Here is a 57,671-nt window from a genome sequence, read left to right on the forward strand (position 1 = left end):
TGACAACGAAAATAATTTTGATAAATTACATTTCTGTCTCACTCCCAAACTGTCGACAAAGTCTTTGATTTTGTGGGCAGTTTTTTTATTTATGCGAATATTTTCTTAGAGGGCTTGTTGATTCGAGGTCTTGATAGATAAACTATTTTATAAAAAAGAAGCAATGGCATTCAAATTAGAGATTGTAGTGACTCAGAATCTAAACGCCATTGCTTATATATTTGAAATTCCAATTCTTTAAAAAAATGGAATGACTTCGCTTGCTTCTATAATATCTTGTGTACTGAAAAATTGCTTGCCTTCACCGGTATAAGCTGGTTCAAGAACTAAATTTGCCTTAGCACAATAAAGCCATTCAGGGTGAATACCACAATTTAAGATATCTTGAAATTCTTGGAACTCTTTATTCCAATCTAAATTTAATTGCATGCTAAACACCTCAACCACATTATAGAACGAACGTTCGTAAAAGTGAAGTATTTTTGTTCGTTATTGTTCGCTTTTTAAGATGTGAACCAAGAAGCATCTACGTTACTGTCGATATAGTTAGCATCAACATTTTGATTTAATTCGGGTGAATAGTAGCTATCAGTATATTGCCATAACACTTTTTCTCGATTAGGTTCTTCGGCTTGATACGAAGCCATCCAATAGCCATCATATGAACTTACAGCATTTGCAACGTGATTAATCATAAAGTTTTCATACGAATAGTAGAGTATTTTTTTATTTCCTGCAAGTTTTCTCATTTCATCTGCCCAAGCTTTTGTTGCTGTTTCATCATCACCATTTGTCACTGTTTGTTGTTCGTAGTCATTGACATAGAATTCAGCTTTTGGAGCACGATTGTGTAATGTTCTTGCTTCGTAACGTGCGTCTGCAGCATTTTCATACATACTGTAAGAATAAACACCAAATTTCATATTGTTTTTGTCTAATAAGTTAGAGTTGTGTTCTAAAGACTGATCAACGTACTCTGAACCATACTGGCCGCGAATGATAATGAAATCATAATTTTGTTTTAATTTTTTGACTTGAGCATCAGTTAGATTGCCTTGCCATTCAGAAATATCTAGAACTCTTTCGCCATTATCAGTGACAGCTGCTCTAGATTTTGTTGAGAATGTTGAACGATTTTGTGTTGCGTTACTTTTTTGATTAGGATGTTTCTTTATGTATTGTTGGTAGCCATACCCCATTGTTCCTTTTTCGCTTGTTGACTGATTATTTGAGGATTCTTTAGCATGTGCATTTACTATTCCTAGACTTGTTGCTAATACTGAAAATGAAATTACCGAGTAAGTGACTTTCTTTAACATAAATGTGCTCCTTTGTGTGAGAATTTAGAAATTACATGCAATTGTATGTAAAATGTAATTTTTATACTATTACAATTAAACGCACCTCGCAACAACGTATCTAACACGATTTACTATTGTGAAAAATAAGGTTACACGGAACATAAAACATTTGTAATTCAATAAATTGTATGTGTTTTAATCATGATTGGATGAAGGGAGTCTAAGGGTAGTCTTATTTTTATAACAACTGTTTGTTTCTTTGTGTGGTGCTAGATTTTGAATTTATTTTGAAGGATGAGCTTTAGAATATTTATTGTAAAAAGTAATACTCTATGCTATAATTCTTGATTGTGAGTAATGAAAATTATTCCTTGCTTATCACATAAGTGTTGATAAGCCGCATAGACCACAAGGAGGTGCAAATAAACTATGAGAACATATGAAATTATGTATATCGTACGTCCTAACATTGAAGAAGATGCTAAAAAAGCTTTAGTTGAGCGTTTCAACGGTATCTTAGCTTCAGAAGGATCAGAAGTTTTAGAAGAAAAAGACTGGGGCAAACGTCGCCTAGCTTACGAAATCAATGATTTCAAAGAAGGCTTCTATAACATCGTACGTATTAAAACAGATAACAATAAAGCTACTGACGAATTCCAACGTTTAGCTAAAATTAATGACGATATCATTCGTTACATCGTTATCCGCGAAGACCAAGATAAGTAATAATTAGACGGGGGCGTTTAAATGTTAAATAGAGTTGTATTAGTAGGTCGTCTAACGAAAGATCCAGAATACAGAACCACTCCCTCAGGCGTAAGTGTAGCGACATTTACTCTAGCAGTTAATCGTACTTTCACGAATGCTCAAGGGGAACGCGAAGCTGATTTCATTAACTGTGTTGTCTTCAGAAGACAAGCTGAAAATGTTAATAACTACTTATCTAAAGGTAGCTTAGCTGGCGTTGATGGTCGCATACAATCGCGTAGTTATGAAAATCAAGAAGGTCGTCGTATCTTTGTTACTGAAGTTGTGTGTGATAGTGTTCAATTCCTTGAACCTAAGAATTCACAACAAGGTGGCCAACGTTCACAAAACAACGATTTCCAAGACTATGGTCAAGGATTCGGTGGTCAACAATCAGGACAAAATACGTCATACAATAACAATAATTCATCAAAATCTAATCAATCTGATAACCCATTTGCAAATGCAAATGGCCCAATTGACATTAGTGACGATGATTTACCATTCTAATAACGAACGTATAAAAACGAAAAAATAGTCAAAGGAGGCAGTTAACCATGGCAGGTGGACCAAGAAGAGGCGGACGTCGTCGTAAAAAAGTTTGCTATTTCACAGCAAATGGTATTACACATATCGACTATAAAGATACTGAATTATTAAAACGTTTTATCTCAGAACGCGGTAAAATTTTACCACGTCGTGTAACAGGCACTTCAGCTAAATATCAACGTATGTTGACTACAGCAATCAAACGTGCTCGTCATATGGCATTATTACCATATGTTAAAGAAGAACAATAATATATCATTTATTGTTAAACCCCGTAGGCATAGGCTTGCGGGGTTATTTTTGTGCTTTGAAATATGGAGTTAGGGCAGAAAAAGGGCATGAGGTGAAGGTTATAGAGATTTATACATAAAAAAAGAGACAACCTTCAGTTAAGTACTAACGAGTTTTTACATTTATTAACGAATTCAGCAGTTGGTGATGAGACTGAAACGAAAGAAGTTGTCGTCAAACGTGGTGAATATAAAGAGAATCCACAGAATGGTAAAGTACAGTTAGTCTATAATGAGCACGTTGGGCTTTTAGAAGTTCCTATTAAGCCTAGTAATCGTTTACGTGCTAGGGATATACTCGGAAAATATCATAAATTATTTATAGATAGGCAAGAAATTACAACCCGTAATTTCGAAGTTAATGTTTGTGAATGGGATGGCGATGAAGAAGAACAACAGCAAGTAATTGATACTGTCGGAGAGGAACACCCTAATAGACCTTTCATTATTGGTAATGTTCCTTTGGAAGATTAAGAAAGGTATATAGGATTGTGTCTAAATTGACTAGTAAGATAAGCATTGAAGATATGTTCAATAGAGCAATGGCGATAAAAAGATATACAGTTTTGTACTATGATGATTTTATGAGTGATGAAGAAAAAGAAATATGGAAGACCCTACATGATTTTCAGAAAGCTAGTATTATATTGCCATTTAATCTAATGTTAGTACGTAAAAACGTTGATAGAAGAATAGTGCCATCTATAAAATTGAATGATAACAGAATATTTATATATCCGAATAGATAATCACCAAAGTTATTTACTGATAAAGTAGATTTAAATTTAGCGACACCAATATTTATTGATAGTACCGGTCAAGATGATGAAAAGAATAAGAAAGATTTAGAGAAGTTGAGTAAGAAATGTCCAAATGAAGAGTTTCATATTGATAATTAGGTAGATGTAAGTGATAATATTAAACAAGCGCCAAACCATATAGGCTTGGCGTTTTTATAATATAGATGCTATCATGACTGATATACTATATCAACTAAATTATCAGTTTGAATTTTTCTTCTTTTTATATTTGATAACGGAGTTTTTCTTTTGATGTTTTCCTTTGTATATATTGTGTATAACTATTAATGTTCCAAACGATGAAGTTAACAATAAATTGATAATTAGAAAATTAGATTGTTTCATTTTAGAATTAAGATTACTTACCTCGCAAGAAAATTTATTTTCTTCAAAGTGCTTTTTTACACATTTTACAGTTGTATCTTTCTCTGATTTATTTTGTTCGCTTATTTGATCCAGAGTATATCCAGTGCTTAATAATGTTAATGTTATAGGGATTATAGTTATGAAAAATTGGACAATATTGTTATTAAATGTTTTAAATATACCATCGTCTTTTTTAAAGTCCTCTTGATAAAGCCATGTTAATAAAGCGCTTGTAACTATAATTACTATGAAAATTGCAAGTGTAGTGTTTTTAATATTTAAACCAAGTAAAAATAAAAGTATTGATAAAACCAAGAATGGTAAAAACAATACTAACGATATTGCATAAATCAAATGACTGTTTTGAGCCCAGTATTTAGGTACACCTTTAATAATACCAGTAAATTTTAAGAATATTGGATTTAAATTACTTTTTCTCATAAATGCCTCCTTAATTGTCGATGGATATTATTAATTTCATTAAACTATTATATAAACAATAATGCTAATATATGCTTGTTTCAATAAAATAAGCAACTGACAAGTATTCAGGTAGGCTAATAATTGTTGATGACGTTCCGTTGGAGGATTAATGATGAAAATGAGAAGCACTAACTATTCATTCGGTTGAGTAGTTAGTGCTTTTCTGATGTTAAAAGCCCCAAATTAGAGGTGGATCTGCTTCATAGTCTTTTTTATTTAAATTTTCTTTCTTAATAATATCATTAGGTGTTAATTTATCCTTAGCATTTTTTTCTTTAAAAAGTTTACCTACGCCATCTGTGTCATATCCTACGTCTCCAGTAAACTGATGATTATCTGCACTTGATATATAGGCCTCAAACTCTAAAGTTTTATCATCATTAATATAACCATCAATAAAGTATCCTTTCATAGGACTCTTTTTGAAGTTGTTAATTTTCATAGTTTGATAATTTTTTAGATTATGTTTGAAGTATAAATCTATACGCTTTTCTTGTGTCGTAATGTAATTCTCCTTTTTATTTTTGTGCAAAGTATGCCCTCCTAATCCTATAAGTGTTAATATCAATATAAGAATTATAATTTTTGCTTTCATCGTCCACCTCTTGTTTTTAAAATATTAAAGAGTATTTTATTATGAAATTTTCTGACGAACTGTCATTTAAAGTTGCTGATGATTCTTATAAAGATTTGAAAAAGGGTCGTGAATATGACTTGAGTGGTCAGAATTTCAAGGTCATTGAAAAGCGCGATGCTAAACAAAATGGTTTGAAAGTCTATGCACTTACACTAGTTGTGAATGGTGAAGTAGACACTAATCATATTTATATGGGCTAAGCTAGAACAGATTTTAAAAGTATACGAGATTTGTTTACAGATTTACAACTTGCTTTTTATAATAACACATCTAATTATAAAATTAATAAAAGACACAGTGATTTAGATAATACTACTATAAACGAAGAACAATAATATATCGTTTATTGTTAAACCCCGTAGGCATAGGCTTACGGGGTTATTTTTGTGCTTTGGAAATTAGTTTTCGTATCTAAAATCATTGATCTTCATCAAATATAATTCTATGTATGCTAAGTTATTAAATGTGAGCGAAATTATAAAGAGGAGCTTAAAATGGAATATAATTTGAAAAAGGTTTTAAAGAATCTGTTTATTAACTTAATTATTACTTTTGTCATTGCATTTATAATCAATTACTTTGGAATTAATTCAGATAAACATGGTTGGTTTGCGAATATTATTGATAAGATTAATTTTATACATATTTTTGGTAATAAAACTGCGAATGCTGTAGTAATTGTAGGTTTAGCTATAACAATTTTTGAACTTATACACGATGTGTTCTTTGATGATGAAGATGAAGACGAAGAAGATAGTAAGAAGAACTAGATATTGAACAATGTAGTTATCTTGAATGTTTTTAGGATTAACATGTCTGGTCAGAAGCGTCTTCACTTAAGTTAAATAAGGATAAGCAACGATAAAAAGCTAAGATAATACGTTTATTATATTTAAAACGTACTATCTTAGCTTTTCATTTTTAATGAATGGGTTACATTCTTATATCAACATTATCTAAATGCTTTTGATATTCTTTAACTTTACTTTCTAAGAACATTTGATAGGGCGCATCGAAGAAATCAGCTAAACGTAGAGCATCTTTAAATTTAGGTTCGTGGTAATGATTTTCCCATTCCCAAATTTGATGTGCTTCATAATGCGTTCCATACTTCTCGTTTAATTGTTGTGCTAATTCCTCTATTTCTAAATGTTTTTTAGTTCTTAAGTTATATAAAATATGTAAATTCATACATAACATCTCCTATTCGTGTTGAAATAATCTAGATGTATCGTTTGGATGTAATTTTATTCTATTATTATAAAATAAGACTTTCAAGTTAAAGTATTTTGAATATGTGTCATTATTGTAAAATTTAGGGTATCTTTCTAAAAACAAGAGATTTTGAGGTGTAATTGATGGAAATTTTTGATGCTCATTTTCATATTTTTAATTTTGATTATCCAGTTAAAGAAAATAATGGCTATTTGCCGCCTGAATTTAAAGAGAAAGATTATAAAGTATGGCAAGAAGATCTCAACATTATAGGTGGGGCGATAGTTTCTGGATCATTTCAAGAATTTGACCAAGAGTATTTAATACATGCACTCGAAACGCTAAAAGGTCAGTTTGTAGGTACAACTCAATTGCCTATATCTACCTCTGATGAAGTGATAGAAAAGTTGAATGAACTTGGGGTTAGAGGTGTAAGATTTAACGTGAAAAGGGGAGGTTCTGAAGATTTAAAACATCTAAAGTCCTTTGCGCATCGTGTTTATAATTTAGTGGGATGGCATACTGAACTCTATATAGAATCCAAAGAGTTAAATGAAATAAAGGAAATATTATTAGAATTGCCACTGGTTTCAATAGATCATTTAGGCCTTACAAATGAAGGGTTCGAAGATTTAAAAGAATTAGTTGAACAAGGCGTGTATGTTAAAGCGACTGGTTTTGGAAGAATTGAAGTCGAACCAATTCAAACGATGAGAGAATTAATGGATATTAACCCAGACGTGCTCATGTTTGGTACGGATTTACCATCTACTCGTGCGAAACGTCCTTTTAATAAATCAGATATTGAATTAATTAAAAAACATTTTACCGAGGAGGAACAACAGAAAATATTCTATAAAAACGCGATGAGATTTTACAGAATTAATGAAATTTAGTAATGCTGTTTATGACGTTTAGAATCTAATTTAGATAGAATATTTGAAAGTATTGTACTTATAAGGATGATAGAGATAAGCGTTGAAAAAATATAAACTTGCTTACTTTTAATGTTAAAACCAATTTCAAAATCTCCATGTAAATGGCCTTTAATGAAAAAATTTAACGTCATCATCGCTAATATTCCAATTATAGATAAGAAACTTAATATATGCATAATTTTACTTACTAGCGTAAGTTTAGTGTTTTTATGATTCATAGAAAATACCTACTTTTTTATGGTTAGTAAATAGATTGTGCTAAATTCACAAATTATAGCTTATCATATTAAATGTCTTAATTATAACTACACAATTTCAATTTTGGAGTAAAGTTATCATTCTTAAATGATTTAAGTTTGTCTACAAGTTCTGTATATACGATGAGGCTGGGACAATGAGAATAATTTTGCTAAATTATATTTCTGTTTCACTTCCAGTTTTTGTGAGGATTAAGAAATTAATAAATGATTTAGTTTTAAACTTGAATAAAAATTTTTATCAAAATTGTTTAATGATTTTTAACTAAGGGTAACACTTACTAATAGGTAAACAATCTTAAAATAAAGGAGATAATAATTATGTTTGGATTTATAGGTATGATTATTGTCGGTGGTATCATTGGTTGGATTGCCGGCTTAATTATGGGTAAAGACATTCCAGGTGGAATTTTAGGAAATATTATTGCTGGTATCGTAGGTTCATGGATTGGTACTATGATTTTTGGACATTGGGGTCCACAATTAGGTAAAATTCACATTTTCCCAGCATTAATTGGTTCAATTGTTTTAATCTTCATTATTTCTCTAATTCTTAGATTATTTAAAAAGAAATAATGAGTCGATGTAAATAAAGTTTTGAGGGAGGTTATATTTCCCTCAAAATGTAGATGTCTCAAAAAGATTTAGAGTAATAATCTTTTTGGGGCATTTTTTGATTTATACAAAAATTTTTCTATATATGGGATATTTTTTGACATAAAAAGAGGATGGCGCTGGGTTACGCCATCCAGGAGTATTATGTTCATGAATATAAAAGACTTTGTAGTTACTACTAACTACATTCTTATAATATCATGGTTTACATTTATCTGACAATAAAAAAATTTTTGTTCATTTTCTTTCTAAATCTATTTTCAATTATAACGCCTTTAAACGATGAGTTGTTTATGGATATTTTGAACAAGAAATCTAAGTATCTACTTGAGGGTAGTCTGAGGAAGGTCTTACATAATAGCTAATTGTATGTGATAATGGAATATAAAATGACATCTAGGAGGTTGCGTATGGAAGGTTTATTTACATTTATTATTATCACATTACTTATTATTATTGTTCCAGGGCCAGATTTTATAATTGTGATGAAGAATACTATTAATTCCAGTAAAATGAATGGCTTCATGTCAGCATTTGGAATTACAACTGGGCATATTCTATATTCTTCTTTAGCGATTTTTGGCATTATATACATATTGACAAGTTTATATTACGTATTTTTAATTATTAAGATATTAGGTGCTTGTTATCTTATTTATTTAGGTATTCAAAGTATTAGAAGTGCACACAGTTCAGTGAATTTTAGTAAAGAAGCTTTGATGGATGTACGTAATGTAAGTTATTTAACATCTTATAGACAAGGATTTCTGAGTACAAGTCTCAATCCTAAAGCGATACTATTTTATGTAAGTATTTTGCCTCAATTTCTCTCACAAGGCGGAATTGAAGTGAAATCAGAAGTAGCATTACTATCTTTATCAGTAGTGCTTGTAACATGTTTATGGTTCTTGTTCTGTGTATTTATATTTCAATATATTAAATTATTATTTAGTAAGCCTAAATTTAAAGCAGTTTTCGACTATATCGTTGGATTCGTATTAATTGGCCTATCTATCAATTTATTATTAAGTAAAAGTAGTTAATCGTACTTAAGTAAGGAGTATTAAATATGAATATTTTTCTTGTAAGGCATGGGGAATCCCAATCAAATTATGATAATCAACACGGGAACCCATATTTTTGTGGTCAATTAGATGTTCCTTTAACTGAAAAAGGAATGCAAAGTGCCCAAGATTTAATAAGTTATTTTGCTGATAAAAAGATAGAACATGTATATGTTTCAGATTTACTTAGAACCCAACAAACCTACGAAAGAATATTTCCTTATAATATTCCTACGACATTCACAAAATCATTAAGAGAACGTTCGTTAGGTGTTTTCGAAGGGAAAAATAAACAAGACATCAGCGAAGATAAGGAATATGAGAGATATTTCAACGATCCGGAGTTTAAGGATTTTAGACATAGTTTTATACAGAAGGCACCTGATGGAGAAAGCTATCAGGATGTACATGAACGTATTGCGCGTTTCTTTGAAAGTGAAATTCATAAGGATAGTGACAATATAGTGATTATCGCTCATCAAGTTGTAATAAGATGTATATTTGTTTATTTGGGGCAACTCACTAAAGAAGAAGCTTTAGAATTAAATATTGATAATTGTCATCCCTACTTAATTGAGAAATAAAAAGAAAGTGAATGGAGTAGTTAATGTAACTTGCATCCATTCACTTTTTTTAATGAAATAAGACGTCCGGATGTGGCTGGAACTACGAAATTGATTTTGCTAAATTATATTTCTGTGCCACTCTCATAGTGTTGAGACTTGGGATAACCTATAAAAAGTGTCATAAATGTGCTGAGTAATATAAGTAGCACAGTTAGGAGAGCCATAAGACCTACAGGGACAATTCCAGCTGCAAATGCAACTATAATAAAAAGACCATACATCATTACTGCAAACATTTGAAGAATAGCTGATATGATTCTACAAATTAAGTTATTGAAAAATCCTAATATCAATGCCGGCAAAGCCATAGCGATGTTAGTAAGTACAGCTAACCATACTTCCCATGGGTGATCGTAACTCATTGTGTTAGGGCCAGAAGGGTATTTAGCCATAACAAGAACCATTGCTACTGTTGATAAGATTGCTAAGATTATAAAACTTACGCGTAGCTTCATCAAGTCACTCCTATTTAAGTTTTTAAAAGTTTATAATTATGTAAAATGAAGTTAGTCACTCTTAGTGTGAAGTAAATTGATAGCGCTGTCAAAAGTATTAAAAAAACTTCTATTTGATGCATCAATGAACATCAAATAGAAGCTAGTGTTGTTTACTTCTTATTTATCGAATACTTCTGTGTCGATACCTTTCTTTTTAAGGAAGTCTTTAATTTTATCTTGTTGTTTTTTATTCACATCGCCCGCATATTTAGTTGGAACATCAACAACATTGATAGTGTTTTGAGGTTGGTAATTTAATTCCTCAATATCTTCATCAACATTGGCGATTGTACTATTCAACGCATTGAAATAATTGATGATTCGTTGCGTAGGATCTTTATATTCTTTAGGAATCTTGTTGTTTTTCACGAACTTTTTAAAGTGTAGGTCATTTTTAACAGCTAAATTAGAAAGCTCACTTAGTTTATTAGCTTGATCTTTTGTTATTTTAGGACTACTATCACTTTGTTTATCCAACTTGTGTTGCATCACGTATTTATTATCTAATACGTCGTTGTTAACTTGTAGGTATTTTTTTAGAGCGCTTTTCATTTCAGAGTCGCTAATATTTTGTCCTTTTTTATTTGATGAGAAAATATCTTTTTCTTTAATGTTTTTAGCGCTTTTAGGTGCGTGTGCACTACTATGATCATTTTGGTTATTATCATTTTCACTATTATTGGAACAGGCTGCAAGTGTTAATGAAAGTGCTAATAATAAACTCACAATTACTCTCTTTTTCATAGAATTGAGAAACTCCTTTTTTACATCACTCATATTAAGTATATACATTTTATTGTTATTACACACGTAATAGAATATCATTTATGAAAAAATATTTGAACGTTTTAGAACTACATTTGAACGTGAGATATGGCTACTTTGTGGCTGTGTTTTATAACAAACCTTTTGGCATATCGTTTTTAAGTATCTACCACCAAGAGTGATAAATGTATAAAAAAACAGAGTCTTAAGTGATTAAGACTCTGTCCATGTGAAGATATTATGATAGGTATATATTTAAAACTTAATTTCTAATAATATAATCAAATGCGTTCAACGCTGCGTTAGCGCCAGCGCCCATTGAAATGATGATTTGTTTGTTTTTCTGGTCTGTTACGTCTCCTGCTGCGAATACACCAGGAAGGCTTGTAGCGTTATCACAATCGATAACGACTTCGCCACGTCCATTTAACTCAACTGCATCTTGTAACCATGCAGTATTAGGGACTAAGCCGATTTGAACAAAGATTCCATCAAGGTTGACTACTTGTGTTTCGCCAGTATTTAAATCCTCATAACTAATACCAGTTACGTGGTCTTCGCCGATAACTTCTGTAGTTCTAGCATTCGTTTTGATGTCGACGTTTTCCAATGAACGTAAACGATCTTGTAAAACATTATCTGCTTTTAATTCAGAAGAATATTCAAATAATGTTACGTGCTTAACAATACCAGCTAAATCAATAGCTGCTTCGACACCAGAGTTACCGCCACCGATAACTGCTACGTCTTTGTTTTCAAATAGAGGGCCGTCACAGTGAGGGCAGAATGCTACACCTTTATTGATAAGGCGATCTTCTCCAGGAATATTAAGTTTACGCCAACTTGCACCTGTAGAGATAATCACAGTCTTACTTTCTAATACAGCATCATTCTCTAAAGTGACTTTAATTGCTGAGTCTGTTTTTTCGATATTAGTGGCACGAATACCAGTCATTGTATCAATGTCATATTGTGAAATATGATCAGCAAGATTAGATGAGAACTCTGAACCTGTTGTTTCTTTAACAGTAATGAAGTTTTCAATGCCAGCTGTATCATTCACTTGGCCACCAATTCTATCAGCAACGATGCCTGTTCTTAAACCTTTACGAGCAGTGTAAATGGCAGCACTACCACTTGCTGGGCCACCACCTACAATGAGTACATCATAAGGGTCTTTGTCATTAAATTCAGAAGCATCTTGTGTGCTTCCTAATTTCGTTAAGATATCTTGAATAGTCATACGACCATTACCAAATTCTTGTCCATCTAAAAAGACAGCTGGAACTGCCATAATGTCTTCAGATTCTTCGCGGAATACTGCGCCATCAATCATTGTATGAGTAATATTAGGGTTAATAACACTCATTAAGTTTAATGCTTGAACAACGTCAGGGCATTTTTGGCAAGTTAAACTAACGAAAGTTTCGAAATGGAAGGGACCTTCGAGGCCTTTGATTTGGTCAATAACAGATTGTTTTTCTTTAGGGGCACGACCACTTACTTGTAAAATTGCTAATACAAGAGAGTTGAATTCGTGACCTAAAGGAATACCTGCAAACGTTATGCCAGTTTCTTCACCTGGGCGGTTTACTGAGAAACTTGGTGTACGTTTTAAATCCTTTTCAGTTACCGTGATGCGAGCTGACATTCCAGCAATCTCATCTAGTAACTCTTTAAGTTCTTTTGATTTATCATCTGAGCCAAGGCTAGCGACGAATTCAACGTCGCCTTCCATTAGCTCTAATAGTTGTTGTAATTGTTGCTTTAAATCAGCATTAAGCATGTTTTAATGCCTCCTTAGATTTTACCTACTAAGTCTAAACCAGGTTGTAATGATTCAGAACCTTCTTCCCATTTTGCTGGGCAAACTTCACCTGGATGTTGACGTACGTATTGAGCTGCTTTGATTTTGTTTACTAATGTACTAGCGTCACGACCGATACCGTCAGCGTTGATTTCAGCTGCTTGAACTACACCATCTGGGTCGATGATGAATGTACCACGTTGAGCTAAACCAGCTTCTTCATCTAATACATCGAAGTTACGAGTGATTGTTTGAGATGGGTCGCCAATCATTTTATATTGAATTTTACTGATTGCATCTGAATGATCGTGCCAAGCTTTGTGTACGAAGTGAGTATCAGTTGATACTGAGAATACGTTAACACCTAACTCTTGTAATTTTCCGTATTGATTTTGTAAATCTTCTAATTCTGTAGGACATACGAAAGAGAAGTCAGCAGGATAGAAGCATACGACACTCCATGAACCTTTAAAATCTTCTTGTGAAACTTCTTTAAACTCATCATTTTTTGGATCATAAGCTTGCGCTGTGAATGGTAAGATTTCTTTGTTAATTAAAGACATAGGTAAATACCTCCTGAAATTTTTAAGTATAAGCTAGAATTACATAACAATAATTGTTTGTTTATAATAATTCTAATCTCTTGTTTAGTATTATCACATCTCGACTTTAAATAGTCAACTTTAGAAACTTTTTAATTGAGAAAATGAAATTAGAGTAGCTTTAAATAGCGTCAAAAGAAAGTTATTCAATATTAAGCGTATCTCAAATAGAAATGGTAAATTACCTGGTATATTGAGTTTTTATTTTGACTTTTCACACTATAAATAGCACATATCATTCTCAACTAAACATGTTTTATTGATAATAGAGTGTAATTTTATTACATCTATATCTTAATGATAACATCTGAGCTATAAATTTTCTTTTACGACCGTTTATATAAATAAAACAGAGATTAATCCAGAGTCGTATCACTCATTCTGAATTAATCTCTGTTTATCTTGTTGATTATTTACTAACTGTGAACTCAACCGTACCAATACCACTATATTCTGCTCGATAAGTTCCAAATTCTAATTTAAGTGGTGAGATAAATGTGCCGGAAGATATCATTTGCCCTTTTTTCAATTGTTTACCATGTGAGTGTAACTTTTTGATAAGCCAATGCACTGCATGAACAGGGTTCCCTAACACTTCTGATGAAGATCCTGTAGCAATTAATTCATTATCTTTGTATAAATTTAAATCCACATTTGCGAATGCATCTATATCAAGAGGGGTTACGCTTTCGCCTACAACAATCATACCAGTCGCAGTGTTGTCAGAAATTAAATCGCCCAACGTGAAATTCGGGAACCAATTCTTATATCTAGCATCTGGGATTTCAATACCAGCAGCAATTTGAGTATTTAAAACAATGGTTTGCAAATCAGCATCATAAGGTAAGTCTTCCTTCACTATAAACATAATTTCTGGTTCTAATAATGGAGAAAATAATGAAGAAAGTGATACTGAGTTACCATTTTTTAAAATATTATTAGATAAAATTGTTCCATATGCTGGTTCATTTGTATTGGCGATAGCTTGTGTTGTCTTACTCGTCATACTCACCTTATAGCCAGCAACGTAGGTATTGTCTTTAAATTTTAATTGTTCGAGTAGATCATCTTGGTTTAGATATGCTTCTTCTTCACTAATTTGATAAGATTCGCTGACGAAATCGATAGGTCTTCTACTTCTATATGCTTTAAAAAGGGCGTTAGAAATGTTTTTATTGGGTTGTGTCATGATATCTCTCCTTAAAATATCTGAAAATTACTACTATTATGATAACTTTTAAACGAAGTGTGTGCAAATAGATTTAAAAGTTTCATATTTAGGGTATAAAATGGTATCCAACGATGAAGATATATTTTATTAGGAGTGAATTTTGTGTCAGATTATGTTTACGATTTAATGAGAAAGCATCATTCAGTTAGAAAGTTCAAAGAAAGTCCGCTTAGCGATGACGCAGTGAAGAAGATAGTAGAAGCTGGTCAATCAGCATCAACTTCAAGTTATCTTCAAACGTATTCAATCATTGGTATTGATGATCCTAAAATCAAAGAAGATTTAAAAGAAGTTTCTGGTCAACCGTATGTTGTAGATAATGGTTACTTATTTGTATTTGTATTAGATTATTATCGTCATAGTCTTGTAAATGAAAACGCTGAATCAGATATGAGTATTTCTTTTTCATCAGCAGAAGGCTTGCTAGTCGGCGCTATAGATGTCGCACTTGTTTCTGAAAACATGGCTGTAGCTGCTGAAGATATGGGATATGGCATCGTTTATTTAGGTTCTCTACGTAATGATGTGGCGCGTGTACGTGAAATTTTAGACTTACCTGACTATACCTTCCCTCTATTTGGCATGGCAGTAGGTGAACCTGCTGAGGATGAGAATGGTGCGCCGAAACCAAGATTACCGTTTGAACATATTTTTCATAAAAATAGCTACGACGCAAGTAATGATAAACAACGTCGTGAATTAGAAGCGTATGATCAAATTGTAAGTGATTATTATAAGGAACGTACAAATGGGGAGCGTACTGAAACATGGTCCGAACAAATTGAGCAATTCTTAAGTAGTAAAACAAGACCAGATATGTTAGACCAATTGCATAAAGCTGGATTCATCAAAAAATAATTCATAATTAGAAAAAAGCCTATAAATGAACTTTCAAACCCGAATTCATTTATAGGCTATAATTTTAGGATTTTTAACTTATTTTCTGTAGCTTATTCCTATTATTTGGTATATCTACTGAATAACAATTGGTTTGTAAAATATTTTTCTGCATCTATCGTATGCTTGATTTTACCTGTACTTTGTAACCATAATTGTAAGTCATTATAGAAGTCTGAACTCATAGACAAATCATTAGTAAAACATTTAGCTGTTGCTTCAATGGTGTCTTTATTTAATTTATTATTAATATCTGTTTGGGTGTAATCTGCATATATATTGATGGCATCTTCTAAATTATTGTTGATATATTGTATAGCTTTTTGAATGACCTTAATAAACTTTTTGAGTTTCTGGTTGTCTGTTTCTAACTTATCAGGTGTAGTAATAAAAATTAATTGACAAAAGTCTGGAACATTGTAATCTTTTAAAGCAAAATAATCTACATTCAATCCTGCATTTCTCGCTTCAAGTATTTCGAAATTCTCAAAAATGAGTGTAGCTGCATCTGCTTTGTCATTTAACAATGCATCAGTATGATAAAAGCTATTGTTTATAGGGACGATATCTCCTACATTATACATGCCGCCATCAGCTTCAATCATAGTTTTAGCAATTGCTATACCTCCTGATCCAGGAGCACCCGGATATTGAAGACGTTTGCCAATTAAGTCTTTAGGTGATTGAATACCTTTGTCTTTGTTGTACATCACACCGCCATTTGTATGTAGATATCGAGCGAAGCCAACTACATTTTCATTCATCGCTTTATCTTCAACAAGATGGATAGGCTCAGTAATCGCGATATCCATTGAACCATTTTCAATTTCTTCTAAAGCATCAAAATGTTGTTCAGGTTCAATCATTTCAATTTCTAAGTTTTGCTCGCTAAACCAACCTTTTTCCATTCCTAAAATTAAAGGCAAATGATCAGGATTTAAGAACCATTCTAAACCGACTACTAATTTTTCCATAAAAAAATTCCTCCAACATACAAATTTTCGTAAAAAAGTGAATTTGAAAGAAATAAAAAATATATTTCACTTTCCTACGCTGGTACTAACCAACAGGTTCAAGGGTTGAAAGGGTACCTTTCTCTCAGCATGCAACATGCACCCCTAGTGATTTGTTATACCTAACTTCTAACATAGCGTAGTTATAAAAATGCGTATATAAATGATGAATTAATCGAAGAAGAGCGTAACAGTTTAAATAGAGTATTGATTTAAAATGAAGTATTTGAATCGTTGATTTTCTGGACAAAGACAGTTGTATAGTAGTTGATAACTCAATCTTATTTCTAAAGTTAAATAAAAACGCCACAAACTCCTGAGCTAAGAAGCTTGTGACGTCTGTGATAGATACTTATTCGTTTAAAATTCATTTTAAGAAAAATTAACTAGATGATAATTCTCCGTAATGGTTAGATTCAAATGTGTCTTTATCCCAATTTTTAGTTAAGCGTGCAGTACCTGTTCCGGCTAAAATTGAATCATTCACATTTAATGCGGTACGTCCCATATCAATTAAAGGTTCGATAGAAATAAGTACACCAGCAAGTGCGACAGGTAAGTTTAATGTAGATAATACTAAAATTGAAGCAAATGTTGCACCGCCACCTACACCTGCGACACCAAATGAACTAATAATCACTACAGCAATCAGTGTAATGATGAATTGGAAATCGATATGGACATGTGCGACAGGCGCGACCATGATTGCTAGCATAGCTGGGTAGATTCCAGCGCAACCGTTTTGTCCAATTGATAATCCAAATGTTGCAGAGAAGTTAGCAATACCTTCTGGAACACCTAAACGTTGCGTTTGAGTTTGAATATTTAAAGGTAGGGCTCCTGCGCTTGAACGAGAAGTGAATGCAAAGATCAATACTTCTAACGTTTTCTTAACATATCTAACTGGATTAATACCTAATACACTTAAAATGATTAAGTGAATCACATACATCGTTATTAATGCTACATAAGAAGCGAGTAGGAATTTTCCTAAAGTCCAAATCGCTCCAAAATCACTTGTGGCAAGTGTAGAAGCCATAATTGCTAAGATGCCATAAGGCGTTAAACGTAAAACGAAAGTGACGATAGCCATCACAATGTCATATACAGCTTCAATACCACGTTTTAATAAATTACCGTGTTCAGGCTGTTTGCGCGCTACACGTAAGTATGCGAATCCAACGAAAGTTGCGAAGATCACAACAGCGATAGTTGAAGTGGTACGTTGACCTGTAAAGTCTAAGAATGGATTGCTTGGTAATAATTCAAGAATTTGTTGTGGCAATGTATTAGCAGTTAAATCTTTAGCTTGCTTACTAATTTCTGAGCCACGTGAATGCTCAGCACTTCCTAAATCGATTGATGAAGCGTCTAGACCGAAAATCAATGCATAGATAATGCCGACAATGGCTGCAATCGCTACGGTTCCAATTAAAAACATAAAAATAAAGGTACCGATTTTCGCAAATTTATCCCCAATTTGGATTTTACTAAATGCTGCTACAATAGATACAAAAATTAGTGGCATAACAATCATTTGTAGTAAAGCAACATAACCGTCCCCAATAATGCTAAACCAATCTGAAGTTTGTTTTAATACTTTTGATTCTGCTCCGAAGATAAGATGCAAAGCTATCCCCAAAACGATTCCAATACCTAAAGCGCTAAATACACGTTTAGGGAATGAAATATGCTTTCTAGCCATTATGTTTAACATAATAATGAAAATAATTAACACTACTACGTTAATCATAGTGAAAAGTGCCTCCATATCGTAAACGCTCCTTTGTTGTATAAAATATAGTATTCCGACATATGTAATAAGGATATTACTAGAAAATAACAAATTCAAGGTAGTTATAGTGATTTTATGAAATGAAATAACAAAATATTATCTCGGTAAAATTAATGGAAGGCATGCTTGTACACGTGGGTATATGAAATATAGGGAGGGAAAATAGAAATAAAAAAACACTTAAATGAGTAGTTGCATTTTACACATACTCAATTAAGTGTTGAGAAGTTTGTTTCTTGATTATAAGTTAAATAAACGAGCGAAGAACCCTTTTTTCTCTTCTTTTGGTTGATTGTTTGATGATTGAGAATGATCTTCTGTTGCTGTTATGTCTGAGTTAGAAGTTGAATCATTAGCAGTTGAGTTTGAAGTTTCCGATGTACGAGTTGAAAGGCTACTTGATTGTGAAGTTGAAGTAGTTTCGCTAGTTGATGCTACTGCACTTTCGGAATGAGAATCTGAATCAGAAGTGCTAGGTGCTTCTGAAGTACTTTCTTGTTCACTCTGAGAGTTTGAGTTACTTTCGCTTGATTTGTTATTATTTAGCGATTGTGTTGATTCATTTGATTTATGATTTGTCTTCGCAATTTCATTCGCTTGTTTCTCTTGTGATGACTGAATAGCTTCTTGAGAAGTTTGGATTGATTTTAAAGATTCTGTATTGGCATCAATTTTACTAGTAATTTCTGTTTGTAATTCTTTAAGCTCTTGCTGTTGTTGATGAACTTGATTAATCATTTGACCGAGCATTTGACGTTCTTCACGCATTTTTTGGATTTCGCTACGTAAATCTTCAACTAATTGAGCGACGTTTTGGTCAGTTGGTAATTGACTGTCCTCATCTTTAACGATCACTTGTAAGAAATCTTTCTCTTTTTCTAATTCATCAAATGCTAAGTCGTAACTATTTGTTTGTTTTACTTTATCAGCAATGTCTCTAAATAGTTCGATATCTTCTTCTTTAAAATCAGTAGCCTCACGTCCGCGATATTCAGTTTTACTAAGTTGATATCCACGTTCTTCTAAATGTTGTACAATTTTACGGACTTGTTTTTCACTTAGTTCGACACGTTGTGCAAATTCTTTGGTTAACATTGAAAAAGCCCCTTCATCATTTGGTTTATGTATACCGACGTTTGTCTACGGTCAGTGAAACGTCAGTCTTACTTCATATGATAGTTTACCCCTAATTAATAGTGATTTCAAGTGTTGTTATAAAGGCTTTCTTAAATTCATTTCTTCTAAAAGTGGGTAGATAATATCTCGAGAAATGCCATTTGCGAAGACATACTTAAGAATATAATTAGATTTTACACTTGTCCCGTAAATATCTTTGGTTAATTCAATATTTGCTTTTATAAATAGGTCTACTTTAAAAGGAGATTCATCAAATGTGTAATTCGGATGAATATAATCAATTTCTTCTTGTTTCTCAAAGTTATTTTCGTAAAGAAATTGGCGACGGTGTTCAAGTATTTTGTTAGTTTGTTCATCAACATAATGTGGCTCTTTAGGAACTTCTAACATAATAAAATTGATATTTCTATCATGTATTTCATGAGATAAATGATTTAATTGATGTTCCACTTCGTTTAAAGTTAAAGTCATTAACTCATCGTGATTAGGACCGTCTTTGGCTATTAAATAGATAAGGAATGCTGCATTCGTGGTTGCTTCATAATGTGCAGTCGCTAAGCTGACAACTTGATGATTTTCGACGCCTACTACGAATGCGTAATCTTTCTCCGTTTTGTTGTTTTCTAAAGAACGTTTAAAGATTTTGCGATCTTCATCTAAACCAATATCTAATTTCGCGTCGTATAGTTCAAGTGCTTTTTCAAATAAAGGATCATTGGCTGATTGAATTGCTTTAAACTCCATAGCATTACCCCCGTTAATATTTACTATATTATAGGATAATCCTACTATATAATCACTTCTAATGTGTCACATAATAAAAAAACACCACAATGCATACGCTTCATTACGTAAACATAATGGTGTCTATCATTGAAACTCTAAAATCAATTAAGATTTAGGGCCCTTTGATTCAGCAGCATAATGTGTAATGTCGATTTCTTTGTATGCTGCATTGTGATCTTCAACTTCGTCATGGGAAGAATTATCACGATTTGCTACTAATAATAATTTATTATCTAAAATATCTTGTTTGTGTTCTTCAAGTTGTTCTTCAGTTAAGTTGTAACGTGAAAGAACAGCTTCTTCACCATCTTCACCAGTTAATAGACGAGACATGCGATCACTAAATGAACCGCTTGTAGCTATCATTGAAATTTGAGAATTGTGTAGGTCGTCTAAATGTAATTTACTTTTACTGATAACAGCTAATTCAGTTTCTAAATAGCCTTCTGTTTTCTTTTGGTTGATTACATTGTATAGTTCACTTTTGTCGTTAACTACAATAATATCTGCCATAATTATCGCCCCTTCATGATTAAACTTGCTTTATAAAGTTATACCCTAGTCCGTTTTTATAAAACTTTTACATATATAATTATATAATTTTGATGTTGATTTTTCCAATAAGAATCTATATTTGAAATTAAAACGATTACATAATAAATTGTTGATTTCTCAACTTTGAACTATTTTAAATGATATTGAAAATACATGAAAAGTTTGCTATCATCATTAAATAATTTATAAAACTCATATAATCTAGAGAATATGGCTTTAGAAGTTTCTACCATGTCGCCATTAACGACATGACTATGGGTAACAACACAATACTTAGGAGTAGTTTAAAGCGTTGAAACATAACTGGGAAAGTGAAAGACGTTTTGATTCGTAATAAAACTCATTAAATTGGCATCTAACATTTTTAGCATTGTCACAATTTTAGTTTATTTATATCGAAATTGAATCATACGTTTTTAGAACTAAGTTGGCGTATCTTCTTCTTAATTTGCAACCTCGCAATGTATTGCTCGTTTACTCATAGATCCTGAAACTATACTTTAGTTTGAGGGTTTTTTTGTATCTAGAAATCAATACCAAAGAATTTGAGGAGGTTTTTTGAGTGGAGTCGTTAGGACGTAAGGTCAAAGAGGACGGCGTTGTGATTGATGAGAAAATTTTAAAAGTGGACGGTTTTTTAAATCATCAAATCGATGCTTCGCTTATGAATGAAGTAGGAAAAACGTTTTATGAACAGTTCAAAGACGAGGGTATTACCAAAATTTTAACCATAGAAGCATCAGGTATCGCCCCAGCTATCATGGCTTCTTTCCATTTCGATGTTCCTTGTTTATTTGCTAAAAAGGCTAAGCCTAGTACATTAAAAGATGGTTTTTACAGTACAGATATTCATTCATTTACTAAAAATAAGACGAGTACAGTTATCGTTTCTGAAGAATTTTTAGATGAAAATGATAAAGTGCTTATTATTGATGATTTCTTAGCAAATGGAGATGCCTCATTAGGACTTAATGAAATTGTGCAACAAGCAAAGGCGACTACAGTTGGTATCGGTATCGTTGTTGAAAAAAGTTTCCAAGATGGGCGTCAACGTCTAGAAAATGAAGGGCTGAAAGTATCTTCATTATGCAAAGTGGCATCATTAAAAGGTAATAAAGTTACGCTTCTAGGTGAACAATAATGAAGAATTTCATTCTAAGTGTTCAGCATCTTTTAGCAATGTACGCCGGAGCTATTTTAGTCCCTATAATCGTAGGAACTAGCTTAAAATTCTCTTCCGAAGAAATTGCTTATTTAGTAACAGTTGATATCTTTATGTGTGGTATTGCTACTTTTTTACAGGCTAATAAGATTACGGGAACAGGTTTACCCATTGTATTAGGTTGTACGTTTACTGCAGTAGCACCAATGATACTTATCGGACAAACGAAAGGTCTTGGCGTACTTTACGGCTCATTATTTGTTTCAGGAATTTTAGTCGTGATCATTGCGCCTTTCTTTTCTTATTTAGTTAAATTCTTTCCACCTGTTGTTACAGGAAGTGTCGTAACGATTATTGGTATTAATCTTATGCCTGTAGCAATGAACTATCTTGCTGGTGGGGAAGGTGCTAAAAATTATGGAGACCCTAAAAATTTGATTTTAGGTGGCGTGACATTGGTCATCATTCTAATTTTACAAAGGTTTACGAAAGGCTTCTTGAAATCAATTGCTATCCTCATAGGTCTTGTATTAGGGACAGCCTTAGCAGCTGTGTTCGGTCTGGTAGATATTAAACAAGTAGGAAGTGCCCATTGGGTTGGCTTACCTTTACCATTTAGATTCTCTGGTTTTGGCTTTGATTTAAGCTCAACACTCGTGTTCTTTATTGTTGCAGTCGTAAGCTTAATAGAGTCCACAGGTGTCTATCATGCACTTAGTGAGATTACTGGGAAAAAGCTTGAGCGAAAGGATTTTCGTAAAGGTTACACTGCGGAAGGTCTAGCAATCATTTTAGGATCTATATTTAATTCTTTCCCTTACACCGCTTACTCGCAAAATGTAGGTCTTGTGTCACTCTCAGGGGCTAAAAAGAATAACGTCATCTATGGCATGGTGGTTTTATTACTCGTTTGTGGTTGCATACCTAAGTTAGGTGCACTCGCTAACATCATCCCTTTACCTGTTTTAGGTGGCGCAATGATTGCAATGTTTGGCATGGTTATGGCGTATGGTGTAAGTATTTTAGGGAGTATTGATTTTAAAAATCAAAACAATTTATTAATTATCGCTGTTTCTGTAGGACTAGGCACAGGTATTAGTGCAGTCCCTCAAGCATTTAAAAGTTTAGGAGAACAATTTGCTTGGTTAACTCAAAATGGCATTGTTCTAGGTGCAATTTCTGCAATTATCTTAAATTTCTTTTTTAATGGTATAAATTATAAACAAAGCGACGAAAATGTGAAATAATGTAACTAACTATATTAAATTGGAGGCTGTTTTTAAATGTGGGAAAATAAGTTTGCTAAAGAATCTTTGACGTTCGACGATGTATTACTCATTCCAGCTGAATCAGATGTTTTACCTAGTGACGTAGATTTAAGTGTAGAATTATCAGATAGAATTAAATTAAACATTCCTGTTATTTCTGCAGGTATGGATACGGTAACTGAATCAAAAATGGCAATTGCTATGGCTCGTCAAGGTGGATTAGGTGTCATCCATAAAAATATGAGCATTGAAGAACAAGCTGATGAAGTACAAAAAGTTAAACGTTCAGAAAATGGTGTCATTACTAACCCGTTCTTCTTAACTCCAGATGAAAGTGTTTATGAAGCAGAAGCTTTGATGGGTAAATATCGTATTTCAGGTGTCCCAATTGTTGATAATCATGATGACAGAAATTTAGTAGGTATTATCACTAATCGTGATTTACGTTTCATTGAAGACTTTTCAATTAAGATTTCAGATGTAATGACGAAAGAAAATTTAATTACAGCTCCAGTTGGCACGACTTTAGATGAAGCGGAAGCGATTCTTCAAGACCATAAAATTGAAAAACTTCCATTAGTAGAAAATGGACGACTAGAAGGTTTAATCACAATTAAAGATATTGAAAAAGTATTAGAATTCCCATACGCAGCGAAAGACGCACATGGTCGTTTATTAGCAGCGGCGGCTATCGGTACGTCTAAAGATACGGAAGTTCGTGCTCAAAAACTAGTCGAAGCTGGTGTTGACGCATTAATTATTGATACAGCACATGGTCACTCTAAAGGCGTAATTGAGCAAGTTAAACATATTAAAGAAAAATATCCTGAAATCACAGTTGTAGCCGGTAATGTCGCAACTGCAGAAGCAACGCGTGCATTATTTGAAGCAGGTGCTGACGTTGTTAAAGTAGGTATTGGACCAGGTTCAATTTGTACGACACGTGTTGTTGCAGGTGTCGGTGTACCTCAAATCACAGCTGTATATGATTGTGCGACAGAAGCACGTAAGCATGGTAAAGCGATTATTGCTGACGGTGGTATTAAATTCTCAGGAGATATTATCAAAGCATTAGCGGCTGGTGGCCATGCGGTAATGTTAGGTAGCTTATTAGCTGGTACTGAAGAAAGCCCTGGTGCTACTGAAGTCTTCCAAGGTAGACAATATAAAGTTTATCGTGGTATGGGTTCATTAGGTGCTATGGAAAAAGGATCAAACGATCGTTACTTCCAAGAAGATAAAGCACCAAGAAAATTTGTTCCAGAAGGTATCGAAGGACGTACAGCTTATAAAGGACCACTACAAGATACAGTTTATCAACTTATGGGCGGTGTAAGAGCTGGTATGGGTTATACTGGTTCTCCTGACTTGAAAACATTACGTGAAGAAGCACAATTTACACGTATGGGTCCTGCTGGTTTAGCAGAAAGCCACCCTCACAATGTACAAATTACTAAAGAATCACCAAACTATTCTTTCTAAATAAAGTATGAAGAAGTTTGATCATTTTAGAGGACGCTCTTTATAACGGTGTCGTATGGGCTTGTTTAATTCATTTTCAAAAGTAATGGAAATAGACCTATACGTTATCATTTGAGGGAGCGTTTCTCTAAGTATTACATAAATCAAAAACAATAAAGGAGATTCGCAATTATGGAAATGGCGAAAGAGCAAGAGTTAATTCTTGTCTTAGACTTTGGTAGCCAATACAATCAATTGATTACACGACGTATTCGTGAAATGGGCGTATACAGTGAATTACATGATCATGAGATTTCAATTGAAGAAATTAAACGTATGAATCCTAAAGGTATCATTCTTTCAGGTGGTCCAAATTCAGTTTATGAGGAAGGATCATTTACTATTGACCCTGAAATTTATAATTTAGGGATTCCGGTCTTAGGTATTTGTTACGGCATGCAATTAACAACAAAACTATTAGGCGGTAAGGTAGAGCGCGCGAATGAGCGTGAATACGGTAAAGCAATCATTAATGCTAAGTCTGATGAGCTATTCTTCGGCTTGCCTTCGGAACAAACAGTTTGGATGAGTCATTCTGACAAAGTGATTGAAATTCCTGAAGGATTTGAAGTGATTGCAGATAGTCCTAGTACGAATTATGCAGCTATTGAAGATAAAACGCGTCGTATTTATGGTGTGCAATTCCACCCAGAGGTACGTCACACTGAATTCGGTAACGACTTATTAAGAAACTTCGTGCGCCGTGTGTGTAATTGTACAGGCGAATGGACGATGGAAAACTTCATCGAAATCGAAATTGAGAAGATTCGTGAACAAGTTGGCGACCGTAAAGTGTTATGTGCAATGAGCGGCGGGGTTGATTCATCAGTCGTAGCAGTACTGTTACATAAGGCGATTGGTGACCAATTAACTTGTATCTTTGTTGACCATGGTTTACTTCGTAAAGGCGAAGGCGATATGGTAATGGAGCAGTTTGGTGAAGGATTTGATATGAACATTATTCGTGTTAATGCACAAGAGCGTTTCATGGATAAATTAAAAGGTGTATCTGATCCAGAACAAAAACGTAAAATCATCGGTAACGAATTCGTTTATGTATTTGATGACGAAGCGGCTAAGTTAACAGATGTTGATTTCTTAGCGCAAGGCACACTTTATACTGACGTGATTGAGTCAGGAACTAAAACGGCTCAAACTATTAAATCCCACCATAATGTTGGTGGATTACCTGAGGACATGGAATTTGAACTGATTGAACCAATTAATACATTGTTTAAGGATGAAGTACGTGCCTTAGGTATCGAGTTAGGTATTCCTGAACATTTAGTATGGAGACAACCTTTCCCAGGCCCTGGTTTAGGTATCCGTGTACTTGGTGAAATTACTGAAGATAAATTAGAAATCGTACGTGAATCTGATGCGATTTTACGTGAAGTAGTGCGAGAAGAGGGTCTTGAAAGAGATATCTGGCAATACTTCACAGTGCTACCTGGCATCCAATCAGTAGGGGTCATGGGAGACTATCGTACGTATGATCATACAGTAGGTATTCGAGCAGTAACATCCATTGATGGGATGACAAGTGACTTTGCTCGTATCGACTGGGAAGTGTTACAAAAGATTTCAAGTCGAATCGTAAATGAAGTAGATCACGTTAACCGCGTCGTCTATGACATTACTTCTAAGCCCCCAAGTACCATAGAATGGGAGTAAGAAATAATCATATTAAATAGGTTAGAGACTCCAAAACAAAAGGGTTTCTAGCCTGTTTATTTTTGTATTGAATACGCATTTTATAAGCCTTTAACCCTTGTGGTTGAAGGTTTTTTGTTTGTCATTCATTTGAATAAAAGGCGAAAACAATGGGAGATGAGATGTCGTTGTACGTATTTGATTATAAAAATTAGGAAGTTGTGTCGAAAGTTTACCTTAGTTATGGCTCCGCAGATATCTACCACTATTTATTTACTTTCTATCATGAAAATAGTAAAAATAAAATTTTTGTTAACAAAATATTTAAAGTATAAGTATTTCTTTCTACATTTTTGTTTAATAAAGCTAACTTCTATTATTTTATTAATTTATATTTTCATCTTTATTGCAAAATTGCACCGAAACAGTTAAAATATTTTTGGGATTGTTGGAAAAAGGGGATTTATATTTAAATTAAAGTAATCTGATTTTGGAAAAGTTATCTTTTATAAAAGCAATGTTTTTCTCACTATCATTCATTTAAAAAATGAAGTTTAACATCGATATTTCCACGTGCACATTGAAAATTGAATATAAGGGGGAATTCTTATGAACTATTACACTTATGTAGATAGAGAAAATTGTATTTCCTGTGCTGCCTGTGGAGTAGCTGCTCCTAATTTATTTAAATATGATGTAGAAGATATTGCATATGGGTGCTTAGATAATAACTGTGGATGTGAACCTGTTCCATTTAATGAAATTGAACATTTGAAAAATGCATGTGAGGGTTGTCCGACGGAATCAATCAAAATATCACAACATCCCTTTAATAAAAAGGAAGTGTGATAATGATGAATAAAAATGGTTTCGGCAAGTTATTGTTAGAAGTTCAAAATAAAGTCTATTGTTTGAAACATCCATCCGAAATTATTCGTACGCTTTTTACGTTAGATGGAAAAATAGATACGTCCGTTGGAATAAAAAGTCTCAATTTAGAACAAAGTGTCATATACCAAAATTTAACAGAGCTAAATTGTAAAGTCGTGTTTACCTCAAAGTTAGAAAATGTAGATGAAAATAGGATATATTTCGGAATAACTGAATATGGAAGATTACTTTTGGGTGCGGATTATTTTTTGGATAACTACACATTTATATTCGGTTACTTCGAAGTTGATGAACACGTGATAAAAGTCATAAAAGACAATATCCGACAAAAAATAGAGATAGAAGAACAAATATTTAATGAAGAAGTAAACTCGTTTTTTAAAGATAAAAGTAAAGACGAAATCAACGATATATTAAAATTTATAAAGTTTAATATATATCACATGGCTCCGATATTACTTTATGTCAACGATAAAACTTTTAGTACATTTTATAACTATAATAATTTGATAAAAGAATTCGATGGAGATACAGATGATTTTTTATTAAATGATTTGCCTTATAAAAATATTGAAAATTGGGAGAAAGCAGAAAAAATTTTTGTTTTTAATATGTATCTATTACTTAAATCCGGACCTCCCTCACGTGGAGAAGAAGTAAACGGTATACATTTCTCACTATCATTTTTAAAAGATTATTTTAATCAAAAAATCAAAGAATATAGTCAAATATTGAAAAGAAAGACGGATGGTGATTTAAGTTTAGAAAAACAAGCGGTACTTATATTTTCAATGAGAAAAGAAATAGAAAATCACTATTTAATATATAGGTTTATCAATGGCCTGAATTTACATAAAGAGGAAAGATATATTGACAATAGAGAATTGTCTAAACAGAACGATGATTGTCTAAAAACAGATTTAGAAAGATTAACCTCTGTAAAATTCTCAAAAGATTACTATCATTATTTTTGCCAAATTATAGAGAAAAATCTTGATAAAGAACCTTATCAAATCATTGAAAAAATGATGCATACAATCATAAATAGAGCAATTTCTCGCACTTCATCTGATATAGGTATGGCAAGAGGGTTTAGAGCACCACTAAAATTTTATGAAGCTCACCAAAAAGATGAGCTAGAAAAGATTTTTAATTGGGGACAAAATGAATATTTTTGTTGTGTAGTCCCAAGTGCACTCATGAAAAGTGCCTTTCAAAATAATTCTAAGATACTAGCTGGCGTGCTTACCGCTATAAGTAAAAGAATGGAATATAATAGTTGGCATTATACCCCGGGGAATTTTTTGAATAATCAAACAAGGATCACGCGTCATTTCTATTTTCCGCCTGTTATGGCTGACATCACCAAGTGGAGTGATCAGCATCATAAAGGGCATGTGTTCGCTAAAGTCAGACATGCCATTCGTTGTCCAGGCTCTATTAAAAATGGGGCGACGATATATAATGCATTTTTTGATTTAAGATTAATGAAACAAAGTGGAAGTGATTACAGTGAGAATGACCTTGTCATCGCTATATATTATAAAGAGATATTGAAGCTATTATTTCAATCTTGGTTTGATGTATGTAAGAGAACTAAGCAAGAAATCAATATCACTAGTTATAGCAGAGAATGGTACCAAAATGAATATATTACAGATAAAGTGGGTGGTTAGGATATGGAAACCTTACTATTTATAAACTTAAGAAGCCATAAGGTAGAGAGAATTCAACCTATTATAGAAGCTAAAAATTTAGGATATCGAGTAGTTTTAATGGCAGATAAAGACCCTAAGTTAATCGGTCATTTATTAGATGAATTAATTATTATTAATTCTTATGAAATTCAAAAAACGATTAATACAGTTATTGAATACAACAAAAACATAAAAATTAGTGGTGTTTTTACCTGGTCAGATAAAGATGTAGAGCTTGTGTCTTTTTTAAACAAAGAATTGGGTTTACCTGGTATAAATCCAGAAATTGTGCAAAATGTGAGAAATAAATATTTGATGAGACGAGCGATGTCGAATGTTGAGGGACTTTGCCCAAAATTTCAAGAGGTTGAAAGCTTGAACGATTTAAAAGAGGCAGTCGCTCAGATTGGAATGCCAGGTATATTAAAACCAGTTGGCGCCTCTGGTAGTAAAGGCATTTTTAAAATTGAAAGTAAAGCACATTTAGAAGATACGTTTAATTTATTATTGGATTCTACCTCTCCAAAAAAAGATAAAGTTTACCGCTACCATCCTAACCAATATATTTATGAAGAATACATTGAAGGAAAAGAGGTCTCTGTTGAAGGCGTTGTGCAAAATAAAGAAATATTTATAGCTGGGATTACTGATAAAAGCGTAACAGCTGAATTCTCTTTAGAATATATTGCAATTTTCCCTTCTGATAAGCCTAAAAAAGTTAAAGATGAAATCAAAAAGAAAACTAAATTGGCGATTCAAAGTTTAGATATTGATCACTGTGCTTTTCATTTAGAAGGTCGGTTAACGAAATCTGGGTTCAAAGTGATAGAGATTGCGGCAAGACCAGCTGGCGGATTTATAACCTCGCAACTTATCAAAATATAATCAAGGCATTCATTTATTGAAAAAATTATCGATGTTGCTGTTGGACATCATGTTAAAGATCGTTGGCCAGATTATGAGAATGGTAATAAGAAATTATGCTTTTATAGTATACGCGCACATCAAAGTGGAATATTCAAAAAAATTGTAGGTTTGGATTCTATTATGGAAATACCTGGCGTCATAGCTGTCATACCTTTGAAAGAAGAAGGTGACGAAGTCATCATGCCACCTGAACATTTCTCTAGTTGCTTCATTGCCAATATTATTTTAAAAGGACAAAGCACTAAAGATATTGAAAACATCATCGGAGAAATCGAATCATTTATAAAGGTGGAGATACAATGACTGTCATTATATTGTCTAATACCGATGGAAACAAAACGCCTTATGATGCGTGGTTTCCAAATGCAAAAGAAAATATCATTCTTTTTTGCCCGCAAGAAAAAGCACATACGTTTAATCAACATCATTTTTTATTCATTGAATCATTTGAGAACTACGTGGATAACGTGGATGTTGAAATTAAAGCGATACAATTAAGCAAAAAGTACAATATCACTAACATATTATCTATCTCAGAATTTGACGTTGTGCGAAGTGCAAAGTTAAGAGAGATTCTACATTGTCCCGGTCAGTCATTAATAAGTGCGGAAGCATATAGAGATAAACTATTGATGAAGCAATTACTTCACGGTTCATCTGTAAATATTCCTAAATTTGAAAAAGTCATATCTAAAGCACAAGTTGAAAATTTTGTACAACAAACTAACTATCCTGTGGTGTTAAAACCCATCTATGGTTCGGGTTCTATGGATGTATTTATAGCTAAAAATCAACAAGATATAGACACCTTTTTTGAAGAAAATAGAAATATAAATAATTATGAAATCGAAGCGTTTATAAATGGAGACATGTATCATGTTGATGGACTAATTCATAATAATAAAGTCATCGTTTCTTATGTTTCCAAATATTATAAAGGTTGCTTAGAATTTCAAAAAAATCAACCTTTAGCGAGTTATATGATTGATGAAAGTAATGCATTAAATATCACTTTCAAAGCACAAGCTGAAAAAGTCATAGATACATTACCTAGCTTTCCAAACGGTTCATTTCATGCCGAATTTTTCTTAACTGATAGTGGTGAGATATATTTTTGTGAAATAGGAAGTAGAACTGGAGGTGCAGAAGTAGGAAACGTCATTCAGAACTCGACGAATATTCACTTGAATAAAGAAAGTTTATATATGCAAATGTATGAGGATCATGCATGTACAATTCAACAAGAATCTGTTGAACGATACTCTGGCTTTGTTTTACTACCACCTCAAAATGGTGTTTATAAAGATATTAAGAAACACTTAGATTATGACTGGATAATAAAATTTAAAAATACTGCTCAAAAAAATAAAACCTATAACGATGCGCAATTTAGCGTGGATCATATCATATCTGTTTTAATAGAAGGCAATAATGAACAAGAACTTATTTCTAGAATTAATATTGTCACTGATTGGTATGAAAAAAATGTTATATGGGAACAACATCATTAGAATAAAGGAGATTTTTGTTGAAAAATTTACCTGAAATCACATATATACTATTTTTAGCTACATTTCTTGAAAGATTTAGCTATTTTCTAATCATACCTTTTTTATCAATTTATTTAGCTCAAAACTATCATTTTAGTGGTTTGGAAATAGGGTTGGTTGTTTCGACCTTTGCGATCACATCTTTATTTATGAGTTTTATAGCGGCCCCTTTTATCGATAAAATAGATAAAAAAATTATTATTTTTGTTGGTTTATTTCTATCGTCAATGAGTTTTCTGTGTTTCCCTTTAATCAGTAAATATATATTTTTCATTATATTTGCTTTAGTTAATAGTATAGGAAGTAGTCTTCTTTCTCCGACATATAAAACAATTTTGGCATTATTCACTGAAAAAAAGGATAAGGAATTGGTATTTAATGTACGCTATTATCTTGTTAATATTTCAGCTACATTGGCTCCATTACTGTCAGTTCAGTTGCAATTTTTAGGCGTTAATATCATTTGTTACATCATTTTTATGGCTTATTGTATCAATTTCAATGCATTTGTTTATGCATTTTTCATACTTAAATTAGATTTGAAAAATAAAAATAATACTTTGAAAATTGATATTAATCGCATATATACTACATTTCGTGATGATAGAGCATATTCGTGTTTAGTCATTGGATTAGTCCTATTTATGTTTGGTTATACCGTTATGACTAGTATATTGCCCCAATTCTTTGCGACGCATTATCAAAATATTGACGCTTCAAAGTTATTTGCGCTGTTACTTTCAATAAATGGAATTACAGTTATTACATGTCAATTTTTCGTTTATTTCTTTAGCAAACGCACATCCATTAAGACAGCAATGATAACAGGAGCTGCCTTATTGCCCATAAGTTTATTTGTGCTAGGGACAGTTGATGATATTATCTTCAAATGTATCGCAATGGTAGTGTTTACCTTGGGTGAAATGCTGGTATTTACAATGATGGATATTCGGATTGATGAATTATCCAATTGTAGTTATAAAGGTACGTATTATTCGTTGGCTGGGTTACAAAATCTAGGTGCTCTGTTGGCACCAATTATAGGCGGCTTATGTATAGACCGTATTCATCAAGATTGGATGCTATTTGGGTTATTATCCATCGTAACGTCATTCAGTATATTATTTTTCTATAAAAGTAATAAACTTGCATAATCATTATGAAGAGATAGTTATCTTAAGTTGGTGATTGTATATTTAACTTCCTAAGTGTATAAATATAGATTTTAATTGTAATATTTTGTTGTGATTTCAACATTTATGTATTGATGTTTGTCAGTTAGGCAAAATTGATTCATTGTAGTTTTAAGGTTTTATAATGAAAATGTAAAAAAATAATTGAGAGGAGATGAAATTCATGAGTGATTTAATTCAATTCGCGAAAAAAGTCTTCGATTTCTTAAGAAGTATTTTAGTAAATGGTGCACCTAAATTTTAAATAGATGGCCACTCCATTAGGGAGTGGTTTTGTTGTATTAGATTGTAATAAAACGTCAAAAAAATCAACATTTAGATTTTTGAAATTTTCGAAAGTTTAATATATATTTGTAAAATAAACTTTAAGTCTAACAATTCGGAGGGATTTATGAAGAGCGTCAATCCATTTATATATGTAAAGGATGTAGATAAATCATTAAGTTATTACAAAGATGTCTTTCAAGCAAACACTGAAATTTTAATAGCTAAAGATGGTAAAACATATCATGCCCAACTTATTATCGGAGAAAACACGTTCGTTCATTTCTCTGATACCTTTCATAGACATTCTATTTCTAAAAATCCACATCTTCTTGTCGATTGTGATTCTAAAGAAGAATTAGAACGTGTATATCAACGTTTAATCGACGATGGTGGACATATTAAAGTTAAATTATATAAAACATTTTTTAACGCGTATCATGCTGAAGTTAAAGATCGTTTGAATGGTATTACTTGGGTTTTTAATTATTTTATTGATGGTACTTTTTAAAGTTAAATATTGTTCGATGGGTTAGTTGAAAACGTGCATGTATTTTCAACTAACCTTTTTAATGTATGCGGGGAGTAAAATCATTTTCAAAAATAAAGTATTGATTAATAGGATTAACTTCTTTAAAATGTAAAACGTAATAATTACTATTTACATAAAGAGGAGTTCTTTAAATGGCTAAAATACCCGTGACAGTTCTAAGTGGATACTTAGGTTCTGGAAAAACAACATTACTGAATCATATTTTGAAAAATAGAGAGGGACGCCGTATCGCAGTGATTGTTAATGATATGAGCGAAGTCAATATCGATAAGGATTTAGTAGCACAAGGGGGAGGACTTTCTAGAACGGATGAGAAACTTGTAGAACTTTCAAATGGATGTATCTGTTGCACTTTGAGAGATGATTTACTTAAAGAAGTTGAACGTTTAGTGAGAAAGGGTGGCATTGATCAAATTGTCATTGAATCCACAGGAATTTCAGAACCTGTACCAGTAGCTCAAACGTTTTCGTATATAGATGAAGAATTAGGGATTGATTTAACTGCTATATGCAGATTAGATACAATGGTAACCGTTGTGGATGCCAATCGTTTTATTAATGATATTCAATCAGAAGATTTACTTATGGATAGAGATGAAAGCATAGGAGACGCCGATGAACGTACGATTGCCGATTTACTCATCGATCAAGTTGAATTTTGTGATGTCATGATTATTAATAAAATTGATTTAGTAAGTAAAGAAGCATTGGCAAAACTGGAGAAAACACTTCGTGCATTACAGCCTGAAGCTAAGATGATCAAAACAGTCAATGCAGAAGTTGATTTAACAGAAGTGTTGAATACTCAGTTATTTGATTTCGAGAAGGCAAGTGAGTCTGCCGGGTGGATAAAAGAACTCACACATGGCGGACATGAACATCACACGCCTGAGACTGAAGAATATAGCATTTCATCATTTGTGTATCGTAGAAAACTTCCATTCAACGCTGATCGTTTTAAAGAGTGGTTCGATCATTTACCTAGCAATATTGTAAGATCCAAAGGTATTGTTTGGTTCGCACAACACAATAGTGTTGCATGTTTACTCTCACAAGCAGGGTCTTCTTGTGATGTCCATCCAGTCACATATTGGGTGGCGACAATGCCTGAACAAAAACAACGTGAGATTCTTATGGCCCGAGAAGAGATAGCTGCCGAATGGGATTTAGAATATGGTGATAGACATACGCAGGTCGTTATTATTGGAACGGAATTAGATCAAGAAGAGATTACTAGACAACTAGATGCGTGCTTGATTAATACTGAAGAAATGGATCAAGATTGGCGCTTGCTTCATGATCCTTATCAGTGGAAATATGATAAAAGGATGTAAGGGAAACTATAGTAAGTTGAGTTTAGTGAGGAAATCAAAGATTTAAATTATGATATTGAATACGTAAATTTTACTAAGTTAAGAAAATAAACTCGTAACAAGCGAATTCAAATCAAAAAATCTATTCTCAAAATGTAATTTCTTATCTTTGATTCCAAGTGTTAATAGTATAAAACTAGACAAAGGCGCATTACTTTCCTTCTTATTAGTTTCGTCACTTATAATTATAAAGTTAATTGAGCTCTTTTTATATTCAAAAAGATTGAAAAAACTGATGAGTATTTTGCTCATCAGTTTAATTTATTATAGAATCTAATAAAAATTAAAATTATTAACTCTTATAAGTGTTGGATATATTATTTAGATTCAGATTTCCTCTTTAATAATTTTAATAAAAAAGGTGATAGTGCTAAAAAGAGTGTTAGTGATGCGAATAGCCATGCATGACTTGCTCCTTCTACGAGTTGACCTGAATTTGATGAATTACTAATAAATAATGAAGTGACTGCTGTATAAAAAGCAATACCGATATTTTGAACCATTCTTTGAGTTGCTCCAACTGTACCTTGCATATCTTGTGATACAGTTTTCATTATTGCTGAAGTATTAGAAGGTAGGAAAAAACCTCCGCCTATACCATATAGTAATAACAATAGACTTATTGTTATCGGATTTAATATATATTGTAATAATCCTAAGTTGGTATATGCAACAATCATAATAATTAATCCTATAGTCATTAATATAATATTGCCAATGCGAGAAATTAATTTTCCAGTTATTTTTGAAATAAGTACTAATCCTAAAGGAGAGGTTAAATTTACTAATCCTATTTGCCAAGATGAAAGATGATTAATTTTTTCTAAAATATATGGAGGAATTATAAAACCTAAAGATGTTGTACCTCCAAAAACAAATATCGCAAATATAGGAGACGAAAAAGACATATTTTTGAATAAACGTAAATCGATGATAGGATGATTCGTTTTTAATTCCCATATCATAAATAAGCAAAAAGCAACAATAAAGATTAAAAAATTTCCATATACTGAGATATTAAAAATTGAGTGATAAGACCAAGAGGTTAAACTTATCAGTAAACAAAATATAGATAAAAACAATAATAAATTTCCACGTATATCTAAATGAATAGACGTACTTTTTTGCTCTGTAATATACTTTTTTAAAAGTAAGCAGCCTATTAAACCTAAAAATATAATGGGAATATTAATCCAAAATATCCATCTCCAATTCCCTATAGATATTAAAAGACCTCCGATACTTGGCCCCAAAACTGGACCTATCCCTAATAGAATACTTAAAGTTCCCAATGCCGGTCCTTGTCTATTTTCAGGAATAGTCGTAGTAATAATAGCTGTAGCAGTTCCTTGTAACATTGCTGCACCTATGCCTTGTAGACCCCGAAATACGATTAATTGTATAATATCATTTGAAAATCCGCATAAAATAGAAGCAATTAAAAAAATAGTTAATCCGAAGATATAAATATTTAAGCGACTGTATTTATCGCTTAATCTCCCAAATATTATAATCGTACCTGTTAATAACAAAGTATACAGAGTAACACTCCAAGTAATAAAAGAAATATCAACATTAAAAGATTTTGATAAAGTGGGTAATGCTACATTGATGATCCCACTATCGAGAGTGGATAAAAACATTCCTATTCCTGCTGTAAAAACAACTAAATGATCGAAATACTTAGAAGAATTCATCTATAATACCTCCCCGACTTTTTCTTCTATAAATCATTAGTCTAGAAACTGTCTTAATTGGTATAAACATTATAAGAATTTATCTTCTGAACTCTTTCATTTAAATTGTCAATTCAACTATTATTAAAATTAAGCTATAGCAAATGGCGTAGTGAAAATGAGTAGTACGAAAAAGTTAATTAAGAATAAAGTGACGTTTAATGGTTGGTTGGCTTTAAACATTCCTATGATGTTAATAATAATAGATATCACAAAGAAAGTTGCACCTGGGAAATACCAAAAACTAAAGCCACTTTCGTTATATAAATTAGTAAACATTGTTGTATAGCAAATAAAAACACTGAGTAGTGTAAAAATAATGGATAAAACATTTAATATTGAGAGTCTTTTCATATATTGTCGTTCCTTTCGATGTCGTTTTATGATTTTAGCATTACAATTGAATTAGCAAATTGTATGCTATACATACTATTATATGTATACATATGTTTATTACAATAGTTATTTTAGCTTTAATATAAATATTCAAAAGAAATGGCGCGAGAGTTTGTTTGTGTGGATAGATGCATCAATGCATAGAAGGATAATAAGTCATAAAAAACCACCATCCGTAGGGATAGTGGTTGAAGTATTAGTATGAACTATTTTTTGAATTTTTTAACTAAGTCTACGATAGTTTTAACGATTTCGATGATTGTTGTAACGATACCCATGTTTAGTGGCCTCCCTTCGTATCGGTGTATGTTAGAGAATTTTTATTGACTACTCATAAGCCATAAGTAATAGCTTTAGATGAATCAATAAACTTATTTTTTTGTAAGTTTGTCAATTAAGCCTTTGAGTACTTTAACGATTTGATTGATGATATCACTCATTAAAATTACCTCCTTTGCTTATTTGATATCTTTATTGTAACGAGATAATACTTTGGGTAGAGAAAAAGTTCCTAACTCGTATATTCAATGTCCTAAGTGAAATTTTTAGGGCAGTTAATCACACACAATACTTCCTAATTGTAGAGAATCTTTGTAAACCTTTACAAAACCTTAATATTCACGTTTATAGCAATGATGTCTTTTCCTAATTCAACCTTATTTTAGGTAGATGAAAGAGGGATGAATGTACGTAATTAATTGACTTGTGACACTATTTGAAGTATATTTGTGTTAATATGCGCAAAAGTAACAACTAAGTCTTACTTTAGCAATTTTAGATTTTATATCTTAATTGATGGAGAAGAAAGAGTTCTTGCTTTGCTACAAACAATATATAGGCAGCTTATTTAAATAAAGAAAATAAAAGGTAACTTGTGGACGAGTTATCTATACATACTTGAGTTGAATTGAAGCCTACAGTAGTTATAAATTCTTTTACATTATTTTAGAAAGGATAATGGAAGGATTTTGCTATTGTAGGCTTTTTTGTTGTGAAATTTGATTAAATAAGGAAATAAATTTTTAAAGTGGGGGACGTGCAATGTTAAGTATGAGTTTCGTTTTAACAATATTTTTTATAACACTTGTCATTGCTATACTGAGTGGATTGTTATTTTTAAACCAATCAGTACCAATTAAATACATAAACATACATTTATATCTTGTTTTTTTACCAATAATTATTGGCATCATAGGTTTGCTTACTGTTAAAGATAGAGAACAAATCGGTCCGTTTACCTTAGATCATCTTGCGTGGTTGATGGGAAGTTTTATTCTAGTTTTAGGATTTATTATTCAAAAGTTCTCAGCTCGTTATTTAATAGGTGATCGTAACTATCGCAAATATTTTCCATTATTTACGTTGATTACATCATTTGCATCTGTAGCGTGGTTGAGTGGTGATTTAAGATTAATGGTTCTGTTCTGGGGGGCAACGCTGTTATCTTTAACATTACTCATTCGTGTGAATCGTTCATGGAAAATTCCACATGAAGCAGCTAAAGTTTCTGGAAAATCTTTTGCATTAGGATGGTTCGCATTACTAGTTGCAGTTGTCTTATTATTCGTTAGTACTGGAGATTGGCACATCAATATCGCTTCATCTTACGACAACACTATTAATAGTGGGATGAAATTCATTATTGATATTCTTATTGTCATAGCAGTGATTGTTCCTGCAGCTCAATTTCCATTTCAAAGCTGGTTAATTGAATCTGTAGCGGCGCCTACACCAGTTTCGGCAATTATGCATGCTGGAATAGTTAATGCTGGAGGAATTATTTTAACGCGTTTTTCGCCTGTTTTTGACAATTCATTCGCGATTACAATTTTGCTTATTATCGCTAGTGTTTCAGTATTATTAGGTTCAGGAATCAGTTTGGTACACGTTGATTACAAACGACAGCTTGTAGGTTCTACGATGAGCCAAATGGGCTTCATGCTTGTTCAATGTGCGTTAGGTGTTTATTCAGCGGCTATTATACATTTGATTTTACATGGGGTTTTTAAAGCTACATTATTCTTACAGTCAGGTTCTGTAGTGAAACGCTTTAATATCCCAACTCCACCGAGTGCCAAGCGTTCGTATAGTTGGGTCGTGTTAGGTCGTCTATTAGCGATCGTGATTGCTGTAGCATTTTGGTTAAATAGCGACCGCAGCCCGTATGAAATTATCAGTGCCTTAATATTAGCTTGGTCCCTTATGGTGTCATGGAACCAAATGGTAGCATTTAGTCGAGGTTTAATAGGTAGAGTTGTCGGCGTCATGATGATTGTTATTGTTGCGATCGTGTATATTATTACTCACCATTATTTCTATAATACTTTAAATACCGTTTATATGCATATTGCACACCCACCAGTGATAAGCATCATTATTAGTATTATCATCCTTGTCTTAGGAAGTATTCTCAGCATTTGGGTTGCTCGACAAAGAGATTCTAAAGCATTCGCAATATTGTATTTATGGCTTGTTAAACTAGGTGAAGCCAAAGCGCAGTCTATTGAAAGTCATCCAACTTATTTGAAAAAATATTTGTAAAGGGAGAGAAAGGTTATGACTCAACATCAACAAGATATGAATGAAATAGTATCACGTGCCAAACGTGTCATTACCCCCTTATCACCAATTTCAATTTTTGCGGCTCGTAACCCGTGGGAAGGTCTCGAGGATTGTACATTTGATCAGGTTGCCCTGTGGTTAAAAGATGTCAGAGATATTGATATCTATCCCAATCATGCTTCTATTCAAGCAGCGATTGATAAAGGGGAAATTGATACTGAAGTATTTGATGACCTTTTAAAGAGAGAGTTAGATACGTATGACAGTTCGCTTTCTGAAAATGAAATACTTTCATATATCAATAATGCTAAAAGTGTGCCACATATGAGTGAAGATGATTTCTCTGATGAAGAACATGCAAAATTAGAAAAATGGGTAAAAGACAATTTCAAAGAATTTGAAACTACAAAGATTGTGAGAGCGAAGAGTGCCGACCGTCTAAACGTACATGGTGAGACACTTATCGATATTTTGGATGCACATATGATTAAATGGTCAAAATTATATATTGATGATTTTCAATCAAGTTGGACAATGCCTCAACGTGATAAAGGTTTTTATACTGCATGGTTACACTTAGCCCAATATGATCCAATGTTCAAGAAAGAACAACGTCAAAAAATTAAAGGATTGCCGCATAATGCGAATGAAGCGATACACCAAGCGTTTAAACAGCTAGCAATTAATGAAGAAAATCAGCAAGCGTATATAGAAAGTCATTTATTATCACTTCCTGGTTGGGCGGGAATGATGTACTACCGTGCAGAGAAAAATGAACATGAAAAAGATTTACTTACCGATTATATTGCTATTAGATTGTCTATGGAGGCATTGCTCCTTAACAATCAATTTGATACGACTTCGGCCCAACCTTTTCATATTAAAAAGGGCTTAGAGTTACTTCGTTCGTTGTTATTGAATTGTCAAATGACAGTTGATGAATGGTTAGACTTACCTGAGTCAAAACAACATGATTATTTAAAATTAGTTCAAACGTTTAACTCAGCATATTTTCAAAAACTGTGGCTTGAGGCATGGGAAGAAACGCATGAACGCGAATTAGTTGAAAAAATTTATGATTCATCATCTGAAGCCAATGATAAGCAATCAACACAAGTTCAACTAGCATTTTGTATTGATGTACGCTCTGAACCTTTTAGACGTCATTTAGAAAGTGAAGGTCCTTTCGAAACAATAGGAATTGCTGGGTTCTTTGGATTACCAATTCAGAAGGAAGCACTTGATGAGCAATTTACGCATAATTCTTTACCAGTTATGGTAGAACCAGCTTATAAAATTAAAGAATACGCTGAACGCCACGAGTTAAATATGTATAACCAACAACAACGTTCGGTTACATCGATGTTTTACACGTTTAAACTTATGAAGCATAATGTGTTACCAAGTTTATTATTACCTGAATTAAGTGGACCATTCTTGAGTATTAGTACGATTGCTAATACCATTTTGCCGAAAAAAGCGTATCAATTTGTCAATCGTTTTACGAAAAAATGGCTTCGCAAACCTGAAGCAAAATTAACAATTGAACGAGAACATGGACAATATTCTGAATTACCTGTTGGATTTACGGCAGAAGAACAAATTCAGTTCTCCAAAAATGCACTACAGTTGATGGATTTAACGAAAGATTTTGCGCCGCTTGTCGTTTTAGGAGGTCACGGAAGTGAATCACATAATAATCCGTATCATGCAACTTTAGAATGCGGTGCTTGTGGAGGCGCTTCAAGTGGATTCAATGCAAAATTATTAGCTACGATGTGCAATATGCCATCCGTAAGAGAAGGTTTAGCTCAAGAGGGTATTCAAATTCCTGATGAAACGGTCTTTATTGCTGCTGAACACAAAACATCAGTTGACGATCTAGAGTATATTTATGTGCCGGAATTAACCGAGGCTGCACAGCATGCATTTGATGAATTGAAGGCAGCAATGCCAAAAGTAAGCTATAAAGCAAACTTAGAACGATTAGCTCATTTGCCAAGTATAGATCGCCATCATAAAGACCCTGTTGGAGAAGCCCGTCGCTATGCGAGTGATTGGAGTGAGATACGACCTGAATGGGGATTAGCTAAAAATGCAGAATTCATTATTGGTAAGCGAGAGATTACTGAAAATAGTGATTTAGAAGGGCGTGCGTTTCTACACAATTATGATTGGTCTAAAGATAATGATGGCCAAATATTAAATACGATCATTTCAGGCCCTGCATTAGTTGCACAGTGGATTAACTTACAATATTATGCATCAACTGTTGCACCTCATTTTTATGGAAGTGGGAATAAAACTACGCAATCTGTTACATCAGGCGTTGGTGTGATGCAAGGGAACTCTAGTGATTTAATGTATGGGTTGCCTTGGCAATCTGTAATGGCTGGTGATAATGACATGTACCATTCACCGATACGACTACTCGTTGTTATTCAAGCGCCTGATTCACACATTCAACGTTTGCTCAATGAAAATAGTCATTTTCGTCAGAAAGTAGATCATCATTGGGTAAGACTTGCAAGTATCGATGAGCATAACAGCTGGAAAGATTGGTAATTCTAGCGTCGTTCATCGAAAATGCAAAAAAATGATCACCTAAAATAAGTAGATTTCGGAAATATCTAGAATAATGTTAAACTATAGATAATCAAGAAATAGGAGCAGTCTAGGTATGAAAAAGACTAAAGGTATTTATGAAGCCGAAATCAGTAAAGCCATAACGCAGTGGGAAAAAGACTTTCTAGGAAGAGGCTCGTTATCTGTAAAGACGGATATTTTGCGTGATATGGTCATTATCAATTTGCAAGGTATATTAACGCCAGCAGAATATCGTGTATGTAAGACAAATGAAGGTTTGTTGAATATCAAACGCACACGTTCTGAACTTGTTGAATCAGGCCAAGAAGATTTAAATAATATTATTTATGATTTAATAGGGTTAAAAGTTGTGAGCTTTCATAGTGATTTAAGTACCGTAACTGGTGAACGTGTGATTGTCTTTAAGTTAGAAGATAATTTTGAAAAAAGAATGAACCAATAAGTTAAAGATGACAGTGCTATCCATGAGGTAGTACTGTTTTTATTATAAATGGAGTAAATAATTGAAATATACAATTAATCGATAACACACGCCCATTAAATTAGGAATAATGACCATCGTGGCTATTAACTTTTCAGATTTAAATGCAAATACACATAAAAGGATAGGTATAATATACAGAATAAATAACCATAATAGTAAAGTATCAAAATTAGGATGGAAAGGTATGAAAAATCGGATAAGTGTGATGATGAGGGCAATATAAATGAGTATTCTCCTATCTTTCAAAGTCCGTCCTCCTTATGTCGACATCAGTGTGTGTCATAGATATAAGCTACATTATACATTAAAATATATGCGATATGTATGAAATTTTAACGATAAATGATTATCTGGTGGTTAATTTGATTCGAGGGACAGTTTGAAAAAGGAAATCATTTGAATTTGGTGTAGAATGGGAGACGATAAATAATTGTTAGAGTAAATTGATTGATAAAGTGTAGCTTAAGGCGCATGATTTTGATAGACAATAGTGTGATTTTAACAAGTGATAGAAAATGCGTTTAAAGCGTGAATATGAAGTTAATCCTCTTCTGACACAACGTAGAGAAACAGGTGTTAATATGGAGTATGAAAAATTAAGTTCTGCAAAAATAACAATTCCATTATTTATTATCGCATTTATTATTTTTAGTTTTATGATGAGTGGCGTTTTGACGCATAATCATTTTCTGAAAATGATAGATATGTCCTCTTTAGAGTGGTTTACACACTATTTTGGTAAGCCGCAGAGGATATATGAAGACGGTCTATTTAATTGCTATATGACATTTTGTGCAACCATTGGTGATGTAGGTGCAATGCTGAAATTGACGCTCATCCTCGTTGTACTATTATTGATTTTTAAAAATAAATCTCAAGCAGTTTGGGTATTGTTAGTAATGACGACAGGTACGTGGATAAATTATTTGATTAAACAAACCGTGGGAAGACAACGCCCGTTGAGTCATTTAAACATTGATTCAGGCTTGTCCTTCCCTAGTGGTCACTCAAATGCGAGTACCTTATTCTTTATAATCATCGTGATTGTAGTTATTCCGATGTTAAAAGGAAAAATAGCTCAAATACTTGTAGCTACAATCTCAACAATGTTATGGATAAGCATTTTGTTCTGTAGAATGTATTTTCACGCACATTACTTTTCAGATGTCATTGGTGGCGTGAGTTTAGCTGTATTATGGGTATTACTCTTTATAATGGCTTATCCTTTATTTACTTTATGGAGAAACGATAAAAATTAAAGTGATTTAAGGAGATTGGATAATATGGAAAATGATAAAGCACTGGTACTAGGTGGCGGTGGTATTACTGGTATGGCATGGGAAGCTGGCGTGCTAGCAGGTTTAAATGATAGCAATATTGATGTATCTACAGCAGATGCAATTATAGGCACTTCAGCTGGTTCATTCATAGGTGCTGTATTAGCGAATCAAGAGGATATGAAATCATATTATTTAGAATTACTATCACAAATTAGTTCGGATGATCGTGGTGCGATGAGTTCAGATTTATATCGCCTCTGGCAAAATGCATTTGTCGTTGGTAAAGATGATCCTGTCAAAGTAGGACAGATGCTAGGTGATATCATCTATACACACCCTTCTAAATTACCACTCGATAAACGTATGCATGCCATTAGACAGCGCTTAGGTAATGTAGAGTGGACAGATAATCTAATTATTACTGCGATTAATGCTAAATCAGGTCAACTTGCTACATTTAATAAACAAAGTCACATTGCATTAGAAGAAGCGGTCGGAGCTAGTGGAGCTGTTCCAGGTTTATGGCCACACATTCGTGTACTCGAGCAAGATTGGATTGATGGAGGAATGACGTCACCAGCAAATGCAATGATTGCCAAAGATTTCAAGAACATTATGATTATAGCGCCATTAGCTGATGGCTACGGTAATCTCCCTAGTGTGAAAGATGATGCGAAAGTGTTAGATGAAAATAGTAGCGTCATAACCATCACGCCTAATAGCGAAAGTCAAAATGCTATTGGAGAGAATATTTATAGTCCTGACAATATAATTGATATCGGGCATGCTGGATATGAACAAGGTATGCAAGTCGCAAAAGAAATCAGACAACATCATCCTGCTTGGATTGAGTAGTCAATTTTAATTACAAGATTGTCCGGTACGCAATGCTCAGAATGAGTTGAAGGTTTTGAGACTGCCTTCTTAGTGAAGGGAGTCTTATTTATAAAAAAATAGCAATTTAAGTAGGAGTGAAATAGAGAAGTGAAGATTAAAGCACCTCAATCAATTTATTTGAAAGGAGATCGTCATCAAGCGATACTCTTGTTACATTCATTTACAGGTACTGTGCGCGATGTGAAGCATCTAGCAACTACGTTAAATTCGCAAGGTTTCACGTGTTATGTTCCTAATTATCCGGGGCATGGTTTACCCTTAGATCAATTTACACAATATGATATTGATGATTGGTGGAATGAAGTTAAAGATGCTTACCATTTCCTAGAAAATGAAGGTTACCAACATATCAGCGCAACAGGTGTTTCTTTAGGAGGTTTATTCACTCTTAGATTGGCCGAACAATTTGATTTAGAGCGTATCGCTGTCATGTCTGCCCCACATAAAAAAGGTGAAAGTGGCATTGCTAAAAGAATTGAAAAATACGGACAAAGAATGAATCAAATTTTAAACTTTGATGATGAAGAACAACTTAAACAAATGAATACGATTCACGACTACAATCATCAAATTGAACTATTTCAAAAAGTTATTGAAGATATCATGACACATCTTAAAGACGTTAAAGTGCCAAGTAAGATGATGTATGGTGAGCAGGATGATGAGGCGTATGCCCTAAGCGCACAATTTATTTATGATCATTTAGGTACTAGTAATAAAGAATTGAATTCCTTTGCGCAATGTGGTCATCTCATGACACATGGTAAAGGACGAGATGAATTAGAACATGAAATTGTTCAGTTTTTCAGACAATAAATAATTAAATTTATAATTTTAGAGGAGATGAAGTTTATGAAACGTACTTTTTTACTCACTTATACAACTATTTCAGGTAAAACATATACTGAATTTAAAACTTTTGAAAATGGCCCCGATTACGACACATGTGTGCGACGTATTATAGATGAATTTGATGAATTACCATACCTTTTTATTAAAAAAGATGTTGTTCATTATATTAATGTAGATCACATTGAAAGTTTAGATATCGAAGAAGTCTCTGAAGGTCAAAATATAGTTTATGGATTGAACGATGAATAAAATGATTTCGAAATATGGAAGTCTTACAAACATTTAAAAATAATTAAATCTAATTATTCTGACAATCTATAGGCACATTGCACTTAAAATCAACTCATGATAAAGTGGGATTTAAGTATAAAAGCACTTTAGCGCTTTAAAGGGAGTTGGTAATGTGAGTAATCAATCACAGTGGAAGACATCTACCGGTTTTATCCTAGCTAGCGCAGGTTCTGCAATTGGATTAGGTGCAATGTGGAAATTCCCGTACATGGCTGGAATATATGGCGGTGGCGCATTCTTATTTATGTTTTTGATTTTCACAATATTTGTAGGGCTTCCGTTATTAATTATGGAATTTACTGTAGGGAAAATGGGGCGCACATACACGACCCAAATTTACAGTAAATTAACTGGTAAAAAATGGCTAAATCTTATTGGATGGAATGGGAATTTAGCTGTATTTATATTATTTGGTTTTTATAGTGTTATCGGTGGTTGGATTATTATTTATATGGGCAATGTGATTTTACAAGCACTTTCTTTTAAATCCATTTCATTAACTGATATTAAATTTGAAGAAATTATTAGCAATCCTTGGCTCACAGTACTAGGGCAAGGAATTTTTATCTTTTTAACAATGATTATTGTGATGCTCGGTGTTGAAAAAGGTTTAGAGAAAGCATCAAAGATTATGATGCCTCTATTATTTATCTTTTTATTAATTATAGTGGCTAAATCTTTAACTTTAGACGGTGCGCTAGAGGGCGCGCGCTATATTTTACAACCGAGATTACACGACATCTCAATGCAAGGTATTTTATTTGCCTTAGGACAGTCTTTCTTTACTTTATCTCTAGGTACAACTGGTATGATTACTTACGCGAGTTATGCCCCTAAAGAAATGACGATTAAATCTTCAGCAGTTTCAATTGTTATAATGAATATTTTAGTTTCTGTGCTAGCAGGTTTAGCAATTTTTCCTGCTTTAAAAACTTTCGGTTATCAACCTCAAGAGGGTCCAGGGTTACTATTTAAAGTTTTACCTTTAGTATTTAGCCAAATGCATTTTGGGGCAATTTTTTACTTCATCTTTTTAGTATTGTTCTTATTTGCAGCATTAACATCTTCCATTTCATTACTAGAGTTAAATGTTTCAAACTTTACTAAAAATGATAACCGTAAACGTAAGCCTGTTGCCTTAATAGGGAGCTTATTAGTGTTTGTCATTAGCATACCGGCGACACTTTCATTTAGTAGTTTAAGTGGTGTGAAATTTGGGGCTGGTACGATTTTTGATAACATGGATTTTATCGTTTCAAACATTCTCATGCCTTTAGGCGCTTTAGGAACAACATTAGTTGTTGGTCAGTTGTTAGATAAAAAGCTGTTGAAAGAAAACTTTGGCAAAGACAAGTTTAAATTATTTTTACCTTGGTATTATCTTATTAAATTTGTAATGCCAGTAGTGATTATACTAGTATTTATCGTTCAATTAATATAAAGTTTAGATGCAAAAATTTAAACGTCAAAAATAAAAGCTCTAAGACATTTTTCTCATTTGAGAAATCGTCTTAGAGCTTGTTTTTTAGTTAAAGTAAGCATCAAGATATTCTTTATCTAATTTGAGTAATTCTACGAAATCATCTGACATAATTTCTTCGCTTAACTCAATATTTTTATCTAGGATAAAATGTGCTAATTTTTCATTTTCGTCACTGGAATCAAAGAAATTTTTAGCATTATCAACGATATCATCATCACTGTAAATGATGAGTGCTCTACCATAAGGTAAATCACGTTTGCCACGTTGGTATGCGGGCTCCAATAAACTCATCACTTTAGCGCCATCTTTATAGTTAAATGCCGCGTCTAAGTCGCTCTTTACTTTATCGTTAATGTTGGATAAACGTTCTTTTTCAGGCTGGTTATCTGGGCGGAATTCATCTTTTAGATAATCTTTCCAGTCACTTAAACTATTTTTGATCTTTTGTTCTAACTTCACATTCTCGTCTGATTTTTTATTCTCACTTTGTTTCAGTTTCTCAATATCTTGTTTAATTTCATCAAATGAAATTAAATCTTCTTTAGTTAAATTGCTCTTATCGAATTCTTCATAATGACCTGTGACATTCATATTAGGTTCTCCTTCGTCATCTGTATATTACTCTCTTAATTACCCCGTTATCTTCTAGGTATAAACATAATTAATGAAGGCATTAAGTTAAGAGAATATCATAATGAGTTTACCTACAATTTATTTTGAAGGGTGTACGTTATCTAATTCAACTTGTTGTTTTTGTAATTCGTCTATAAGTTTTTGAGGCATTGAAGCGTTTCTTATAGCTACATTGTCAAATGCACAATTTTTAAATTTAACATTTTCAAAAGTGGCATTGTCGACTTCAATATTTGTAAACTTAATGTTCTTAAACACTGTATCTGTCATTTTGACGTTGCGAGCGAGGTTGTCTTCGAATAATATATCTTGAAATGTAAGATTATTAAGAACTGTTTCATCAAATGATGTATTTACAAAGGTTGAATCTTTGTATAAATCTTTATAAAAATGGACGCTTTCAAAGATGCAATTGTTAAATCCACATGTAATGAATTTAGTATTAGAAATGGCTTTAATATTTTTGAAAATGCCTTCGTTAAAATTACAGTTTTTGAAACGACTTTTGTTAACTTCTAATTCGTCATACATTGAATTTCTGAAATTTGAAGATGTATGGCGAAGGTTTTTAAAGTTTTCCTTCGTAAATACAGATAAAGATAAGTCCTGTTTTGTCATAAATAATAATCTCCTTTAGCCTAATTATTGGTATCAAATTTTGCTCTCAATAATGTAGTCAATGTATATTCATTTATTAGTATTCATGACTATAATAACATGTTGAACATTTATTCACATACGATTGAAGTTTAATAGCATTTATAAAAATTTTATATCTAGAAAATGCGTTTAAAGGATTCGCTCTCGTGTATTTCATTCATTTTAGAAAATTGCAAAAGCGAACAGTTTCAGTTATAATTCATACCTGTTAAGTAAGAATTATAAAGATAGAAAGTAGGTTATGTTCAAACCACTCATCATGCGTTGGTTGAACAAGATAAATTATGATTGCTTATGACTTGATAGGGCAAACACCACTTGTATTATTAGAAAGCTTTAGTGATGAAAATGTTAAAATATATGCCAAATTAGAGCAATTTAATCCAGGTGGCAGTGTGAAAGATCGATTGGGTAAATATTTAGTAGAAAAAGCTATTGAGGACGGGCGTCTCAAAGAAGGTGGCACCATTGTTGAGGCTACTGCTGGAAATACTGGTATTGGACTTGCAATTGCTGCGAACCGGTACAAGGTTAAATGTGTCATTTATGCGCCGGAGGGCTTTTCCGAAGAAAAAATTTCAATTATGAAAGCATTAGGTGCAGATGTAAGGCGCACACGTAAAGCTGACGGTATGATTGGTGCACAAAAAGAAGCTAAAACATACGCTGAAAAATATGATGCTTTATATATGAACCAGTTTGGCACTGAAGATAATCCGGGTGCGTATACACATACATTAGCTAAACAACTTACAGACCAACTACCTCGTAATGATTATTTTGTGGCAGGTGTAGGTTCGGGAGGCACGTTTACTGGCGTGGCACAACATATGAAACATTATAATGTTAAAAATTATATTGTTGAGCCTCAAGGTTCTATTTTAAATGGCGGTCCGATGCATGCCCATGCAACAGAAGGTATTGGTGCAGAGAAATGGCCCACATTCTTAGAAAAAGATTTAGTAGACGGAATATTTACAATAACTGATAAAGATGCATTTAATAACGTAAAACTGATTGCCAATAAAGAAGGGTTATTAGTAGGGAGTTCTTCTGGCGCTGCATTACAAGGTGCTTTAGAACTTAAGAAACGCATTAACGAAGGCGTTATCGTCACAATCTTTCCAGATGGTAGTGATCGTTATATGTCAAAACAAATTTTCAATTATAAGGAGCGTAACGACAATGAATAAAAAAACGCAAATGATTCATGGTGGACATACTACAGATAATTACACAGGGGCAGTAACAACACCGATTTATCAAACAAGCACGTATTTACAAGATGATATCGGCGATTTAAGACAAGGATATGAGTATTCACGTACAGCAAATCCTACGCGTGCTTCATTAGAGAGCGTGATTGCTGATTTAGAGCACGGTAAACATGGCTTTGCATTTGGTTCAGGTATGGCTGTGATTAGTGCAGTCATCATGCTTTTAGATAAAGGGGATCACTTAATTTTAAATTCAGACGTTTACGGTGGCACATATCGTGCATTGACTAAAGTATTTACACGTTTCGGTGTAGAAGTGGACTTTGTTGATACAACTCACATCGAAAATGTAGAAAAATACATTAAGCCAGAAACTAAAATGTTATATATAGAAACACCTTCAAATCCACTTTTACGTGTCACTGATATTAAAGCGTCTGCTGAGATTGCTAAAAAACATAATCTAATTTCAGTTGTAGATAATACATTTATGACGCCTTATTATCAAAATCCTTTAGACTTTGGCATTGATATCGTATTACATTCTGCCACAAAATATATTGGTGGACATAGTGATGTTGTGGCCGGTCTCGTTGCTACTGCTGATGATGAATTAGGAGAACGTCTTGGTTTTATTTCTAATTCAACTGGAGGCGTGCTTGGACCGCAAGACAGTTATTTATTAATAAGAGGGATTAAAACATTGGGTTTACGTATGGAACAAATTAATCGTAATGTGGATGGTATTGTGAAAATGCTACAAAGTCATCCATCAGTTCAACAAGTGTTCCATCCAAGTATTGAAAGTCATTTAAATCATGATATTCACCAATCTCAAGCGAGTGGTCATACAGGCGTCATTGCATTTGAAGTTAAAGATACAGAAGCTGCTAAACAAGTGATTCATGCAACACAATATTTCACTTTAGCAGAGAGCCTTGGCGCAGTTGAAAGTCTTATTTCCGTGCCGGCACTAATGACACATGCTTCTATTCCTGCAGATGTACGTGCTAAAGAAGGTATTACTGATGGCTTAATTCGCTTATCCATCGGTATTGAAGATACTGAAGACTTAGTGAATGATTTAGAAGCTGCTTTAGACACATTAAAATAGAATTTATATTTTGCGAGCTATCCTTACTTTTGTGTGAGGGTAGCTTTTTTAGTTGGAAAGATGTTATCAGTGTCATTCAATTGCTAAAGAGAGTAGTTATTAGAATATTAATTAATTTTCGGAAAATTAAAAAAATAGTATTGACGATGTTGTGACAATTCAATATAATTCAAATATTCAGATAAGTATAATCAGAATTGATGAGGGTGAGTCGAATTGATTGAATTTCGCAATGTGAATAAGGTCTTTCGCAAAAAGAGAGAGACGATACATGCTTTGAAAGATGTTTCATTTACGATAGACGAACACGATATATTCGGCGTCATTGGATACAGTGGTGCTGGTAAGAGTACATTAGTCCGACTTGTTAATCAACTTGAGACGGTTACAGATGGTCAAGTCATCGTGGATGGACATGAGATTGCTACATAAAGAAAAAGATTTACGTGGAATTAAGAAAGATATTGGAATGATATTTCAACATTTCAATTTATTAAATTCTAAGACAGTTTATAAAAATGTTGCTATGCCTCTCATTTTAAGTAAGAAGAGTAAAAGCGAGATTAGAGAGAAAGTTATTGAAATGCTGAAGTTTGTAGGGTTGGCGGATAAGAAAGATCAATTTCCAGATGAATTGTCTGGAGGTCAAAAACAACGTGTGGCGATTGCACGTGCATTGGTAACAAATCCTAAAATATTACTTTGTGATGAGGCGACGAGTGCACTAGATCCAGCGACGACAAGTTCAATACTCAAGTTGCTAAGTAATGTCAATCGCACATTTGGCATTACGATTATGATGATTACACATGAAATGAGCGTTATACAGAAGATATGTAATCGAGTAGCTGTTATGGAAAATGGTGAAGTCGTTGAGATTGGAACGGTTAAAGATGTCTTTAGTCATCCTCAAACGAGTACAGCTAAGAACTTTGTTTCAACAGTCATTCGTACTGAACCTTCGCAAAGTCTACGTGAGTCATTTAACGACCGTGATAGCGAAGATTACAGTGATTATAAATTATTCTTAGATGCGAAACAAATTAAGCACCCTATATTAAATGAATTAGTGCATGATCATCAACTCAATGTGAATATTTTATTCTCATCTATGTCAGATATTCAAGATGAGACCGTGTGTTACATGTGGATACGCTTTGAACATGATGAACAATTTAAACGTTTTAGTCCGGAAGCGTATTTCTCCCAACACCACATTCAATTTGAGGAGGTGCAATAAATATGTTTGGTTCAAGTTTAGACGCATCACAATTATTTCAAGCTTTATATGAAACGTTATACATGGTTACGGTGGCGCTTATCATTGGTGCGCTCATTGGTATACCACTAGGCATCTTGTTAGTGGTTACACGGAAAAATGGTATATGGCCCAATATCGTTTTGCATCAAATTTTAAATCCTATCATTAATATATTGCGCTCTATCCCGTTTATCATTTTATTAATAGCGATTGTACCATTCACGAAATTATTAGTGGGAACATCAATAGGTACGACGGCAGCAATTGTACCGTTAACCGTTTATGTTGCACCTTACATAGCCCGTTTGGTTGAAAACTCTCTACTAGAAGTAGATGAAGGTATTATCGAAGCGGCAAAAGCGATGGGTGCGTCACCATTTCAAATTATACGCTACTTTTTATTACCTGAAGCATTAGGTTCACTTATTTTAGCCATAACCACAGCTTTGATTGGATTGATTGGTAGTACAGCGATGGCTGGTGCTGTAGGTGGCGGAGGTATAGGTGATCTTGCATTAGTATACGGATATCAGCGTTTCGATACGATGGTTATTATCATCACGGTTGTTGTATTAATTATTATCGTACAAATCATTCAATCATTAGGTAACTTTATTTCGAGATTAATTCGTAGAAATTAAGTACTTAATTATATATTGATAAAACTTATTTTTAGGAGGCATTTTGCGAATGAAGAAAATAATTGGATTAATTATAGCGGCAGTTATCGTCTTAGCTGCTTGTGGCGGGAATAATGATAAAAAAGTAACGATTGGCGTGGCTTCAAATGATACCAAAGCTTGGGAGAAAGTAAAAGAATTAGCCAAAAAAGATGGTATTGATTTAGAAATCAAACACTTCTCTGATTATAATGTACCGAATAAAGCTTTAAGTGATGGAGATATTGATATGAATGCCTTCCAGCACTTTGCATTTTTAGATCAATATAAAAGGGCGCATAAAGATGCTAAGATACAAGCTTTAAGCACAACAGTTTTAGCGCCCCTCGGTATTTATTCTGACAAAGTTAAAAATATAAAAGATGTTAAAAAGGGTGCACAAGTAGCAATTCCAAATGATGTTTCAAACCAAGCGCGTGCACTAAAACTATTAGAATCAGCAGGTTTAATTAAACTTAAAAAGAATTTCGGATTAAATGGCACTACGAAAGATATTGAAAGTAATCCGAAAGACCTTAAAATTAAAGCGGTAGATGCGCAACAAACTGCACGTGCATTATCGGACGTTGATATTTCAGTTATCAATAATGGTGTTGCTACTAAAGCTGGAAAAGATGCGAAGAAAGATCCGATTTACTTAGAAAGTGCTAGTTCAGATGCTGTAAAACCGTATATTAATATTGTAGCTGTAAATTCTAAAGATATGGATAACAAAACGTATAAAAAAATTATAGACTTATATCACTCAAAAGAAGCACAAAAAGCACTTAAAGAAGATACTAAAGACGGTGAGAAAATAGTAGATTTATCCCAAAAAGAAATTAAAGATATTGAAGATGAATTAGCTAAAAAATAATAACGAGTACGCTTAGATTAAATGCATAACTGGTAACAAAGACTTATACTTTGTTGCCAGTTTTTGTATGTTTGCCCTGATATGTATATAGACACAATGAAAATTAAATTTGTTTAAAATGCTCTATTTACTCAATTCATTTTGCATTTAGGAAAACTTTTTAAATAGAAGAAAAATTATATTCGAAAGGGTACATAACTGAATTGAAGGGTATAATTTACGAATTTGTAATACAAATGACATTGTAATTCAAGAGAATGTATATTAATTTTAATAGGTATAAGACATCTTAATGGAGCCCTATTATTTAAAAGTAATAATATTTGTAATCAGAATGTCATCAAACGCAAACATCGTGTACATAATTTAGGAGTATAATGTGCGTGTATTATAAAATTCGGGGATAGAAAAAAGACAAGTAGAGGAGGATTTTAAGTGCAAAAAAATATATTACTGCCCTTATCGGAACAACTGCAATTAGTGCATTAGCAACTACGCAAGCGCATGCGGTGACAACGCATACAGTAAAAAGTGGAGAATCAGTATGGTCAATTTCTCACAAATACGGAATTTCAATAGCTAAATTGAAATCACTTAATGGCCTAAAATCAAACTTGATTTTCCCTAATCAAGTACTGAAAGTATCTGGATCATCGTCTAGTACAACAAAATCTAGAGCTACATCTAATAGTGGTTCAGTATACACTGTTAAAGCCGGAGACTCATTATCATCTATTGCTGCTAAATATGGCACAACTTATAAAAAAATCATGCAATTAAATGGTTTGAATAATTATTTAATATTACCAGGTCAAAAATTGAAAGTATCTGGTTCAGTATCAAATTCGTCAAGTAGCTCTAAAGCTAGTAAGCCGAAGAGTACTGGTCGTACTTCAACATATACTGTTCAATATGGTGATTCATTATCATTAATTGCGAGTAAATACGGCACTACATACCAAAAAATTATGAGTTTAAATGGACTTTCTAATTTCTTCATTTATCCTGGACAACAATTAAAAGTGCCAGGTGGTGGTAGTGGAAGTTCAAGTAATTCATCTACTGGTAAATCAACTTCAAGCGGTGGTTACTATACACCTGTTTTCTATCATCAAAACCTATACACTTGGGGACAATGTACTTGGCACGTATTCAACCGTCGTTCAGAAATTGGGAAAGGCATTAGCACATATTGGTGGAATGCGAATAACTGGGATAATGCAGCAGCTGCAGATGGCTATACAATCGATTACAATCCAACAGTAGGTTCAATCGCTCAAACTGATGCTGGTTACTACGGACATGTTGCGTTTGTAGAACGCGTAAATAGCGATGGTAGTATTTTAGTTTCAGAAATGAACTGGAGTGCAGCACCTGGTTACATGACATATAGAACAATTCCAGCATATCAAGTTAGAAATTATAAATTTATTCACTAAATAAATACGTTAACAATAGATTAAGCTGACGTGGATATTTCATCCATGCCAGCTTTTTTAGTGTTTTTTCTATAATAGATTGAACGTTTGGAGTAAATGTTGATAATTCTTAACTGCTGCTGAATATTTCAACTTATCTTGATTTTTTACATGTTGCATAGGATTTTCGATAATATCTACCATATGTTGGGCTAAACTATCGATGTTATTCTTTTCGATTAAATAACCATTCTTTCCGTGATTGATAATTTCATTAGGTCCATAACGGACATCATAGGATAACACAGGACAACCTACTTCAATACTTTCCATTATCGTTAAACCAAAGCCTTCGTATTTACTTGTTAATAAAGAGGCTTTTGATTTTCCAAATTCCACAAGAGGTTTTTTAGTATAATTTGAAATTTTCACCATATCTTCAAGTTGGTATTCTGAAATTAAGTCTTTCATCATTGCTAATTGATGATCTTCGTCTTTACCAAATAAATATAGCTTTGTTTGATGGCCACTTTCTAAAAATTTTCGATATGCTTTAATTAAATGATCCAATTGTTTTTCTTTTACAAATCTTCCTATATAAATAAATCGGTCTTCTTTATTCATGTTCGTTTCAACGTTACTTTGGTTCAACTCTATAAAATGAGGGATAAGTTCAAATCGTTCATCTTCAATAGGATAAACTTCTTGAATATCATGCATTTGTTGATGTGTCAGCACAATATATTTATCAATATGCGCACTATGTTCTAAAGCATATTTGTAAGATTTCTTAGTTTTGTCGCCAGATAAATGAGAGCTATGAAAAACAAGTATGTTTTTAGTTTGATGCGTTTGTTTAATGAGTGGCGCATCTAAAAATCGCGCATCATTAAATACAATATCATTATCTTTAAAACGTGCCTCGAAATAATACTGTGCGAGGGCTTTATCATTTTTAAATGTTTTATAGATTTTTTTACCTTTGTATAATTCTATCCCATTGATTTTATTTTTCTCATTATTATGAAAATATCTTTTACAATACATGAAACCTTTAGGATCGATGAGTTCATCGCTATGTCTTAAAGAAGAATCACTATAATAAAATATCTTTCTATGAAGTTGACCAAATAAATTATATTCATGACGTTCGTACTTTAAACCTGTTGAAGGAGAAATAAAGTCTTCATATTGTAATACATCTGATTGACCATAATATTTACGAAATTGCACATACGTGTTGTCATTATAATAATGGACGTAGCTTTGGTTTTTACCAAATTCATGTTTTAGCCCTTTAATTTTACGTTTAGTTTTATTGTATTTAGGATTTTTAGTTATTAATGTTTTCGGAACTTTAAATAACTCGAAATTTGAAAGCCATTCATACATATTTTCAAACTCTATATTTTTGGTGATTTTATTTTCCTTTAAAAAATGCTTATAGACACTTGGATAATTGCCGTAATAATTTGTAGTGAGGATTTTAGTCGGTAAACCAAATTCTTCGTCAATAAGTTTGATACGTCGTAATAAAGACTGTGTTCTCCCACCATGGGACATAGGGAGTGTTGTTGTTACTGTGTAAAGCATGCGAATATCTCCTTTAATAGTTACCCTCATAGAGTTTTATATGTTTCAAAGATAGATTATTTCACATATTAAAGATTTTTATAAAAATTACAAGTGATTTGAATAAAAAAAGGACGAAATAGAAATCACTTTATTATAAATGATTTCAATGTTTCGTCCCTTAAAAGATACCTAAAATTGAAATGATTCGAGTCTTAAGCGATTCGGTTCAACAATTTACTGATATTCATCTTTAACTTTACGGAAGCTTGTAAATAAGCGTAAACCGTTAATTGCGAAAGAAGTAAGTGCGCCTAATTTACGTAGTTTAGATGGTGATTTTAAAGATACATAAAAGTCTATAATTGTACCAATTGCACTTAATCCTAGTGATAAATATACTAATTGTTTATTTTTAGCATCATGACGGATACCGTTGTAACCATCAACGATAAAACCTGCCATATTGAATAAGTTAGATAAACGCGCTGCGCGAGTTTCTTTTGCCATAAAAAATCCCCTCCAATAGTCATCTTACACATAAAGGCTGAGACATCATTGATTATCTCAACCTCCTTTAAAATTATGAATTTTGAACTTAATCACTTCATGATTTAATATATGATAACATATTACTAAATATATTA

Annotated in this window: 58 protein-coding genes, 2 pseudogenes and 2 riboswitches; of the genes and pseudogenes, 35 read left to right on the forward strand and 25 right to left on the reverse strand. The window is 32.8% G+C overall.

Annotated elements, in window-relative coordinates:
- Window positions 1-237: 237 nt before the first annotated feature.
- Together HMPREF3264_RS00415 and HMPREF3264_RS00420 are read right to left on the reverse strand one after the other, a co-directional pair.
- Entirely contained in the window at window positions 238-429 is a 192-nt protein-coding gene (locus HMPREF3264_RS00415) for a hypothetical protein (protein WP_002445142.1), read from the reverse strand.
- A gap of 74 nt (window positions 430-503) precedes the next feature.
- Entirely contained in the window at window positions 504-1,319 is an 816-nt protein-coding gene (locus HMPREF3264_RS00420) for a GH25 family lysozyme (protein WP_070871559.1), read from the reverse strand.
- Between the two features lie 411 nt (window positions 1,320-1,730).
- Here HMPREF3264_RS00420 and rpsF point away from each other — a divergent pair, with 411 nt between their 5' ends.
- From rpsF to rpsR, 3 genes are read left to right on the forward strand one after another with little or no spacing between them, the layout of a single operon-like run.
- Window positions 1,731-2,027 carry a 30S ribosomal protein S6 gene (gene rpsF / locus HMPREF3264_RS00425; RefSeq protein ID WP_002445146.1) on the forward strand — a complete coding sequence of 99 codons (297 nt, stop codon included), beginning with the start codon at window positions 1,731-1,733 and terminating at the stop codon, window positions 2,025-2,027.
- Window positions 2,028-2,048: 21 nt separating this feature from the next.
- Complete coding sequence (gene ssb, locus HMPREF3264_RS00430) at window positions 2,049-2,558, forward strand: single-stranded DNA-binding protein (protein ID WP_002445148.1); 510 nt, start codon at window positions 2,049-2,051, stop codon at window positions 2,556-2,558.
- 47 nt (window positions 2,559-2,605) lie between these two features.
- Window positions 2,606-2,848: a 30S ribosomal protein S18 gene (gene rpsR / locus HMPREF3264_RS00435; protein WP_001831354.1), complete on the forward strand. Its 243-nt coding sequence runs from the start codon at window positions 2,606-2,608 to the stop codon at window positions 2,846-2,848.
- A gap of 1,040 nt (window positions 2,849-3,888) precedes the next feature.
- Here the strand turns inward: rpsR and HMPREF3264_RS00445 are convergent.
- Together HMPREF3264_RS00445 and HMPREF3264_RS00450 are read right to left on the reverse strand one after the other, a co-directional pair.
- Window positions 3,889-4,494 carry a hypothetical protein gene (locus tag HMPREF3264_RS00445; protein ID WP_002445153.1) on the reverse strand — a complete coding sequence of 202 codons (606 nt, stop codon included), beginning with the start codon at window positions 4,492-4,494 and terminating at the stop codon, window positions 3,889-3,891.
- A gap of 211 nt (window positions 4,495-4,705) precedes the next feature.
- Window positions 4,706-5,131, reverse strand: coding sequence for a DUF1433 domain-containing protein (locus HMPREF3264_RS00450; protein WP_070871560.1), 426 nt, complete (start codon window positions 5,129-5,131; stop codon window positions 4,706-4,708).
- Between the two features lie 41 nt (window positions 5,132-5,172).
- On the opposite strand from HMPREF3264_RS00450, the gene HMPREF3264_RS00455 reads away from it, so the two are divergent.
- Both HMPREF3264_RS00455 and HMPREF3264_RS00460 read left to right on the forward strand, forming a co-directional pair.
- Window positions 5,173-5,373, forward strand: coding sequence for a hypothetical protein (locus tag HMPREF3264_RS00455; protein WP_070871561.1), 201 nt, complete (start codon window positions 5,173-5,175; stop codon window positions 5,371-5,373).
- 294 nt (window positions 5,374-5,667) lie between these two features.
- Window positions 5,668-5,943, forward strand: a complete 276-nt coding sequence (locus tag HMPREF3264_RS00460; RefSeq protein ID WP_002445159.1) for a hypothetical protein — start codon at window positions 5,668-5,670, stop codon at window positions 5,941-5,943.
- A gap of 163 nt (window positions 5,944-6,106) precedes the next feature.
- Here the strand turns inward: HMPREF3264_RS00460 and HMPREF3264_RS00465 are convergent, their stop codons facing one another.
- Entirely contained in the window at window positions 6,107-6,364 is a 258-nt protein-coding gene (locus HMPREF3264_RS00465; RefSeq protein WP_002445161.1) for a helix-turn-helix domain-containing protein, read from the reverse strand.
- 167 nt (window positions 6,365-6,531) lie between these two features.
- On the opposite strand from HMPREF3264_RS00465, the gene HMPREF3264_RS00470 reads away from it, so the two are divergent.
- Window positions 6,532-7,284: an amidohydrolase family protein gene (locus HMPREF3264_RS00470; protein ID WP_070871562.1), complete on the forward strand. Its 753-nt coding sequence runs from the start codon at window positions 6,532-6,534 to the stop codon at window positions 7,282-7,284.
- Here HMPREF3264_RS00470 and HMPREF3264_RS00475 read toward each other — a convergent pair.
- Entirely contained in the window at window positions 7,281-7,544 is a 264-nt protein-coding gene (locus HMPREF3264_RS00475) for a hypothetical protein (protein WP_070830664.1), read from the reverse strand. The two genes, HMPREF3264_RS00470 and HMPREF3264_RS00475, sit on opposite strands and share 4 nt — an antisense overlap.
- 360 nt (window positions 7,545-7,904) lie before the next feature.
- On the opposite strand from HMPREF3264_RS00475, the gene HMPREF3264_RS00480 reads away from it, so the two are divergent.
- The 3 genes from HMPREF3264_RS00480 to HMPREF3264_RS00490 all read left to right on the forward strand — a co-directional run bounded on the left by HMPREF3264_RS00480 (window position 7,905) and on the right by HMPREF3264_RS00490 (window position 9,846).
- Complete coding sequence (locus tag HMPREF3264_RS00480; protein ID WP_070871563.1) at window positions 7,905-8,159, forward strand: GlsB/YeaQ/YmgE family stress response membrane protein; 255 nt, start codon at window positions 7,905-7,907, stop codon at window positions 8,157-8,159.
- Window positions 8,160-8,608: 449 nt separating this feature from the next.
- A complete protein-coding gene (locus tag HMPREF3264_RS00485) occupies window positions 8,609-9,241 on the forward strand; it encodes a LysE family translocator (RefSeq protein WP_070830666.1) in 633 nt (210 codons plus the stop codon).
- Between the two features lie 26 nt (window positions 9,242-9,267).
- Window positions 9,268-9,846 carry a histidine phosphatase family protein gene (locus HMPREF3264_RS00490; protein ID WP_070871564.1) on the forward strand — a complete coding sequence of 193 codons (579 nt, stop codon included), beginning with the start codon at window positions 9,268-9,270 and terminating at the stop codon, window positions 9,844-9,846.
- 104 nt (window positions 9,847-9,950) lie between these two features.
- On the opposite strand, the gene HMPREF3264_RS00495 is transcribed toward HMPREF3264_RS00490, so the two are convergent.
- The 5 genes from HMPREF3264_RS00495 to HMPREF3264_RS00515 all read right to left on the reverse strand — a co-directional run bounded on the left by HMPREF3264_RS00495 (window position 9,951) and on the right by HMPREF3264_RS00515 (window position 14,748).
- Complete coding sequence (locus HMPREF3264_RS00495; protein ID WP_070871565.1) at window positions 9,951-10,343, reverse strand: hypothetical protein; 393 nt, start codon at window positions 10,341-10,343, stop codon at window positions 9,951-9,953.
- 159 nt (window positions 10,344-10,502) lie between these two features.
- Complete coding sequence (locus tag HMPREF3264_RS00500; RefSeq protein WP_070871566.1) at window positions 10,503-11,129, reverse strand: NDxxF motif lipoprotein; 627 nt, start codon at window positions 11,127-11,129, stop codon at window positions 10,503-10,505.
- 283 nt (window positions 11,130-11,412) lie between these two features.
- Entirely contained in the window at window positions 11,413-12,936 is a 1,524-nt protein-coding gene (ahpF, locus tag HMPREF3264_RS00505) for an alkyl hydroperoxide reductase subunit F (RefSeq protein ID WP_070871567.1), read from the reverse strand.
- 14 nt (window positions 12,937-12,950) lie between these two features.
- Window positions 12,951-13,520 carry an alkyl hydroperoxide reductase subunit C gene (gene ahpC / locus HMPREF3264_RS00510; protein WP_070871568.1) on the reverse strand — a complete coding sequence of 190 codons (570 nt, stop codon included), beginning with the start codon at window positions 13,518-13,520 and terminating at the stop codon, window positions 12,951-12,953.
- A gap of 448 nt (window positions 13,521-13,968) precedes the next feature.
- A complete protein-coding gene (locus tag HMPREF3264_RS00515) occupies window positions 13,969-14,748 on the reverse strand; it encodes a 2-keto-4-pentenoate hydratase (RefSeq protein ID WP_070871569.1) in 780 nt (259 codons plus the stop codon).
- A 144-nt stretch (window positions 14,749-14,892) separates the two neighbouring features.
- Here HMPREF3264_RS00515 and nfsA point away from each other — a divergent pair, with 144 nt between their 5' ends.
- The gene (gene nfsA / locus HMPREF3264_RS00520) at window positions 14,893-15,648 is read left to right on the forward strand and encodes an oxygen-insensitive NADPH nitroreductase (protein ID WP_070871570.1); all 756 of its coding nucleotides are present in this window, start codon (window positions 14,893-14,895) and stop codon (window positions 15,646-15,648) included.
- 101 nt (window positions 15,649-15,749) lie between these two features.
- Here nfsA and HMPREF3264_RS00525 read toward each other — a convergent pair whose 3' ends face one another.
- The 5 genes from HMPREF3264_RS00525 to HMPREF3264_RS00545 form a co-directional block, all read right to left on the reverse strand.
- Entirely contained in the window at window positions 15,750-16,661 is a 912-nt protein-coding gene (locus HMPREF3264_RS00525; RefSeq protein WP_070871571.1) for an ABC transporter substrate-binding protein, read from the reverse strand.
- A gap of 54 nt (window positions 16,662-16,715) precedes the next feature.
- Window positions 16,716-16,817, reverse strand: a riboswitch (TPP riboswitch).
- 265 nt (window positions 16,818-17,082) lie between these two features.
- Window positions 17,083-18,471 carry an L-cystine transporter gene (locus HMPREF3264_RS00530; protein ID WP_070871572.1) on the reverse strand — a complete coding sequence of 463 codons (1,389 nt, stop codon included), beginning with the start codon at window positions 18,469-18,471 and terminating at the stop codon, window positions 17,083-17,085.
- A gap of 264 nt (window positions 18,472-18,735) precedes the next feature.
- Window positions 18,736-19,590 carry a hypothetical protein gene (locus HMPREF3264_RS00535; protein ID WP_070871573.1) on the reverse strand — a complete coding sequence of 285 codons (855 nt, stop codon included), beginning with the start codon at window positions 19,588-19,590 and terminating at the stop codon, window positions 18,736-18,738.
- 117 nt (window positions 19,591-19,707) lie between these two features.
- The gene (locus HMPREF3264_RS00540) at window positions 19,708-20,376 is read right to left on the reverse strand and encodes a hypothetical protein (RefSeq protein WP_070871574.1); all 669 of its coding nucleotides are present in this window, start codon (window positions 20,374-20,376) and stop codon (window positions 19,708-19,710) included.
- 147 nt (window positions 20,377-20,523) lie between these two features.
- Window positions 20,524-20,931, reverse strand: a complete 408-nt coding sequence (locus tag HMPREF3264_RS00545) for a YflT domain-containing protein (protein ID WP_002445190.1) — start codon at window positions 20,929-20,931, stop codon at window positions 20,524-20,526.
- A 214-nt stretch (window positions 20,932-21,145) separates the two neighbouring features.
- Window positions 21,146-21,248, forward strand: a riboswitch (purine riboswitch).
- 287 nt (window positions 21,249-21,535) lie between these two features.
- Between HMPREF3264_RS00545 and xpt the strand changes: the two genes are divergently transcribed.
- From xpt to HMPREF3264_RS00600, 11 genes and pseudogenes are all read left to right on the forward strand, one after another.
- Window positions 21,536-22,114, forward strand: a complete 579-nt coding sequence (gene xpt, locus HMPREF3264_RS00550) for a xanthine phosphoribosyltransferase (protein WP_002445192.1) — start codon at window positions 21,536-21,538, stop codon at window positions 22,112-22,114.
- Window positions 22,114-23,382, forward strand: a complete 1,269-nt coding sequence (gene pbuX / locus HMPREF3264_RS00555) for a xanthine permease PbuX (protein ID WP_002445193.1) — start codon at window positions 22,114-22,116, stop codon at window positions 23,380-23,382. The genes xpt and pbuX overlap by 1 nt, the downstream gene beginning before the upstream one ends.
- Before the next feature lie 36 nt (window positions 23,383-23,418).
- Complete coding sequence (guaB, locus tag HMPREF3264_RS00560; RefSeq protein ID WP_002445195.1) at window positions 23,419-24,885, forward strand: IMP dehydrogenase; 1,467 nt, start codon at window positions 23,419-23,421, stop codon at window positions 24,883-24,885.
- A 171-nt stretch (window positions 24,886-25,056) separates the two neighbouring features.
- On the forward strand, window positions 25,057-26,598 hold the full coding sequence (guaA, locus tag HMPREF3264_RS00565; RefSeq protein WP_070830690.1) for a glutamine-hydrolyzing GMP synthase: 1,542 nt from the start codon (window positions 25,057-25,059) through the stop codon (window positions 26,596-26,598).
- A 588-nt stretch (window positions 26,599-27,186) separates the two neighbouring features.
- A complete protein-coding gene (locus HMPREF3264_RS00570; RefSeq protein ID WP_070830692.1) occupies window positions 27,187-27,426 on the forward strand; it encodes a ferredoxin in 240 nt (79 codons plus the stop codon).
- A gap of 2 nt (window positions 27,427-27,428) precedes the next feature.
- Window positions 27,429-29,144: a hypothetical protein gene (locus HMPREF3264_RS00575; protein WP_256323940.1), complete on the forward strand. Its 1,716-nt coding sequence runs from the start codon at window positions 27,429-27,431 to the stop codon at window positions 29,142-29,144.
- Window positions 29,145-29,147: 3 nt separating this feature from the next.
- Window positions 29,148-30,395, forward strand: a pseudogene (locus HMPREF3264_RS00580) (ATP-grasp domain-containing protein).
- Entirely contained in the window at window positions 30,392-31,603 is a 1,212-nt protein-coding gene (locus HMPREF3264_RS00585) for an ATP-grasp domain-containing protein (RefSeq protein WP_070871575.1), read from the forward strand. The pseudogene HMPREF3264_RS00580 and the gene HMPREF3264_RS00585 overlap by 4 nt, the downstream one beginning before the upstream one ends.
- Before the next feature lie 17 nt (window positions 31,604-31,620).
- A complete protein-coding gene (locus HMPREF3264_RS00590) occupies window positions 31,621-32,796 on the forward strand; it encodes an MFS transporter (RefSeq protein ID WP_070871576.1) in 1,176 nt (391 codons plus the stop codon).
- A 430-nt stretch (window positions 32,797-33,226) separates the two neighbouring features.
- Window positions 33,227-33,610 (forward strand): VOC family protein, encoded by a 384-nt coding sequence (locus HMPREF3264_RS00595; RefSeq protein ID WP_070871577.1) that lies wholly within the window; start codon window positions 33,227-33,229, stop codon window positions 33,608-33,610.
- Between the two features lie 173 nt (window positions 33,611-33,783).
- Window positions 33,784-34,986 (forward strand): GTP-binding protein, encoded by a 1,203-nt coding sequence (locus tag HMPREF3264_RS00600; protein ID WP_070871578.1) that lies wholly within the window; start codon window positions 33,784-33,786, stop codon window positions 34,984-34,986.
- A gap of 356 nt (window positions 34,987-35,342) precedes the next feature.
- Here HMPREF3264_RS00600 and HMPREF3264_RS00605 read toward each other — a convergent pair whose 3' ends face one another.
- From HMPREF3264_RS00605 to HMPREF3264_RS13090, 4 genes are all read right to left on the reverse strand, one after another.
- Window positions 35,343-36,722: an MFS transporter gene (locus HMPREF3264_RS00605; protein ID WP_070871579.1), complete on the reverse strand. Its 1,380-nt coding sequence runs from the start codon at window positions 36,720-36,722 to the stop codon at window positions 35,343-35,345.
- A 129-nt stretch (window positions 36,723-36,851) separates the two neighbouring features.
- The gene (locus tag HMPREF3264_RS12325; RefSeq protein WP_083327764.1) at window positions 36,852-37,115 is read right to left on the reverse strand and encodes a hypothetical protein; all 264 of its coding nucleotides are present in this window, start codon (window positions 37,113-37,115) and stop codon (window positions 36,852-36,854) included.
- A gap of 248 nt (window positions 37,116-37,363) precedes the next feature.
- Window positions 37,364-37,435 carry a PSM-delta family phenol-soluble modulin gene (locus HMPREF3264_RS13085; RefSeq protein ID WP_095323428.1) on the reverse strand — a complete coding sequence of 24 codons (72 nt, stop codon included), beginning with the start codon at window positions 37,433-37,435 and terminating at the stop codon, window positions 37,364-37,366.
- A gap of 93 nt (window positions 37,436-37,528) precedes the next feature.
- Complete coding sequence (locus HMPREF3264_RS13090) at window positions 37,529-37,597, reverse strand: alpha-1/alpha-2 family phenol-soluble modulin (protein WP_103213502.1); 69 nt, start codon at window positions 37,595-37,597, stop codon at window positions 37,529-37,531.
- A gap of 601 nt (window positions 37,598-38,198) precedes the next feature.
- Between HMPREF3264_RS13090 and HMPREF3264_RS00610 the strand changes: the two genes are divergently transcribed.
- The 3 genes from HMPREF3264_RS00610 (at window position 38,199) to HMPREF3264_RS00620 (ending at window position 42,768) form a co-directional block, all read left to right on the forward strand.
- Window positions 38,199-39,698, forward strand: coding sequence for an NADH dehydrogenase subunit 5 (locus tag HMPREF3264_RS00610; protein ID WP_070871580.1), 1,500 nt, complete (start codon window positions 38,199-38,201; stop codon window positions 39,696-39,698).
- Window positions 39,699-39,713: 15 nt separating this feature from the next.
- Window positions 39,714-42,284, forward strand: coding sequence for a DUF2309 domain-containing protein (locus HMPREF3264_RS00615; RefSeq protein ID WP_070871581.1), 2,571 nt, complete (start codon window positions 39,714-39,716; stop codon window positions 42,282-42,284).
- A 115-nt stretch (window positions 42,285-42,399) separates the two neighbouring features.
- Complete coding sequence (locus HMPREF3264_RS00620) at window positions 42,400-42,768, forward strand: Na-translocating system protein MpsC family protein (protein ID WP_002445221.1); 369 nt, start codon at window positions 42,400-42,402, stop codon at window positions 42,766-42,768.
- Window positions 42,769-42,810: 42 nt separating this feature from the next.
- On the opposite strand, the gene HMPREF3264_RS12330 is transcribed toward HMPREF3264_RS00620, so the two are convergent.
- A complete protein-coding gene (locus HMPREF3264_RS12330; protein WP_080981431.1) occupies window positions 42,811-43,056 on the reverse strand; it encodes a hypothetical protein in 246 nt (81 codons plus the stop codon).
- 335 nt (window positions 43,057-43,391) lie between these two features.
- Between HMPREF3264_RS12330 and HMPREF3264_RS00625 the strand changes: the two genes are divergently transcribed.
- The 5 genes from HMPREF3264_RS00625 to HMPREF3264_RS00645 all read left to right on the forward strand — a co-directional run bounded on the left by HMPREF3264_RS00625 (window position 43,392) and on the right by HMPREF3264_RS00645 (window position 47,571).
- Entirely contained in the window at window positions 43,392-44,069 is a 678-nt protein-coding gene (locus HMPREF3264_RS00625; RefSeq protein ID WP_070871605.1) for a phosphatase PAP2 family protein, read from the forward strand.
- A gap of 24 nt (window positions 44,070-44,093) precedes the next feature.
- On the forward strand, window positions 44,094-44,945 hold the full coding sequence (locus HMPREF3264_RS00630; protein WP_070871582.1) for a patatin-like phospholipase family protein: 852 nt from the start codon (window positions 44,094-44,096) through the stop codon (window positions 44,943-44,945).
- A 129-nt stretch (window positions 44,946-45,074) separates the two neighbouring features.
- Window positions 45,075-45,803: an alpha/beta hydrolase gene (locus tag HMPREF3264_RS00635; protein WP_070871583.1), complete on the forward strand. Its 729-nt coding sequence runs from the start codon at window positions 45,075-45,077 to the stop codon at window positions 45,801-45,803.
- A gap of 36 nt (window positions 45,804-45,839) precedes the next feature.
- Complete coding sequence (locus HMPREF3264_RS00640; protein WP_070830714.1) at window positions 45,840-46,088, forward strand: hypothetical protein; 249 nt, start codon at window positions 45,840-45,842, stop codon at window positions 46,086-46,088.
- A gap of 154 nt (window positions 46,089-46,242) precedes the next feature.
- Window positions 46,243-47,571, forward strand: coding sequence for a sodium-dependent transporter (locus tag HMPREF3264_RS00645; protein ID WP_070830716.1), 1,329 nt, complete (start codon window positions 46,243-46,245; stop codon window positions 47,569-47,571).
- An 84-nt stretch (window positions 47,572-47,655) separates the two neighbouring features.
- Here the strand turns inward: HMPREF3264_RS00645 and HMPREF3264_RS00650 are convergent, their stop codons facing one another.
- Together HMPREF3264_RS00650 and HMPREF3264_RS00655 are read right to left on the reverse strand one after the other, a co-directional pair.
- On the reverse strand, window positions 47,656-48,204 hold the full coding sequence (locus HMPREF3264_RS00650; protein ID WP_070871584.1) for a hypothetical protein: 549 nt from the start codon (window positions 48,202-48,204) through the stop codon (window positions 47,656-47,658).
- 120 nt (window positions 48,205-48,324) lie between these two features.
- Window positions 48,325-48,864, reverse strand: a complete 540-nt coding sequence (locus HMPREF3264_RS00655) for a pentapeptide repeat-containing protein (RefSeq protein WP_002445235.1) — start codon at window positions 48,862-48,864, stop codon at window positions 48,325-48,327.
- Between the two features lie 326 nt (window positions 48,865-49,190).
- Between HMPREF3264_RS00655 and HMPREF3264_RS00660 the strand changes: the two genes are divergently transcribed.
- The 6 genes and pseudogenes from HMPREF3264_RS00660 to HMPREF3264_RS00685 all read left to right on the forward strand — a co-directional run bounded on the left by HMPREF3264_RS00660 (window position 49,191) and on the right by HMPREF3264_RS00685 (window position 55,473).
- Window positions 49,191-50,099, forward strand: a complete 909-nt coding sequence (locus HMPREF3264_RS00660; RefSeq protein ID WP_070871585.1) for a PLP-dependent cysteine synthase family protein — start codon at window positions 49,191-49,193, stop codon at window positions 50,097-50,099.
- Window positions 50,092-51,237: a bifunctional cystathionine gamma-lyase/homocysteine desulfhydrase gene (locus HMPREF3264_RS00665; protein WP_070871586.1), complete on the forward strand. Its 1,146-nt coding sequence runs from the start codon at window positions 50,092-50,094 to the stop codon at window positions 51,235-51,237. Before HMPREF3264_RS00660 ends, HMPREF3264_RS00665 begins: the two co-directional genes overlap by 8 nt.
- Before the next feature lie 216 nt (window positions 51,238-51,453).
- A pseudogene (locus HMPREF3264_RS00670) lies at window positions 51,454-52,477 on the forward strand (methionine ABC transporter ATP-binding protein).
- Window positions 52,478-52,479: 2 nt separating this feature from the next.
- Window positions 52,480-53,139, forward strand: a complete 660-nt coding sequence (locus HMPREF3264_RS00675) for a methionine ABC transporter permease (protein WP_070871587.1) — start codon at window positions 52,480-52,482, stop codon at window positions 53,137-53,139.
- 49 nt (window positions 53,140-53,188) lie between these two features.
- Entirely contained in the window at window positions 53,189-54,034 is an 846-nt protein-coding gene (gene gmpC, locus HMPREF3264_RS00680) for a dipeptide ABC transporter glycylmethionine-binding lipoprotein (protein WP_070871588.1), read from the forward strand.
- A 428-nt stretch (window positions 54,035-54,462) separates the two neighbouring features.
- The gene (locus HMPREF3264_RS00685; protein WP_070871589.1) at window positions 54,463-55,473 is read left to right on the forward strand and encodes a LysM peptidoglycan-binding domain-containing protein; all 1,011 of its coding nucleotides are present in this window, start codon (window positions 54,463-54,465) and stop codon (window positions 55,471-55,473) included.
- Window positions 55,474-55,542: 69 nt separating this feature from the next.
- On the opposite strand, the gene HMPREF3264_RS00690 is transcribed toward HMPREF3264_RS00685, so the two are convergent.
- Window positions 55,543-57,045: a glycosyltransferase gene (locus HMPREF3264_RS00690; RefSeq protein WP_070871590.1), complete on the reverse strand. Its 1,503-nt coding sequence runs from the start codon at window positions 57,043-57,045 to the stop codon at window positions 55,543-55,545.
- 216 nt (window positions 57,046-57,261) lie between these two features.
- On the reverse strand, window positions 57,262-57,534 hold the full coding sequence (locus HMPREF3264_RS00695; RefSeq protein WP_070871591.1) for a hypothetical protein: 273 nt from the start codon (window positions 57,532-57,534) through the stop codon (window positions 57,262-57,264).
- Window positions 57,535-57,671: the final 137 nt, after the last annotated feature.

The organism is Staphylococcus sp. HMSC62A08 (assembly GCF_001839105.1).
In the GTDB taxonomy this organism is placed as follows: domain Bacteria; phylum Bacillota; class Bacilli; order Staphylococcales; family Staphylococcaceae; genus Staphylococcus; species Staphylococcus caprae.

Coding starts and splice junctions, on each gene's coding strand:
- HMPREF3264_RS00515 (WP_070871569.1), bottom strand. CDS start 14,748: ATGACACAACCCAATAAAAACATTTCTAACGCCCTTTTTAAAGCATAT.
- HMPREF3264_RS00660 (WP_070871585.1), top strand. CDS start 49,191: ATGATTGCTTATGACTTGATAGGGCAAACACCACTTGTATTATTAGAA.
- HMPREF3264_RS00500 (WP_070871566.1), bottom strand. CDS start 11,129: ATGAAAAAGAGAGTAATTGTGAGTTTATTATTAGCACTTTCATTAACA.
- guaB (WP_002445195.1), top strand. CDS start 23,419: ATGTGGGAAAATAAGTTTGCTAAAGAATCTTTGACGTTCGACGATGTA.
- rpsF (WP_002445146.1), top strand. CDS start 1,731: ATGAGAACATATGAAATTATGTATATCGTACGTCCTAACATTGAAGAA.
- HMPREF3264_RS00445 (WP_002445153.1), bottom strand. CDS start 4,494: ATGAGAAAAAGTAATTTAAATCCAATATTCTTAAAATTTACTGGTATT.
- HMPREF3264_RS00600 (WP_070871578.1), top strand. CDS start 33,784: ATGGCTAAAATACCCGTGACAGTTCTAAGTGGATACTTAGGTTCTGGA.
- HMPREF3264_RS00575 (WP_256323940.1), top strand. CDS start 27,429: ATGATGAATAAAAATGGTTTCGGCAAGTTATTGTTAGAAGTTCAAAAT.
- HMPREF3264_RS00530 (WP_070871572.1), bottom strand. CDS start 18,471: ATGGAGGCACTTTTCACTATGATTAACGTAGTAGTGTTAATTATTTTC.
- HMPREF3264_RS00585 (WP_070871575.1), top strand. CDS start 30,392: ATGACTGTCATTATATTGTCTAATACCGATGGAAACAAAACGCCTTAT.
- HMPREF3264_RS00525 (WP_070871571.1), bottom strand. CDS start 16,661: ATGGAAAAATTAGTAGTCGGTTTAGAATGGTTCTTAAATCCTGATCAT.
- HMPREF3264_RS00485 (WP_070830666.1), top strand. CDS start 8,609: ATGGAAGGTTTATTTACATTTATTATTATCACATTACTTATTATTATT.
- rpsR (WP_001831354.1), top strand. CDS start 2,606: ATGGCAGGTGGACCAAGAAGAGGCGGACGTCGTCGTAAAAAAGTTTGC.
- HMPREF3264_RS00570 (WP_070830692.1), top strand. CDS start 27,187: ATGAACTATTACACTTATGTAGATAGAGAAAATTGTATTTCCTGTGCT.
- HMPREF3264_RS00545 (WP_002445190.1), bottom strand. CDS start 20,931: ATGGCAGATATTATTGTAGTTAACGACAAAAGTGAACTATACAATGTA.
- HMPREF3264_RS00480 (WP_070871563.1), top strand. CDS start 7,905: ATGTTTGGATTTATAGGTATGATTATTGTCGGTGGTATCATTGGTTGG.
- ahpC (WP_070871568.1), bottom strand. CDS start 13,520: ATGTCTTTAATTAACAAAGAAATCTTACCATTCACAGCGCAAGCTTAT.
- HMPREF3264_RS00420 (WP_070871559.1), bottom strand. CDS start 1,319: ATGTTAAAGAAAGTCACTTACTCGGTAATTTCATTTTCAGTATTAGCA.
- HMPREF3264_RS00460 (WP_002445159.1), top strand. CDS start 5,668: ATGGAATATAATTTGAAAAAGGTTTTAAAGAATCTGTTTATTAACTTA.
- HMPREF3264_RS00455 (WP_070871561.1), top strand. CDS start 5,173: ATGAAATTTTCTGACGAACTGTCATTTAAAGTTGCTGATGATTCTTAT.
- HMPREF3264_RS00475 (WP_070830664.1), bottom strand. CDS start 7,544: ATGAATCATAAAAACACTAAACTTACGCTAGTAAGTAAAATTATGCAT.
- guaA (WP_070830690.1), top strand. CDS start 25,057: ATGGAAATGGCGAAAGAGCAAGAGTTAATTCTTGTCTTAGACTTTGGT.
- HMPREF3264_RS00415 (WP_002445142.1), bottom strand. CDS start 429: ATGCAATTAAATTTAGATTGGAATAAAGAGTTCCAAGAATTTCAAGAT.
- HMPREF3264_RS00695 (WP_070871591.1), bottom strand. CDS start 57,534: ATGGCAAAAGAAACTCGCGCAGCGCGTTTATCTAACTTATTCAATATG.
- HMPREF3264_RS00655 (WP_002445235.1), bottom strand. CDS start 48,864: ATGACAAAACAGGACTTATCTTTATCTGTATTTACGAAGGAAAACTTT.
- HMPREF3264_RS12325 (WP_083327764.1), bottom strand. CDS start 37,115: ATGAAAAGACTCTCAATATTAAATGTTTTATCCATTATTTTTACACTA.
- gmpC (WP_070871588.1), top strand. CDS start 53,189: ATGAAGAAAATAATTGGATTAATTATAGCGGCAGTTATCGTCTTAGCT.
- HMPREF3264_RS00620 (WP_002445221.1), top strand. CDS start 42,400: ATGAAAAAGACTAAAGGTATTTATGAAGCCGAAATCAGTAAAGCCATA.
- HMPREF3264_RS00540 (WP_070871574.1), bottom strand. CDS start 20,376: ATGGAGTTTAAAGCAATTCAATCAGCCAATGATCCTTTATTTGAAAAA.
- HMPREF3264_RS00675 (WP_070871587.1), top strand. CDS start 52,480: ATGTTTGGTTCAAGTTTAGACGCATCACAATTATTTCAAGCTTTATAT.
- HMPREF3264_RS00615 (WP_070871581.1), top strand. CDS start 39,714: ATGACTCAACATCAACAAGATATGAATGAAATAGTATCACGTGCCAAA.
- HMPREF3264_RS00610 (WP_070871580.1), top strand. CDS start 38,199: ATGTTAAGTATGAGTTTCGTTTTAACAATATTTTTTATAACACTTGTC.
- HMPREF3264_RS00490 (WP_070871564.1), top strand. CDS start 9,268: ATGAATATTTTTCTTGTAAGGCATGGGGAATCCCAATCAAATTATGAT.
- HMPREF3264_RS00625 (WP_070871605.1), top strand. CDS start 43,392: ATGGAGTATGAAAAATTAAGTTCTGCAAAAATAACAATTCCATTATTT.
- HMPREF3264_RS00640 (WP_070830714.1), top strand. CDS start 45,840: ATGAAACGTACTTTTTTACTCACTTATACAACTATTTCAGGTAAAACA.
- HMPREF3264_RS00495 (WP_070871565.1), bottom strand. CDS start 10,343: ATGAAGCTACGCGTAAGTTTTATAATCTTAGCAATCTTATCAACAGTA.
- HMPREF3264_RS00450 (WP_070871560.1), bottom strand. CDS start 5,131: ATGAAAGCAAAAATTATAATTCTTATATTGATATTAACACTTATAGGA.
- HMPREF3264_RS00665 (WP_070871586.1), top strand. CDS start 50,092: ATGAATAAAAAAACGCAAATGATTCATGGTGGACATACTACAGATAAT.
- HMPREF3264_RS00605 (WP_070871579.1), bottom strand. CDS start 36,722: ATGAATTCTTCTAAGTATTTCGATCATTTAGTTGTTTTTACAGCAGGA.
- HMPREF3264_RS00465 (WP_002445161.1), bottom strand. CDS start 6,364: ATGAATTTACATATTTTATATAACTTAAGAACTAAAAAACATTTAGAA.
- HMPREF3264_RS00630 (WP_070871582.1), top strand. CDS start 44,094: ATGGAAAATGATAAAGCACTGGTACTAGGTGGCGGTGGTATTACTGGT.
- HMPREF3264_RS00470 (WP_070871562.1), top strand. CDS start 6,532: ATGGAAATTTTTGATGCTCATTTTCATATTTTTAATTTTGATTATCCA.
- ssb (WP_002445148.1), top strand. CDS start 2,049: ATGTTAAATAGAGTTGTATTAGTAGGTCGTCTAACGAAAGATCCAGAA.
- HMPREF3264_RS00595 (WP_070871577.1), top strand. CDS start 33,227: ATGAAGAGCGTCAATCCATTTATATATGTAAAGGATGTAGATAAATCA.
- HMPREF3264_RS00535 (WP_070871573.1), bottom strand. CDS start 19,590: ATGTTAACCAAAGAATTTGCACAACGTGTCGAACTAAGTGAAAAACAA.
- HMPREF3264_RS00690 (WP_070871590.1), bottom strand. CDS start 57,045: ATGCTTTACACAGTAACAACAACACTCCCTATGTCCCATGGTGGGAGA.
- HMPREF3264_RS00650 (WP_070871584.1), bottom strand. CDS start 48,204: ATGAATGTCACAGGTCATTATGAAGAATTCGATAAGAGCAATTTAACT.
- ahpF (WP_070871567.1), bottom strand. CDS start 12,936: ATGCTTAATGCTGATTTAAAGCAACAATTACAACAACTATTAGAGCTA.
- pbuX (WP_002445193.1), top strand. CDS start 22,114: ATGAAGAATTTCATTCTAAGTGTTCAGCATCTTTTAGCAATGTACGCC.